At 70.6% G+C, this 55,230-nt stretch carries 50 protein-coding genes and 1 tRNA gene (2 of these 51 running past the window's edge); 21 read left to right on the top strand and 30 right to left on the bottom strand.

The window, feature by feature from the left end:
• On the bottom strand, positions 1-121 hold the 5' portion of the coding sequence (locus tag EV148_RS18530; protein WP_158287451.1) for a hypothetical protein. The gene continues 56 nt to the left of window position 1, outside the view; 121 of the gene's 177 nt are visible here — the first part of the coding sequence; the start codon lies at positions 119-121; its stop codon lies beyond the left edge, outside the window.
• 102 nt (positions 122-223) lie between these two features.
• Here EV148_RS18530 and EV148_RS12115 point away from each other — a divergent pair, with 102 nt between their 5' ends.
• The gene (locus tag EV148_RS12115) at positions 224-799 is read left to right on the top strand and encodes an alpha-ketoglutarate-dependent dioxygenase AlkB family protein (protein ID WP_131998570.1); all 576 of its coding nucleotides are present in this window, start codon (positions 224-226) and stop codon (positions 797-799) included.
• A gap of 4 nt (positions 800-803) precedes the next feature.
• On the opposite strand, the gene EV148_RS12110 is transcribed toward EV148_RS12115, so the two are convergent.
• Entirely contained in the window at positions 804-1,145 is a 342-nt protein-coding gene (locus EV148_RS12110; RefSeq protein WP_131998568.1) for a cupin domain-containing protein, read from the bottom strand.
• A 13-nt stretch (positions 1,146-1,158) separates the two neighbouring features.
• On the bottom strand, positions 1,159-1,818 hold the full coding sequence (locus EV148_RS12105) for a UdgX family uracil-DNA binding protein (protein WP_241988071.1): 660 nt from the start codon (positions 1,816-1,818) through the stop codon (positions 1,159-1,161).
• Positions 1,819-1,910: 92 nt separating this feature from the next.
• Between EV148_RS12105 and ku the strand changes: the two genes are divergently transcribed.
• Positions 1,911-2,786, top strand: a complete 876-nt coding sequence (gene ku, locus EV148_RS12100; RefSeq protein WP_131998564.1) for a non-homologous end joining protein Ku — start codon at positions 1,911-1,913, stop codon at positions 2,784-2,786.
• Between the two features lie 63 nt (positions 2,787-2,849).
• Positions 2,850-5,450 (top strand): DNA ligase D, encoded by a 2,601-nt coding sequence (gene ligD, locus EV148_RS12095; RefSeq protein ID WP_131998562.1) that lies wholly within the window; start codon positions 2,850-2,852, stop codon positions 5,448-5,450.
• Between the two features lie 83 nt (positions 5,451-5,533).
• On the opposite strand, the gene paoC is transcribed toward ligD, so the two are convergent.
• The 3 genes from paoC to paoA are packed head-to-tail and all read right to left on the bottom strand — an operon-like array spanning position 5,534 to position 9,326.
• Positions 5,534-7,744, bottom strand: coding sequence for an aldehyde oxidoreductase molybdenum-binding subunit PaoC (gene paoC / locus EV148_RS12090; RefSeq protein WP_131998560.1), 2,211 nt, complete (start codon positions 7,742-7,744; stop codon positions 5,534-5,536).
• A complete protein-coding gene (locus EV148_RS12085) occupies positions 7,741-8,697 on the bottom strand; it encodes an FAD binding domain-containing protein (RefSeq protein ID WP_131998558.1) in 957 nt (318 codons plus the stop codon). The genes paoC and EV148_RS12085 overlap by 4 nt, the downstream gene beginning before the upstream one ends.
• On the bottom strand, positions 8,694-9,326 hold the full coding sequence (gene paoA, locus EV148_RS12080) for an aldehyde dehydrogenase iron-sulfur subunit PaoA (protein WP_131998765.1): 633 nt from the start codon (positions 9,324-9,326) through the stop codon (positions 8,694-8,696). Before paoA ends, EV148_RS12085 begins: the two co-directional genes overlap by 4 nt.
• Before the next feature lie 313 nt (positions 9,327-9,639).
• Between paoA and EV148_RS12075 the strand changes: the two genes are divergently transcribed.
• A complete protein-coding gene (locus EV148_RS12075; protein ID WP_131998556.1) occupies positions 9,640-10,917 on the top strand; it encodes a Vgb family protein in 1,278 nt (425 codons plus the stop codon).
• Between the two features lie 170 nt (positions 10,918-11,087).
• Here EV148_RS12075 and EV148_RS12070 read toward each other — a convergent pair whose 3' ends face one another.
• Positions 11,088-11,600, bottom strand: coding sequence for a hypothetical protein (locus EV148_RS12070; protein WP_131998554.1), 513 nt, complete (start codon positions 11,598-11,600; stop codon positions 11,088-11,090).
• A gap of 125 nt (positions 11,601-11,725) precedes the next feature.
• On the opposite strand from EV148_RS12070, the gene EV148_RS12065 reads away from it, so the two are divergent.
• The 4 genes from EV148_RS12065 (at position 11,726) to EV148_RS12050 (ending at position 14,527) form a co-directional block, all read left to right on the top strand.
• Positions 11,726-12,652, top strand: a complete 927-nt coding sequence (locus tag EV148_RS12065; RefSeq protein ID WP_131998552.1) for a M14 family metallopeptidase — start codon at positions 11,726-11,728, stop codon at positions 12,650-12,652.
• Between the two features lie 20 nt (positions 12,653-12,672).
• On the top strand, positions 12,673-13,281 hold the full coding sequence (locus tag EV148_RS12060) for a DUF429 domain-containing protein (RefSeq protein ID WP_131998550.1): 609 nt from the start codon (positions 12,673-12,675) through the stop codon (positions 13,279-13,281).
• 511 nt (positions 13,282-13,792) lie between these two features.
• Positions 13,793-14,002, top strand: a complete 210-nt coding sequence (locus EV148_RS12055) for a hypothetical protein (RefSeq protein WP_131998548.1) — start codon at positions 13,793-13,795, stop codon at positions 14,000-14,002.
• Positions 14,003-14,104: 102 nt separating this feature from the next.
• The gene (locus EV148_RS12050; RefSeq protein ID WP_158287450.1) at positions 14,105-14,527 is read left to right on the top strand and encodes a glutaredoxin family protein; all 423 of its coding nucleotides are present in this window, start codon (positions 14,105-14,107) and stop codon (positions 14,525-14,527) included.
• 46 nt (positions 14,528-14,573) lie between these two features.
• Here EV148_RS12050 and EV148_RS12045 read toward each other — a convergent pair whose 3' ends face one another.
• From EV148_RS12045 to EV148_RS18525, 5 genes are all read right to left on the bottom strand, one after another.
• Positions 14,574-15,788 (bottom strand): porin family protein, encoded by a 1,215-nt coding sequence (locus EV148_RS12045; protein WP_131998544.1) that lies wholly within the window; start codon positions 15,786-15,788, stop codon positions 14,574-14,576.
• Positions 15,785-18,118 carry a putative bifunctional diguanylate cyclase/phosphodiesterase gene (locus EV148_RS12040; protein ID WP_131998542.1) on the bottom strand — a complete coding sequence of 778 codons (2,334 nt, stop codon included), beginning with the start codon at positions 18,116-18,118 and terminating at the stop codon, positions 15,785-15,787. Before EV148_RS12040 ends, EV148_RS12045 begins: the two co-directional genes overlap by 4 nt.
• A gap of 2 nt (positions 18,119-18,120) precedes the next feature.
• Positions 18,121-18,711: a cupredoxin domain-containing protein gene (locus EV148_RS12035; protein WP_131998540.1), complete on the bottom strand. Its 591-nt coding sequence runs from the start codon at positions 18,709-18,711 to the stop codon at positions 18,121-18,123.
• A 217-nt stretch (positions 18,712-18,928) separates the two neighbouring features.
• A complete protein-coding gene (locus EV148_RS12030; protein WP_131998538.1) occupies positions 18,929-19,354 on the bottom strand; it encodes an organic hydroperoxide resistance protein in 426 nt (141 codons plus the stop codon).
• A gap of 116 nt (positions 19,355-19,470) precedes the next feature.
• Positions 19,471-21,546, bottom strand: a complete 2,076-nt coding sequence (locus EV148_RS18525) for a winged helix-turn-helix domain-containing protein (RefSeq protein WP_158287449.1) — start codon at positions 21,544-21,546, stop codon at positions 19,471-19,473.
• A 147-nt stretch (positions 21,547-21,693) separates the two neighbouring features.
• Here EV148_RS18525 and EV148_RS18520 point away from each other — a divergent pair, with 147 nt between their 5' ends.
• Both EV148_RS18520 and EV148_RS12020 read left to right on the top strand, forming a co-directional pair.
• Entirely contained in the window at positions 21,694-22,596 is a 903-nt protein-coding gene (locus tag EV148_RS18520; protein WP_158287448.1) for a Vgb family protein, read from the top strand.
• A gap of 97 nt (positions 22,597-22,693) precedes the next feature.
• Complete coding sequence (locus EV148_RS12020) at positions 22,694-23,236, top strand: hypothetical protein (protein WP_158287447.1); 543 nt, start codon at positions 22,694-22,696, stop codon at positions 23,234-23,236.
• Positions 23,237-23,239: 3 nt separating this feature from the next.
• Here the strand turns inward: EV148_RS12020 and EV148_RS12015 are convergent, their stop codons facing one another.
• Together EV148_RS12015 and EV148_RS12010 are read right to left on the bottom strand one after the other, a co-directional pair.
• Complete coding sequence (locus EV148_RS12015; RefSeq protein WP_131998532.1) at positions 23,240-24,112, bottom strand: class I SAM-dependent methyltransferase; 873 nt, start codon at positions 24,110-24,112, stop codon at positions 23,240-23,242.
• A 62-nt stretch (positions 24,113-24,174) separates the two neighbouring features.
• Positions 24,175-24,951 (bottom strand): hypothetical protein, encoded by a 777-nt coding sequence (locus EV148_RS12010; protein WP_131998530.1) that lies wholly within the window; start codon positions 24,949-24,951, stop codon positions 24,175-24,177.
• A 149-nt stretch (positions 24,952-25,100) separates the two neighbouring features.
• Between EV148_RS12010 and EV148_RS12005 the strand changes: the two genes are divergently transcribed.
• Together EV148_RS12005 and EV148_RS12000 are read left to right on the top strand one after the other, a co-directional pair.
• Positions 25,101-25,739 (top strand): DUF998 domain-containing protein, encoded by a 639-nt coding sequence (locus EV148_RS12005; RefSeq protein WP_131998528.1) that lies wholly within the window; start codon positions 25,101-25,103, stop codon positions 25,737-25,739.
• 239 nt (positions 25,740-25,978) lie between these two features.
• Positions 25,979-27,538, top strand: a complete 1,560-nt coding sequence (locus tag EV148_RS12000; protein ID WP_131998526.1) for an ankyrin repeat domain-containing protein — start codon at positions 25,979-25,981, stop codon at positions 27,536-27,538.
• Positions 27,539-27,617: 79 nt separating this feature from the next.
• On the opposite strand, the gene EV148_RS11995 is transcribed toward EV148_RS12000, so the two are convergent.
• Together EV148_RS11995 and EV148_RS11990 are read right to left on the bottom strand one after the other, a co-directional pair.
• Complete coding sequence (locus EV148_RS11995; RefSeq protein WP_131998523.1) at positions 27,618-28,277, bottom strand: glutathione S-transferase family protein; 660 nt, start codon at positions 28,275-28,277, stop codon at positions 27,618-27,620.
• Positions 28,278-28,469: 192 nt separating this feature from the next.
• A complete protein-coding gene (locus EV148_RS11990) occupies positions 28,470-30,719 on the bottom strand; it encodes a hypothetical protein (RefSeq protein ID WP_131998520.1) in 2,250 nt (749 codons plus the stop codon).
• Between the two features lie 395 nt (positions 30,720-31,114).
• Between EV148_RS11990 and EV148_RS11985 the strand changes: the two genes are divergently transcribed.
• On the top strand, positions 31,115-32,683 hold the full coding sequence (locus tag EV148_RS11985; RefSeq protein ID WP_158287446.1) for an AMP-binding protein: 1,569 nt from the start codon (positions 31,115-31,117) through the stop codon (positions 32,681-32,683).
• Between the two features lie 55 nt (positions 32,684-32,738).
• Here the strand turns inward: EV148_RS11985 and EV148_RS11980 are convergent, their stop codons facing one another.
• The 3 genes from EV148_RS11980 to EV148_RS11970 form a co-directional block, all read right to left on the bottom strand.
• Positions 32,739-32,954: a hypothetical protein gene (locus tag EV148_RS11980; RefSeq protein ID WP_131998514.1), complete on the bottom strand. Its 216-nt coding sequence runs from the start codon at positions 32,952-32,954 to the stop codon at positions 32,739-32,741.
• 71 nt (positions 32,955-33,025) lie between these two features.
• Positions 33,026-34,228: a hypothetical protein gene (locus EV148_RS11975; protein ID WP_131998511.1), complete on the bottom strand. Its 1,203-nt coding sequence runs from the start codon at positions 34,226-34,228 to the stop codon at positions 33,026-33,028.
• 109 nt (positions 34,229-34,337) lie between these two features.
• Positions 34,338-34,694 (bottom strand): hypothetical protein, encoded by a 357-nt coding sequence (locus EV148_RS11970; protein WP_131998508.1) that lies wholly within the window; start codon positions 34,692-34,694, stop codon positions 34,338-34,340.
• 200 nt (positions 34,695-34,894) lie between these two features.
• Here EV148_RS11970 and EV148_RS11965 point away from each other — a divergent pair, with 200 nt between their 5' ends.
• Together EV148_RS11965 and EV148_RS11960 are read left to right on the top strand one after the other, a co-directional pair.
• Entirely contained in the window at positions 34,895-35,995 is a 1,101-nt protein-coding gene (locus EV148_RS11965) for a sensor histidine kinase (RefSeq protein WP_131998505.1), read from the top strand.
• On the top strand, positions 35,992-36,786 hold the full coding sequence (locus EV148_RS11960; protein WP_131998502.1) for a LytR/AlgR family response regulator transcription factor: 795 nt from the start codon (positions 35,992-35,994) through the stop codon (positions 36,784-36,786). Before EV148_RS11965 ends, EV148_RS11960 begins: the two co-directional genes overlap by 4 nt.
• Here the strand turns inward: EV148_RS11960 and EV148_RS11955 are convergent.
• From EV148_RS11955 to EV148_RS11940, 4 genes are all read right to left on the bottom strand, one after another.
• A complete protein-coding gene (locus EV148_RS11955; protein WP_131998499.1) occupies positions 36,783-38,027 on the bottom strand; it encodes an RNA polymerase sigma factor in 1,245 nt (414 codons plus the stop codon). The two genes, EV148_RS11960 and EV148_RS11955, sit on opposite strands and share 4 nt — an antisense overlap.
• Positions 38,015-38,362 (bottom strand): YciI family protein, encoded by a 348-nt coding sequence (locus tag EV148_RS11950; protein WP_131998496.1) that lies wholly within the window; start codon positions 38,360-38,362, stop codon positions 38,015-38,017. Before EV148_RS11950 ends, EV148_RS11955 begins: the two co-directional genes overlap by 13 nt.
• Positions 38,363-38,649: 287 nt before the next feature.
• Positions 38,650-38,970, bottom strand: coding sequence for a DUF3761 domain-containing protein (locus EV148_RS11945; protein WP_131998493.1), 321 nt, complete (start codon positions 38,968-38,970; stop codon positions 38,650-38,652).
• Between the two features lie 221 nt (positions 38,971-39,191).
• The gene (locus tag EV148_RS11940) at positions 39,192-41,555 is read right to left on the bottom strand and encodes an FG-GAP repeat protein (RefSeq protein ID WP_131998490.1); all 2,364 of its coding nucleotides are present in this window, start codon (positions 41,553-41,555) and stop codon (positions 39,192-39,194) included.
• 326 nt (positions 41,556-41,881) lie between these two features.
• Here EV148_RS11940 and EV148_RS11935 point away from each other — a divergent pair, with 326 nt between their 5' ends.
• Entirely contained in the window at positions 41,882-42,949 is a 1,068-nt protein-coding gene (locus EV148_RS11935; protein WP_158287445.1) for a restriction endonuclease, read from the top strand.
• A gap of 167 nt (positions 42,950-43,116) precedes the next feature.
• Here EV148_RS11935 and EV148_RS11930 read toward each other — a convergent pair whose 3' ends face one another.
• Positions 43,117-44,748, bottom strand: a complete 1,632-nt coding sequence (locus EV148_RS11930) for a choice-of-anchor Q domain-containing protein (RefSeq protein ID WP_131998484.1) — start codon at positions 44,746-44,748, stop codon at positions 43,117-43,119.
• Between the two features lie 555 nt (positions 44,749-45,303).
• Here EV148_RS11930 and EV148_RS11925 point away from each other — a divergent pair.
• Positions 45,304-45,570, top strand: a complete 267-nt coding sequence (locus tag EV148_RS11925; RefSeq protein WP_131998481.1) for a DksA/TraR family C4-type zinc finger protein — start codon at positions 45,304-45,306, stop codon at positions 45,568-45,570.
• A 54-nt stretch (positions 45,571-45,624) separates the two neighbouring features.
• Here the strand turns inward: EV148_RS11925 and EV148_RS11920 are convergent, their stop codons facing one another.
• Complete coding sequence (locus tag EV148_RS11920; RefSeq protein ID WP_131998478.1) at positions 45,625-46,170, bottom strand: carboxymuconolactone decarboxylase family protein; 546 nt, start codon at positions 46,168-46,170, stop codon at positions 45,625-45,627.
• Positions 46,171-46,286: 116 nt separating this feature from the next.
• On the opposite strand from EV148_RS11920, the gene EV148_RS11915 reads away from it, so the two are divergent.
• On the top strand, positions 46,287-47,126 hold the full coding sequence (locus EV148_RS11915) for an AraC family transcriptional regulator (RefSeq protein WP_131998475.1): 840 nt from the start codon (positions 46,287-46,289) through the stop codon (positions 47,124-47,126).
• 162 nt (positions 47,127-47,288) lie between these two features.
• On the opposite strand, the gene EV148_RS11910 is transcribed toward EV148_RS11915, so the two are convergent.
• Positions 47,289-48,446, bottom strand: coding sequence for a M23 family metallopeptidase (locus EV148_RS11910; protein WP_131998472.1), 1,158 nt, complete (start codon positions 48,444-48,446; stop codon positions 47,289-47,291).
• 76 nt (positions 48,447-48,522) lie between these two features.
• The gene (locus EV148_RS11905; protein ID WP_131998469.1) at positions 48,523-49,440 is read right to left on the bottom strand and encodes an oxygenase MpaB family protein; all 918 of its coding nucleotides are present in this window, start codon (positions 49,438-49,440) and stop codon (positions 48,523-48,525) included.
• A 316-nt stretch (positions 49,441-49,756) separates the two neighbouring features.
• Between EV148_RS11905 and EV148_RS11900 the strand changes: the two genes are divergently transcribed.
• On the top strand, positions 49,757-50,665 hold the full coding sequence (locus tag EV148_RS11900; protein WP_131998465.1) for a dienelactone hydrolase family protein: 909 nt from the start codon (positions 49,757-49,759) through the stop codon (positions 50,663-50,665).
• Positions 50,666-50,777: 112 nt separating this feature from the next.
• On the opposite strand, the gene EV148_RS11895 is transcribed toward EV148_RS11900, so the two are convergent.
• Both EV148_RS11895 and EV148_RS18930 read right to left on the bottom strand, forming a co-directional pair.
• Positions 50,778-50,862: transfer RNA gene (locus EV148_RS11895), tRNA-Leu, on the bottom strand.
• 59 nt (positions 50,863-50,921) lie between these two features.
• On the bottom strand, positions 50,922-51,263 hold the full coding sequence (locus EV148_RS18930; protein ID WP_241988070.1) for a hypothetical protein: 342 nt from the start codon (positions 51,261-51,263) through the stop codon (positions 50,922-50,924).
• Between EV148_RS18930 and rnr the strand changes: the two genes are divergently transcribed.
• Positions 51,262-53,475 (top strand): ribonuclease R, encoded by a 2,214-nt coding sequence (gene rnr, locus EV148_RS11890; RefSeq protein ID WP_241988069.1) that lies wholly within the window; start codon positions 51,262-51,264, stop codon positions 53,473-53,475. The two genes, EV148_RS18930 and rnr, sit on opposite strands and share 2 nt — an antisense overlap.
• A 327-nt stretch (positions 53,476-53,802) precedes the next feature.
• Positions 53,803-54,549 (top strand): 23S rRNA (guanosine(2251)-2'-O)-methyltransferase RlmB, encoded by a 747-nt coding sequence (gene rlmB / locus EV148_RS11885; protein ID WP_131998459.1) that lies wholly within the window; start codon positions 53,803-53,805, stop codon positions 54,547-54,549.
• Between the two features lie 21 nt (positions 54,550-54,570).
• On the opposite strand, the gene phoU is transcribed toward rlmB, so the two are convergent.
• Positions 54,571-55,230, bottom strand: partial view of a phosphate signaling complex protein PhoU gene (gene phoU / locus EV148_RS11880; RefSeq protein ID WP_425479859.1) — the 3' portion only. It continues 69 nt past the right edge of the window; only the last 660 of its 729 coding nucleotides appear in the window; its start codon lies beyond the right edge, outside the window; its stop codon occupies positions 54,571-54,573.

Below are 55,230 nucleotides of genomic sequence, written 5' to 3'. Positions count from 1 at the left end.
TGCACGGCGGGCGGACGCCCTCGGCGGCCTGCTCCGCACAGGCGGGCGAGCAAAACTCGTCGTGATCGTGGACGGTGCAACTGCACCAGTGGTTCGCGCAGGACTTCTCTTCGGGGTTCATGGCGGCACCGCGCTCCTGACAGGAACGCGACTACACCACCGCGCGAATGAATCGCACCCTTCCGGCGTTGCGGCGAAGCGGGATCGCCCCCATCTGGGGGCGATGCAGCAGCTGTCCCTCATCGACGCCGGCGCCTCGCTCGTCGACCATCCGGTCGCGCGCATCGAGTACTGGCCTCGCATCTGCGACGACGCCACCGCCGACGCCTGGTTCGATGCGCTGCGCACGCAGGTGCCGTGGCGTGCCGACCGCCGCATGATGTACGAGCGCGAGGTCGCCGTGCCGCGCCTGCTCGCGCACTACGCGCTCGACGGCGAAGGCGTGCCGGCGGCGATCCACGCCGCGCGCCAGGCGATCGCCGGCATCGTCGCGGCGCGGTTCACCAGCGTCGGCCTCAATTTCTACCGCGATGGCGACGACAGCGTCGCGATGCATCACGACCGCTTCGGCGAGCTGGTGCCCGGCGAGCCTGTCGCGCTCGTCTCGCTCGGTGCCGCGCGATGGATGACGATCGCGCCGCAGGCGCCGCCGCGCACGACGCGCAGGATCGAGTTGCAGCCGGGCAGCCTGCTCGTGATGAACTACGCCTCGCAGCTGCACTACCTGCACGGCATCCCGAAGACGAAGGCGCGCGTCGGCCCGCGCATCAGCCTCGCGTTCCGCGTGTGTCCCGCCTGAGTCGTCATGGCTTGCCGCGCGGCAGGCGTGCGTCCGGCGTGCGATACGCGGGCGGGGTGTAGAAGACGAGCGTGCGCAGGTGCGTCGTGCCCGTGTTGCGGATCTCGTGCCGCTCGCCCTTCTCGATCAGGATCAGCGTGCCGGCTTTGAGCCGCGTGCGCCGCCCTTCGACGATCGCGACGCCGCGTCCGTCGAGGACGAAGAGCCACTGGTCCGCGCCGCGGTGCGCATTGTCGGGGCCGCCTTCGGCATCGCCGCGCGGGATGACCATTTCGGCGGCCTGCCCGCGCCGGTTGTGGATCGCGAGGCGGAAGCCTCGGGTGAATCGCAGGGTCCTGCTCTGCATGCTGCCTCCTTCGTCAGGCGGGCGGGTGGCGCAGCTTCATGAGGTCGGCGCGGAAGCGCGCGAACTCCTCTTCGCCGCGTGCGCCGATGCGCGCGCGCAGCACGTAGGCGGGATGCACGGTCGCGATTGCCCATTGGCCTTCGCCGCGCTCGATCCACTCGCCGCGCCGTTGCATGAGCCTGAAGCCGGAACCGAGCACGACCTTCGCGGCGAGGCTGCCGAGGCAGACAACGATGCGCGGCCGGATACGCGCGAGCTCGCGATCGAGCCACTGCAGGCAGGCGGCGACCTCGGCCGCGTTCGCGCGCTTGTGCAGGCGGCGCTTGCCGCGCAGCTCGAACTTGAAGTGCTTGACGACGTTCGTCACGTAGGCGCTGCTGCGGTCGATGCCGACGTCCTCGAGCACGACGTCGAGGAGATGGCCGGCCGGGCCGACGAACGGCCGGCCTTCGAGGTCCTCCTTGTCGCCGGCCTGCTCGCCGATGACGACGATGCGCGCGTCTCCGGGGCCCTCGCCGAACACGGTCTGCGTCGCCGGTCGCCAGAGGTCGCAGGCGCGGCATGCGCGCGCCGATCGGCGGAGCGTGGCCAGTGGCGGCGGTTTGCGGGTCGGCATGCAGGGATCGGGGTGGCGGCGCGTAAGCGCGAGTGTGCGCGGCGCACGCCTGAACATGGCCCAACATCGCGGACGATCGCCGGCGTTGTTCATGCACCGTCGAAGTAGGGCGCCTAGGCTTGCGCCAACGCCACGCAGCGAGGAAAGCCATGGCACGCCCGATATGGAACGGCACACTCTCGTTCGGCCTGCTCAACATCCCCGTCGCGGTGATGAGCGGACAGCGCACGAACGACCTGCATTTCCGCATGCTCGATTCGCGCAACAACAAGCCGGTGCGCTACGAGCGCGTCAATGCGCAGACCGGCCGCGAGGTGCCGTGGAAGGACGTGGTCAAGGCGTTCGAGTACCGCAAGGGCAATTACGTCGTGCTCGAGCCCGAGGACATCGAAGGCGCGGCGCCGGAAAGCCATGAATCGGTCGACCTCGAAACCTTCGTCGAGGCCGATGCGATCGGACCGGAGTATTACGAAAAACCGTACTACCTCGTGCCGGGCAAGCGCGCCGAGAAGGGCTATGTGCTGTTGCGCCAGACGCTCGAGAAAACCGGCCGCATCGGCGTCGGTCGCGTCGTGATCCGCACGCGCGAATACCTCTGTGCGGTGCTGCCGCGCGGCAAGGCGCTCATGCTCAACCTGCTGCGCTATCCCTCCGAGGTGATCCCGCAGAGCGAATACTCGTTCCCCGCGAGTGCGAAGCGCGTCAACCGCAGCGAACTCGCGATGGCCGAGAAGCTCGTCGAGGCGCTGTCGGGCGAGTGGAAGCCGGAGCAGTTCAAGGATGAATTCCGCGCACGCCTCAAGAAGGTGATCGAGAAGCGGCTCAAGGGTGGCAAGACGGTCGAGGCCGAGCCGGAGGAAGGCGCGGAGCCGGCCGGACAGTCGACCAACGTCGTCGATTTCGTCTCGCTGCTGAAACAAAGCCTCGCCGAAGGCGGGCGCGCGCCGGCGAAGAAGAAGGCGGCCAGGCGCGCGGCGCCACGCAAGAAGGCCGCGCGCAAGTCGGCGGCGCGCAAGCGCGCCTGAGCGCCCGCCGCCCGACATTCAGCTCGTGCCGCACATACTCCTCGAACCGCCGCGGAACCCGCCATGCCCCTCGCCGAATACAAGCGCAAGCGCAATTTCAAGGCGACGCCCGAACCCGCGGCGGGCGGCGATCGCGGCCACGGCATCTTCGTCGTGCAACTGCATCACGCGAGCCGGCGCCACTACGACTTCCGCCTCGAGCATGCCGGTGCGCTGAAGAGCTGGGCCGTGCCGAAAGGCCCGAGCTTCGATCCGAAGGTCAAGCGCATGGCGGTCCAGGTCGAGGATCACCCGTTGTCGTACGCGGGCTTCGAAGGGGACATTCCGGAAGGCAATTACGGCGCGGGCCATGTCGATGTGTTCGACAGCGGCACCTGGGTACCGCAAGGCAGCGTGCGCGAGGGCCTGGCCAAGGGCGAACTCAAGTTCACCCTGAACGGCGACGTGCTGCGCGGCTCGTGGGTGCTCGTGCGTACACGCGGCGAGGGCAGGAAGCCGCAATGGCTGTTGATCAAGCATCGCGACGAATACGCCGGCGAGCGCGAGGCCGACGACTTCGTCGATCCGGATTCGGACCGGCCCCTGCCACTGCGCGAGCGGCGCAAGGTCTGGCAGGACGTCGAGGCGGAGCAGGTGCAGGCGCTCGATCCCGCCGCGCGCGGCCGCGCCGAAACGATCGACGACGGACCGTTCGACCCCGAACTGTGCAAGCCGGACACGAAGGTGCCGGCCGGCGACGGCTGGCTGCACGAAGCGAAGTGGGATGGCTACCGCATCCTCGCGTCGATCAAGGGGCTTCACGTGCGATTGTGGTCGCGCAACCGGCTCGAATGGACGGACAAGGTGCCCGAGCTCGTCGAGGCGTTGCGGGGCCTCGGCGTGAAGAGCGCACAGCTCGACGGCGAGATGATCGCGCTGCGTGATGGCCGCGACGACTTCAACGCGCTGCAGGGACGCCTGTCGGCGCAGGAGAAGGCGCCGCTCGCCTACATGCTGTTCGACCTGCCGCATCTGGACGGCCGCTCGCTGCGGGAGCTGCCGCTGCTCGAACGCAAGGCGCGCCTCGAGGCGTTGCTGCGCGAGCGAGGCAACCCACTGCTGCGCTATTCCGCCCACCAGGTCGGGCATGGCGCGCAGGTGTACGCGCAGGCCGTGCGTGCCGGCCTCGAAGGCATCGTCAGCAAGCGTGCCGACAGCCCGTACCGCGCGTCGCGCAACGGTGACTGGGTCAAGATCAAGGCGCGCCGGTCCGACGAGTTCGTGGTGATCGGCTTCACCGAGCCGAAGGGCAGCCGCAGCGGGTTCGGTGCGTTGCTGCTCGCGCGCCCGGGCAAGGACGGCCTCGACTACGTCGGTCGCGTCGGCACCGGCTTCAGCGCCGAGCAACTGCGCAGCCTGCGCAGGGATCTCGCCGGCACGCGCATCGACGCGGCGCCCGCCGATGTGTCAAAGATGACGCGCGCCGACCGCGCCGCGGCCATGTGGGTCGAGCCTGCGCTCGTCGTCGAGGTCTATCATCAGGGCCTCGGTGGCCTCGGGCTGCTGCGACAACCGGCCTTGAAGACGGTGCGCGAGGACAAGTCGCTCGAGGATCTCGTCAAGGATGCGCGCGGGGCGAAGCCGCGCGCCGCCACTGCGCGCGTGCAGAAGGCGACGACGGCGCGGACGCGAAGCGCCGCCACCCGTCGCGCCACCGGCCAGCGGACGAAGACCGCGGGGACGGCCCCGGGCGACGTGCGCCTCACCCATCCCGAACGCGAAGTGTTCCCGGGCGAAGGCATCACCAAGGCCGACGTCGCGGCGTACTACCGCGCGGTCGCGCCGCTGCTGCTCGCCGACGTCGGTGGCCGGCCGCTGTCGGTGCTGCGTTGCCCCGACGGCACCGGGAAGGCCTGCTTCTTCCAGAAGCATACCGGCCGCGGCTGGGGCGACCATGTGCGCTCCGTGACGGTGAAGGAGAAGAGCGGCAGCGACCGCTACCTCGCCGTCGACGATGCAATCGGCGTGCTGCAGCTGGTGCAGATGAACGTGCTCGAGTTCCATCCATGGGGCGCGCTCGCGACCGACCAGAACCACGCCGACCGCATCATCTTCGACCTCGATCCGCACCCGTCGGTGACATGGTCCGAGGTGAAGAAGGCCGCACGCATCGTGCACGACGCCCTCGCGGCGATCGGCCTCGAATCCTTCCTGCGCACTTCGGGCGGCAAGGGCCTGCACATCGTCGTTCCGCTCGCGCCCGCGGTGCCTTGGGACGAAGCGAAGCAGTTCGCCGCGCAGGTCGCCGATACGCTCGCGGGTGCGCGCCCGCGCACGTTCGTCAGCATCGCCGGCGAACAGAAGCGCGACAAGCGCATCTTCATCGACTGGCTGCGCAACGCGCGCGGCGCGACCTCCGTCGGCTCCTACTCGCTGCGCGCGCGCGCCGGCGCACCCGTGGCGATGCCGATCGAATGGAGCGAACTGGCACGCCTGCGCAGCGCCGCCGCCTACGACATCCGTTCCGCCCTCGCGAAGATCAAGCGCCGCAAGCGCGACCCATGGGAAGGTTTCGACCGCATCCGCCAGACCCTGCCGTCACCGGGTGCGGTGGAAGCCCGCAACTCCAGCCGCAAGGCGAAACCGAAAAAGGCTGGAACACGCAGCACACGGAGGAAGGCCTGAAGTGCCCGCGAGCCGGATCGCGCAGGATGGGAACTCCCGTTTTGCTTTTCCCCTGTGCTCGCCGTGTTTCGTGTTTCAGGCTTTCAGCTTTCCTCTTCGCGCGCCAATAGCGGCAAGCGGTCGATGAGCTTGTCGAGGGTGACGGGGTAATCCCGAACGCGCACGCCGGTGGCGTGATGGATCGCGTTGGCGATCGCGGCGGCGACGCCGCAGATGCCGAGTTCGGCCACGCCTTTCGCTTTCATCGGTGAGGACATGGGATCGGTTTCATCGAGGAAGACCACGTCGAGGTGCGGGATGTCGGCGTGCACGGGGACTTCGTAGCCGGCGAGGTCGTGGTTGACGAAGAAGCCGGCGTAGCGGTCGACGACGAGGTGTTCCGACAGCGCCGCGCCGACGCCCATCGTCATCGCGCCAATGACCTGGCTGCGCGCGGTCTTCGGGTTGAGGATACGGCCGGCCGCGCACACGGCGAGCATGCGCTTCACGCGCGTTTCGCCGGTCGCCGCATCGACGCGCACCTCGACGAAATGCGCGCCGAAGGTCGACTGCTGGTAGCGCTTGTCGAGGTCGCCGTATTCCATGTGGTCCTCGGCGACGAGCTCGCCGTTCCGTGCGGCGTCGGCGACTGCGACGTCGCGGCTGCCCGCGCGCACGCGTCCGTCCGCGAAGTCGGCGTCCGGTGGCAGGCCGAGCTTCGTCGCGACCGCCTCGCGCAGTTTCGTGCAGGCGGCGTAGACGCCCGCGGTCGAGCTGTTGCCGCCCCATTGGCCGCCGGAGCCCGATGACACCGGGTAGTCCGAATCGCCGAGCCGCACGACCACGCGGTGCAGCGGCACGCCCATCATCTCGGCCGCGGTCTGCGCGATGATCGTGTAGCTGCCGGTGCCGATGTCGGTCATGTCGGTTTCGACCGTGACGACACCGTCCTTGCCGAGGCGCACGCGTGCGCCCGATCTGGTCACGAGGTTGTTGCGGAAGGCCGCAGCGACGCCGAAGCCGACCAGCCAGCGACCGTCGCGCGTGCCCGCCGGGTGCGGATTGCGCGCCTTCCAGCCGAATTTTTCCGCGCCGATCGCGAGGCAATCGACGAGGCGGCGCTTGGAGAACGGCCGTTCGGGATGCTCCGGATCGACCTGCGTGTCATTGGCGATGCGGAACTGCACCGGATCGATGCCGAGCTTTTCGGCCATCTCGTCGATCGCGATCTCGAGCGCCATCATGCCCGGTGCCTCGCCCGGCGCGCGCATCGCATTCGCCTCGGCGAGATCGAGTACGGCCAGACGCATCGCCGTCATGCGGTTCGCACCTGCGTACAGCAGTCGCGTCTGGTCGACCGCGGTCTCCGGCTTGCCGCCGGGCAGGTCGCCCGACCAGCTCTCGTGCGCGATCGCGGTGATGCGGCCTTCGCGCGTCGCGCCGATGCGGATGCGCTGGATCGTCGCGGGCCGGTGTGTCGTGTTGTTGAACATGAGCGGCCGCGGCAATGCGACCTTGACCGGCCGCTTTGCCGCGCGCGCACCGAGCGCGGCAAGCACGGCATCGGCGCGCACGAACAGCTTGCCGCCGAATCCGCCGCCGATGAAGGGCGACATGAGATGCACCTTTTCCTTCGGGATGCCGAGCGTCTTGGCAACGTCCGCGACGCCCCACGCGACCATCTGGTTGGAGGTCCAGATGACGAGCGTGTCGCCGTCCCAGAGTGCGGTCGACGCGTGCGGCTCCATCATCGCGTGCGACTGGTCGGGCGTGGTATAGGTCGCATCAAGTTGCACCGGCGCGGCGGCGAACGCGTTGCCGAAGTCGCCGACGGCGGTGTCGGGCTTGCCCGATGCGGGTTTCGAGGCCGATTCCTTCGCGCGGGCGAGGTCGAATGTACCGTCGACGGGCCCGTAGTCGACGCGGATCCGGCGTGCGGCCCAGCGCGCCTGCTCGAATGTTTCGGCGACGACGAGCGCGATCGCCTGGTGGTAGTGCTCGATGGTGGGGCCACCAAGCAGGGTCGCGGTGTTCTTGTCGCCCTTGCCGAGCGGGCCCGCGTTGTCCGCGGTCACGATCGCGAGCACGCCGGGCGCCGCTTTCGCCGCAGCGAGATCCATCGAGTGGATCGAGCCCTTCGCGATACCCGCGCCGAGGACGTAGCCGTAGGCGGGGCGTGCGACTGCATCATGGTGCTCGTAGGCGTAGCGGGCGGTCCCTGTGGTCTTCAGCGGTCCGTCGATGCGGTCGACCGGATGGCCGACGACCGCGAGCCGATCGATCGGGTTCTTCGTCGCAGGCGTGTCGAATTTCATCGCGCGCTCCTCGCATCGGCGATCGCGGCGTCCAGCGTGCGCCGCGCGAGCGTGATCTTGAACGCGTTGTCGGGCGAGGTGCGCGCATCCTTCAGCAGGCCGTCGACGACGGCGTGCGGGTCGGACGCGAGTGCGCGCTCGGCATCCTCGTCACGCCACGGCTTAGGCGCGATGCCACCGAGCGCGACGCGGCCGCTGCCGTCCGGCTGGCGCACGAGCGCGACCGAAACGAGCGCGAATGCATACGACGCGCGGTCGCGCACCTTGCGGTAGACGTGCGTGCCGCCGGGCGGCGACGGCAGCACGACCGCGGTGATCAGCTCGCCCGCGTCGAGCGTCGTTTCGAGGTGCGGCGTCGCACCCGGCAAGCGGTGCAGGTCCGCGAGCGCGATGCGCCGGGTCGAGCCATCGGCACGCATCGTTTCGACCTCGGCATCGAGCACGCGCATCGCGACCGCCATGTCGCTCGGGTGTGCGGCGATGCAGGCGTCGCTGGTGCCGACGATCGCATGCATGCGCCGCCAGCCCGCGAGCGCGGCACAACCGCTGCCGGGCTCGCGCTTGTTGCACGCCTGGTCGGGATCGTAGAAGTACGGGCAACGCGTGCGCTGCAGCAGGTTGCCCGCGGTCGTCGCGCGGTTGCGCAACTGCGGCGACGCACCCGCGAGCAGGGCGCGCGCGAGCACCGGATAGTCGCGGCGCACGCCCGCATCGGCGGCGAGATCGGTATTGCGCACGAGCGCGCCGATACGCAGGCCGCCGTCGGGCGTCGGCTCGATCTTCGCGAGGTCGAGGCCATTGACGTCGATGAGGTGGGCCGGTGCTTCGATCTCGATCTTCATGAGGTCGAGCAGGTTCGTGCCACCGGCGATGAACTTCGCGCCGGGTACGCTCGCGGCGCGCACGGCGGCCTGCGCGGTCGACGTCGCGCGCTCGTAGGTGAACGCCTTCATGGCTGCGCCCCCGCGACTTCGGTGATCGCCTCGATGATGTTGGAGTACGCGCCGCAGCGGCAGATGTTGCCACTCATGCGCTCGCGCAGTTCGTCCGGCGTCCATGCCGGCGCGGCGGCGACGTCGGCGGCCGCATGGCTCGGGATGCCGTGCCGCAGCTCCTCGAGCATCGCGACCGAGGAGCAGATCTGCCCTGGCGTGCAGTAGCCGCACTGATAGGCGTCGTGGCGCACGAACGCGGCCTGCATCGGGTGCAGGTGTCCCGGCTTGCCGAGTCCTTCGATCGTCGTGACCTCATCGCCATCGTGCATTACGGCGAGGCTGAGGCAGGCATTGATGCGGCGGCCTCCGGCGATGACCGTGCACGCACCACACTGGCCGTGGTCGCAGCCCTTCTTCGTGCCGGTCAGGTGCAGGTGCTCGCGCAGGGCGTCGAGCAGGGTCGTGCGCGTGTCGAGTTCGAGGGCCTGGGCCGCCCCGTTGACGCGCAGGGTCAGCTTGCGCATGACGGGTGCGTCCCGGCGTGGGCTGGCGGCACGCGCGGACGGCGAACCGGCCCAGCAGGCGGCCGCGCCGCCGACGAGCATGTCGCGCCCGAGGGCAAGTGCTTCGCGGCGCGCGGGATTCATCGCGTCGGATTCGTTCATGCGGGGCTCCTCGGACGAACGGACGTTGCGACGATGCGCGCGCCGCGATGAATGTGGGCTTGCCGGGTGGGGCGAGGGCCGAGGGCGCGGGCTGGAGCTGAGCGGAAAGGCGAGCTGGGCGGCGGATGAGGCCGGGGGAAGAGCACCGCGCCTTCCGCCTCCCGCGCCCTCACTTCCAGCCCCGAGCCCGCTCCCGCCATGCGGAGAAAAAAAGGAACCCACCCGAAGCGTTCGCGAAGGACCGGACGGAACGCACCGGGGCAAGCTCCGGGCGTCGCCACGCCGGAGCTCCGCCATGTTCGCCCGCATCGTCCTCGTCATCCTCGCCTTCGCCGCCGCCGCGAGCGCGGGCGCGCAGTCGTGCCCGCGGCACCTGTTCGTGAGTGGCTATTTCTCCAACAACGTCGCGATCTTCGATGCCTGCGACGGCCATTTCCTGCGCCAGCTCGATGCCGCCGGGCGCATCAAGGGTGCGCAGGCGGTGCGGCTCAATCCCGCCGACGACCTCATCTACGTGGTCAGCGAGGTCAATGGCCAGGTCCAGCGATACCGGCATGACGCGGGCTATTCCTTCGTCGACGTGTTCGCCCAGTTCACGCCCGAGATCGACCCGACCGGCATCGCGTTCGGCGCGGACGGGCGCGTCTACGTCGCGAGTTACGGCACGAGCCGCGTGTTCGAACTCGATCGCGCGACCGGCCAGGTGGTCCGCACCGTGCTGCCCGGCGACAGTGGCCTGCTCGGCGCCGACAACGGGCTCATGATGAGCGCGGCCGGGCTGATCTACGTGCCGGGCTACTCGACCTCGAGCGTCGCGCGCGTGAACCCGGCGACAGGCGAAGTGCGCGCGGCATTCGTGCCATCACGCGCGCAGGGCCTGCGGCGCACGCGCGGCATCGTCGACGAAGGCGCGACGATCCTCGTCGGCGGCGAAGGCAGTGGCGAGGTCTACCGTTTCGACGCGAACACGGGTGCGTTCGTCGGCAAGGCGGTCACCGGTCTCGGCGCGCCGACCGGCCTCGCCCTCGACGCGGACGGTTCGATCCTCGTCCTCAGCGGTAACCGCGTGCGCCGCTTCGATCGCAACAGCGGCGCGGACCTTGGCACGCTCGCGACCGTCGACGAGGGCGCGATCGAAGGCGGCACGTTCATCGCGCTGATTCCGGCCGTCGGTTCGACCGGCCTGATCACGAACGGTTTCACCGGCAGCTGGGTCGACGCCGGGATGGCAGGCCAGTTCGGTCTCGCGCTCGAAGTGCTGCGGGGCAACCTGCTCGTCGTGGAGATCTACATGTTCGCGCCCGGGGGCGGGCAGGCATGGATCGGCGGCGTCGGCGCGATCGAGGGGGACCACGCCACGGTCGTGATGTCGACGATCAATGGCCCAGGCGGTCGCTTCGGCGCGAACTTCGACCCTGCGCGCGTGCAGAACACGCCGTGGGGCACGGTCACCTTGCGCTTCGCCGACTGCAACCGGGGCAGCCTCGAGTGGACTTCGGACGTGCCGGGCTACGGCAGCGGCTCGATCCGGATCGTGCGCCTGACCCTGCCGGCGGGGTTGGCCTGTCCCTGAGGCAGGCGTTCACCGTTCCGTATTCGGGTGCCGTTGCGCCCTCCGTTCCCCGTTCCGTCATCGACGTCATTCCCGCGACAGTGGGAATGACGCCACATGCGCCTGGGCGCCTGAAAGCCTCCACCCCCGGACGCGAGGGGTACGCGGTCGACACGCGGATTGGGCAGCCGTCACAACTGGCGGTCCTCCACTTCGAAGTGACCCTGCACGATGCGCAGGGTCGCCCCCTTGTCGTCGACGAGGTCGAACGCGAACGTGCCGGCGTACACCTTGCCGTTCGCCGCCGTGATCTCGAAGCGGTTCTCCGCGCTGCGCTTGTCGAGCCGGTAGCTCGCGTCGGGATCTCCGCCCATCGGCTTGCTGCCCCGCTCGAAGGTGACGCTGCAGGTGCTGCGTGCGAACGCGGCTGGGTCGAGCCGCAGCGGTTGGCCGTCGACGAAGCCGTCGCAGACGATCGCCAGGCGGTCGATGCGCGTCTTCGGCGGCGGCCACGCGCTCGCCCCGCGTGTCGCCGCATTCAGCGTGAACGCGCCACCGCCGGGGGCGATGAAGCTGATCTCGGCGTCGCCCGATTCGAACGCGGCATCGCCGACCCGCGCGGCGAGCGACTGCGGATGCCCGGCGTGCGCGAGGGACACGAAGACGAGGAGGGGCAGGGCGAGACGGCGTGCTGTCGAGGTCATGCGAAGGCTCCGGTTCGTGGTGCGAGGTGCGCCGTGAAGACAGGACGCAATCCGGGCAGCGGAAGGGACATCGCCACCGCGGCGCGGTGCTAAAGTTCCGGATTCAGCCACGGCAGGAACGAAACATGCTGTCATCCTCGACCTATCCGATCGGCACGCCCGGCCAGCCCTGGGGCGACACGGAACGCGCCGAGTGGCGCGCGCGCCAGGTGCGTCGCCGCAGCTATGTCGACGAGGTTGCCCGTGCGATCGATCGCCTGCGCGACCGCTTCGACATCGCGCCCTACGGCCAGCTCGACTATCCGCCCGAGCAATTCGAGCTCTTCGCGGTGCGCAGCCGCGACTGGAACCATGCGTTGCCGATCGTGCTCGTCACCGGCGGCGTGCACGGTTACGAGACCAGTGGCGTGCATGGCGCTCTGCGCTTCCTCGACCGTCATGCGCAGGACTACGCCGGACGCGTGAACCTGCTCGTCGCGCCATGCGTGAGTCCGTGGGCGTATGAGCGCATCCATCGCTGGAATCCGCTCGCGCTCGATCCGAACCGCTCGTTCCGCGACGACAGTCCCGCCGCGGAATCGGCCGCGCTGTTGCGCCTGGTCGCGCCGCTGCGCGACGCCGTGCTCGTGCACATCGACCTGCACGAGACTACCGACAGCGACGAGACGGAATTCCGGCCTGCGCTCGCCGCGCGCGACGGCGCGCCGTTCGAGCCGGGCACGATACCCGACGGCTTCTACGTCGTCGGCGACAGCGACAATCCGCAGCCGGCGTTCCAGCAGGCGTTGATCGCCGCGGTCGCCAAGGTCACGCACATCGCGCCCGCCGATGCGAAAGGCGAGATCATCGGCTCGCCCGTGGTCGCGCCGGGCGTCATCAATTACCCGCTCAAGCAGCTCGGCCTCTGTGCGGGCATCACCAACGCGCCCTACACGAGCACGACCGAGGTGTATCCCGACAGCCCGCGCGCGACGCCCGAACAGTGCAACGCCGCGCAGGCGGCCGCGGTCTGCGCCGCGATCGACTTCGCGCTCGCGCACCCGCCGCGCTGAGCGACGGCGATCCGCACCGCATGCGCTGCATCGGCGTCGATGGGTGCAAGGCCGGCTGGTTGGCGGTCGAGCGCACGTGCGATGGTTTCGCGTTCGCCGTGCACCCGGGTCCGGGTGAACTCATCGCCGCGCACGCGGATGCGCGCGTGATCGCTGTCGACGTGCCGATTGGCCTGTCCGAACGCGGACCGCGCGCCCCCGATCGTGACGCGCGTGCATTCGTTGGCTGGCCGCGTGCGTCGAGCGTCTTTTCGGTGCCCGTGCGCGGCGTGCTCGGCGCGACGACGTATGCGGAGGCGTTGCGATTGCATCGGCAGCTCGACGGTGGTCGCGGCCTCAGCGCGCAGGCATTCGGTATCCTGCCGAAGATCCGCGCCTGGGACGAGACGTTGCGCGCGGACGCCGACGCGCGTGCGCGCGTGTTCGAGGTTCATCCGGAAGTCTCGTTCGCGGCGCTGAATGGGGGCGCCGGCCTCGTCGAGGGAAAGAAGACCCCTCGAGGGCGCGAGCGTCGCATCGCGCTGCTCGCTCGCGTGTTCGACGAGGCGGCCGTGCGGGCGTTGCTTGCGTCGGTCCCGCGCCGCCTCGCCGCTGCCGACGACGTGCTCGACGCGCTCGCCGCGCTGTAGTCCGCACGGCGGATCGCCGACGGCGTCGCGGCGTCGCTGCCGTCGTCGCCCGTGGTCGACGCCAACGGCTGGAACGTCGCGATCCACTACTGACCATGCGCACTGCGTCCGTGGGAGCGACGATCCATCGAAGAGCACCGCTGGAGCCCCTCACTCGTACGGCGCACATCACCTGCAGGAGCGCACCCCGTGCGCGACGCGCCTCGGTGCACTACGACGCCGCGTCGCCACGGGTCGGGCTCCTGCAGGGAACGCCGAGCGTTTCGTGCGAGCGGGAGAACACCGCGGCTGAAGCCGCTCCTGCATCGTGGCGCCCAGGGACAGTTGCTCTGCCTCGCGAACCGGCTTTGCGCGGGACCGGCTTCAGCGCGATGTCCTGCGACGCGAGCGCAACGGCACACGCATCGCGAACGAGGCTCCGCGCCCGCGCATGTCTCATTTCGCCGCGGCTGGGCGTTCTCCGTCGACGGGCCGCAATGACGCGGTCCCATTGTCAACAAAGGAGCTTTCCATGAAGAAGCGACTTGGCGCGATGCGCGTGCGCACGGTGTTGTTCGGTCTCGTCCTCGGGCTGTCCGCGGCTTCCGCGTGGGCGTTGCCGCCGGGCGGTGGCGGTGGTGGCGGTCACGTCTGCGTGATCGATCCGGCCAATACGAACCATTACCTCGCGTGCCTGAACTGGCTGCCGGCCAGCGTCTGCTGCGCGATCTACGGCATCTAGCCGTTTCCTGCCGGGCGACAGGGACGTCACCCGTGTTCACCCCGTGCCATGTGCGTCGGCGGCTGCGAGGAATGCAGCCGGCGATGCGGTCCATGGAGAACCATGATGAATCCAGTCCTGCGCAGGCTGCGGGGCGTCTTCTCCACGCTCGCGCTCGTCGCGGTCGCTGCCGCCTGCGGCTGGCTCGGCGTGTCGGTCGTGCGCAGCCTGGTCGCGCAGCCCATGCAGCAGACGGGCGATTATTCGGCGATCGTGCGCGAAGCCGGCCACCCGGTCGTGCTGTTCGCGACGACGACGTGTCCGTACTGCCGCCAGGCGCGCGCGCTGCTCGATGCGATGAAGGTGGAGCACGTCGTCTACGACGTCGACGTGTCCGACGCCGCACGAGCCCTCTATGGGCGCCTGCATGCGAACAGCGTGCCCGTGCTCGTCACCGCCCGTCTTCGCATCACCGGCTTCGACGAGGCGGCGTATCGGTCGCTGCTCACCCGTGGAGGTGCGGACGCGGCGTCGGGCCGTCCCTGAGTGCGCGTGTCGCGGGGCTGCACGACGAGCGCGGCGAAGGGCGCGACTAGAAAATCACGCGGAGGCCCAGTTGCAGCTGGGTGTCGTCGCGCTGCGCGGGGAGGCCTTCGAGTTCGCGCTGGTTGCGCCAGCTGCGCACGTGCAGCGCCTCGCCGGTCACCCGCAGCCATGCGCGCGGGCGCCAGTTGAGCGCGACGGTGAGTGCGCTGCCGTGCTCGCGCACGCGCCCGTCGATCGAACGCGGCAACTGGTCGGTCGAGAACGCGTCGATGCGCACCGCAGGTCGCCATGCACCCCGATCCCGCGCGGCGAGGAGATAGGCCGCCCGGAAATCGGTGTGCGTGGCGAAGAACGGCGACGGCGCGATCGCGGTCGAACCGCTCATCGCCTGGCCGAGCAGCACGACGTCGCCGACGCGCGACTGCGCGCCAAGGCTCCAGAAGTCGGTGTGCCAGCTCAGTACCGGCGACGTGCCGCGGCTGCGGCTCGCCGGATCGGCTTCGTTGTCGTAGCGCAGCAGGCTGATCGTGCCGACGCCGCGCGTTTCCCAGCTCGCACCCGCGTACCAGCCGAGGCGGCCGTCGTTCTCGAGGAACGGATTGAAGCGCAGCGGCACCGCTTCGTCCTCGTCTCGCGCATACGCATCCGGTTCGCGCACGCGGCTGCCGAGCCCGGAGACGAGATCGCTGATCGACCAGCCGCGCGCCGCGAGCAGTTCGCCCGCGGGGTCGTTGCTGCGCACGAGGGCGAACACGCCGGCGAAGGTGGAGCGCTCGCCACGCCACTCGAACGTGCCCTCCGCGCCGATGCCGCGCAGTTCCTCGCCGACCCAGGCGTTGATCGCGGAGGAGCTGAGCGTCCACGGGCTGCTCCAGCCGAGCGCGTCGTTCTCGAGCGATACGGGCGGGAAGAACGCGCCGAGCCTGACCGACCAGCGCAGCGGCGTGGTCGACACGGGACGGTAGCGCAGCCAAGCGTCCAGCAGGGACGCTTCGTCGCGCCCGGTGGCCTGGTACTGCAGTTGCGCGTGCGCCGCGAGCGCGGGTGCGAGCACCGCGTCGAACGCGACGCCTGCCTGCGCGCAGGTCGCATCCACGCCGCCGCCGCCGAAGCGCGTCTTGCCGAGCCCGCCGTCGGCATAGCTGCGTTCGTCCGCTCGCCCGACGAGCCGGCAGTCGAGCCAGCCGCGCACGTCGACGTCGGCCGCGCGCGCGAGCGGCGCGAGCGCGGCGCACGCGGCGAGCGCCACGGCGCGTCTCACGCGCGAACGCCCCGGGCCGCCGCGCTTTCGTCGCGCCCGAGCATCGCTTCGAGCGCGTCCGGCTCGAGCGCGGTCGCGATGTAGTAGCCCTGCACGTGGTCGCAGCCGACCTCGCGCAGGTATTCGAACGCGGCACGCGTCTCGATGCCTTCGGCCGTCACGCGGTAGCCGAGTCGATGGCCGAGCTCGACGATCGAGCGCACGAGCGTGCGGTCGCCGACGTCCTCCCCGAGCTTCTGGGTGAAGAAGCGGTCGATCTTGATCTCGCGCACGGGCAGGCGGCGCAGGTAGGCGAGCGAGGACTGGCCGATGCCGAAGTCGTCGATCGCGAGGTCGATGCCGAGGTCGGCGAGGCGCTTGAGCACCTGCACCGCGGTGTCGGGCTCGCCCATCACCGCGCTCTCGGTCAGTTCGAGCACGATGGTGCGCGGGGCGACCGCGTGCAGCGACAGCAGGTCGGCGACGCGCGTCGGCAGGTCGGCATCGTCGAGGTCGCGCGCGGACAGGTTGATCGCGATGCGCAGCTCGTGCCCGCGCGCGGCCCATTCGTGCGCCTGCGCGATGGCGCTGGCGAGCACCCAGCGCGTGACGCGGCGGATGTTGCCGGTGCGTTCGGCCAGCGGGATGAAGGCGTCGGGCGGTATCGCGCCACGCAGCGGATGCTGCCAGCGCAGCAGCGCTTCGGCGCCGTCGATGCGTTCGTCGGCGAGGCGCAGCTTCGGCTGGTAATGCAGGCGCAGCTGGTTGCGGTCGAGCGCCTCGCGCAGTTCGCTCATCAGCGTGAGCCGCTCCGGCCGGTGCGGGTCGGTACCCGCGTCGTAGACGGCGACCGGATCCTCCGCGCCGAGCGCGGCGAACAGCGCGACCTCCGCGCGACGCAGCAACGCGCCCGCTTCGTCGCCGTGCACGGGATGGAGCGCGATGCCGATCGCCGGCGCGGTGTCGATCGACAGGTCCGCTTCCTGGTACGGCACGCCGAGCACGTCGAGGATGCGGAATGCGATCGCGATCGCCTCGGCCTTGTCGGCGCCGTCGAGCCACACCGCGAACTGCGTGTCGGTCGCGCGCGCGACGATTCCGCGCTGGGCGAACGGTCGCAGGCGCATGCCGGCGTCGTGCATGAAGCGGTCGCTGATCGTGTGCCCCATCGTCTGGATCACCTCGGGCAGCCGCGCGAGGCCGACCATCAGCAAGGCCCCCGCCTCGGGCCGCGCGAGCAGCGCCTGGCGGATCGCCGCCTCGGCGGCATGGCGGTTCGGTAGTGCGGTGACCGCGTCGTGCTCGGCCTGGTAACGGATGCGTTCCTCGCGCTCGGCGATCGCGAGCGTCATGTTCGACAGCGCGGCAGCGAGCTGGCCGACTTCGTCGCGCTTGCCGGATGCGGCGGCCGGCGCATAGTCGCCGGCGCCGATGCGGTGCGCGGCGGCGGCCAGCTTCTCGATCGGCCGTGCGACGCCGCGCGCGATGAGCAGCGCGCCTGCGAGGCCGATCGCGAGGCCGAGCGCGACCAGGCTCGCCCATGCGACCGCCACCGGACGGTACTGGCGCAGGGCGTCGTCGAGCGAATAGCCGAGCATCGCGGCAACCGGCGCGCTGCGCTCGGACTCGCGCAGGCGCGTCGCGAGCACGACGTACTCGCGCGCGTCCAGCTGCATCAGGGTCGGGTGCAGCGGCAGCTCGCGGCCGGCGAGCGCGGGCGCGATCTCGACGCGGTTGTCGCCGCGCGCGATGTCGGCCCAGCGGCCGTCGCCGCCGAGGGTGACGAGCTCGAGCGAGTTCGGCAGCGCGGACGACTTTTGCAGGTGCGCCAGCAATGCGTCGTCGACCGGAATGCCGGCGGCGATCAGCGCGATCGGCTTGGGCGCGTACACCGGCACGACGATCATCCAGTATGCCTTGCCGCCGATCGCGACGACCGCGGCCGCGGGATGGTCGAGCGCCGCCTCGGCGAGGTCGGGGAACGGGAACGTCTCGCCCGCGGGCGCGGCCGTGTCCGAGCGCACCATGCCGTCGAGGCCGACCAGCAGCATGCGTTCGGCGCCGATGCGCCGGCCATGGTTGCGCAGCGCCGACAGCACCGTGCTCTGGTCGTTCTGCGCGATCGCCGCGCGCAGCGCGAAGTCGAGCGAGAGCACCTGCACGTTGTCGGCCACGCGCGCCGAGATGTCGTCGAGCTGGCGCGCGACCGCGGTGGCGCCGACCGCGAGCTGGCGCTCGCCATCGGCGATCAGCGCGCGGCGCGCGACGCCATAGGCGAGCAGCGCCGTGAACGCCTGCACCGCGACCAGCGTGGTGACGAACAGCAGTGCGAGGCGCAGGCGGAAATTCATGGTCAGTAGCGCGTGCGCTCCCGGTCGTCGGGATCGGGGCGCGGATCGGCCAGTAGCGGCAGCGAGAACCGCAAGCTCGCCGCCTCGCCGCCGACGTCGATCGCCTGTTCCGGCTCCGCCTTGCCCGGGCGCAACTGCGGGTGCCAGACGCTGACGGTGTAACGGCCGGCGGGAAGGGCGTCGAACACGGCGCGGCCGCGGGCGTCGGACTTGGCGATCCACGGCGCATCCGACACGTAGAGGTGGGTGATCATGCGGTCGTGGATATTGCAGCCGACCGCGATCTCGCCGGTGCGGTCGAGCACGACCGGTGGCGTCTCGCCGCCCGGGGCGATGACGAATTCGAACGACTTCGCCGGTGCGAACGAATAGACGTGGTGGCGCGTACGGTCACTGTTGTGGAACACGACGCGGTCGCCGGGGCGGAACACCTCGACGTAGGGAATGAAGGTTTCGTCGTGCTGGTCGATCGCGCGCGTGACCGCTTCGCGCGCCGGAGGCGCACCGCGTCCGTGCACGCTGACGACCGCGTCCGTGGCGGGCGCACCGTGGAGGTCGACGACGACGACATCGAGTTCGCCCGCCGTCGTCACGGACGAAACGCATACCCACGCAGCCATCGCTGGCAAGCCGACGCGCATCCGTTCCCCTTCACGGACGAACCGGGGGCAGTCTAGCGCATGGGGCGTGGGGCAGGATCACGGCAGCGACATCGGGTGGCCGCAGTACGCCTGCGTTCGGACGGGCGGGGCGACGGTGGCCGCAATGCCGAGCGTGGCGGCGGCCACGGGCCGCCGCCACGAACATGCCTCACGCCACCGCGAGCGTCACGTCGATGTTGCCGCGCGTCGCGTTGGAATACGGGCAGACGACGTGCGCCTGATCGACCAGTGCCTGCACCTGCTCGCGCGGCAGCCCGGGTACGTGCACCGTCAGCTGCGCCTCGATGCCGAAGCCGGTCGGGATCTGGCCGATGCCGACGCGGCCGGTGACGGTCGTGTCCGCCGGCAGCGTGATCTTCTGCTTGCCCGCGACGAACTTGAGCGCGCCGAGGAAGCAGGCCGACCAGCCCGCGGCGAACAACTGTTCGGGGTTGGTGCCGCTGCCGCCGCTGCCGCCGAGCTCGCGCGGCGTCGACAGCTTGACGTCGAGCGCCCCGTCGGACGAGGCCGCATGGCCTTCGCGGCCGCCCGTGGCGGAGGCTTCGGCGACGTAGAGGACTTTTTCGATGGACATGGAGGTACTCCTTGGGATCGGGGGAATGCGGCATCGCGCCGTGGCGATACTGTGCCCCGGTGCGCCCGTCCGAAGGCGAACGCCGAGTACGGGAAACTTGATCCGGCGTACGAAGCTCAGCGCGGGCCCGGCGGCAGTGCGGCTTCCGCGATCATGAGGTCGATGCCGAGCGAGGTCAGCGTGACGAGCGCGAGCGCACCGTCCTTGCCCGCGGCGAGGCTCGGGCCGTTGCCGTCCGGCACGCGATCGCTCGCGATCTTCACGGGCGTGCCGTCCGGCAAGTTCGCGCGCCAGAGCGCGCCGTGGTCAAGCCAGGTGACGACATCGCCGGTGATCGTGAACGCCTCGCCATCGTCGTCGCTCGCGAGCGTGCGCACGATCGTCGGCGTCAGCCAGCGCGCGACGTGCAGGTCGGTCGAGCCCTGCGCTCGCCAGACGACCCAGTCGTTCGAGGCGCGGTAGGTCGTCACGGCCTCGATGCCGGCCGGTTCGGCGACAGTGCTGCCTGCACGCAATTGCATGAGTGGCCGGCTGTTGCCGTGGCCGCCGAGGTAGACGAGGCGATCGGCGAGTTCGACGCCGAGGAACGCGTCGGTTTCGACATGCGCAATGGGCGTGGCGACGTCGCCGTCGAGCGGATAGCGGTACAGGCGCGTATGCCGGTCCTCGTAGGCGGTGATCACGAGCGCATCGCCGCGCGGCGTCCAGGTCGGGCGCAACCAGCGGAACGCGGGATCGAGGGCGAGTGGCCGCACCTTGCCGTCGCGCAGGTCGACGACGAGCACGCTCTCGGCGCCGCTGCGGTTGCTGATCAGCGCGATGCGCGTGCCGTCGGGGGAGAATTCCGGCTGCGATTCGTAGCGGTTCGAGCGCGCGATGACGCGCCACGGCGCCTGCGCGTTCGCACGCAGCCAGACGTCGGCATCGTAGTTCGCTTCCGCCCATACCGCGGCGCCGTTCGGCGCGAGATCGATCGACAGTGCGCCACGTCCGCCGATGAGTTCGGGCCGATGGCCGGCGCGCAGGCGGTGCAGGGCGCGGTAGAGCGTGAGGTCGCCGGCGACCCACAGCGCGTTGCCGGCAGGCTCGAACGCGTGCGCATAGGCGGGTTCGGATCGGTCGAGCAGCGCAGTGCGCGTGCGCATCGCGGGCCAGTCGGCCTGCCAGAGCTGCTCCTCGCCCGCGTGGCGGCTTGCGTACACGAGGCGCGTCCGATCGGGCGACAGGCGTGCATCGACGTGCGCGCCTTCGGCGATGTCCGGCGTGGTGAGTACGCGACGCATGCCGCGGCGACGATCGAGCACGACCAGGCCGGGGGCGTGCGCGGCATCGGCGGCGGAGCCGGTGAAGACGAGAGCCTCGCCGCCCTCGACCCATTCGGGCCCGGTTTGCGGCGCGGGCGCGCATTCCGCGAGGTGCGTGCGCTGCAGGTCGACCAGGGCGACGCTCCACAGTTCGCAGCCGCCATCGAGGTAGCGCGTGAGCGCGATCTCGCGTCCGTCCGGCGACGGCGCCGGGCGACGCAGGGCGTGATCGTCCTGCCAGAGCACGCGTTCGGCGAGCGTCTTCGGGTCGACGAGCACCAGTTCGCTCGCATCGCCGTCGCCGGTCCCGCGCACGTAGGCGACGCGGCCGGCCGGATCGAAGCGCGCGTCGTACTCGAGGCGAGGATCGCTCGCGAGCGGATGCGCGCCGAGCAGGCCCATCGCGAGCGCGGCCGGGCCGGCGACGCGCTCGCGCGCGTGCCACCAACCGGCGAATGCGGCGAGCCCCGCGACGACGGCAAGCACCGCCGTGGCAGCGATGCGCCACGGCGCCCGCGTGCCCTGCGGCGACGCGTCCGCCGGCGACGGCGCCGCGATGCGGTCGACCGGCGCGATCCAGCGGTAACCGCCCTTGGACAGGGTCTCGACGTAGCGGGGTGCGCGCGCGTCGTCGCCGAGCACGCCGCGCAGCTCGGCGATCGCGCGCGAAAGCACTTCGTCGTTGACCTCGCGCCGCGTCCATACCTCGTCGATGAGGCGTTCGCGCGCGAGCACCGCGCCCGGCTCGTCGAGCAGCCGTCGCAGCAGGCGGTCGAGCAGGGGCTTGAGCCGGGCCTCGCCGGCGGGACCGACGAGGCGGCGCAGCGCAGGCTCGTAGCGCCAGTCGAGGAAGCGGTAAGCGATCGCGGGCGTGCCTCGGTCGTCCATGCGCGCGATGCTAGCAAGCCGGGAGTGTCGCTTCGCAGCGTGCGCGCATCGAATGGAGGAAAAAAGGAGGAAGGACGGAGCGGTCGCGAAGGACCGGCGGCGCATCGGCAGCGATCGTCGCGGCTCCGGGGCCCGGGGAGAACCTCCATGTCGATCCGCATCGCCGCCTGGCTGCTGTCGCTCGTGACCGCCGGCGCGCAGGCGACCTGCGCGCAACACCTGCTCGTGAGCGGCTACTTCTCCGACAATGTCGCGATCTACGACGCCTGCAGTGGCGCGTTCCTGCGCCAGCTCGACGAGGCCGGGCACGTCCATGGCGCGCAGGCCGTGCGCCTCAACCCTGCCGACGGCCTGCTCTACGTCGTCAGCGAACGCGATGATCAGGTGCAGCGCTACCGTGCCGACCTCGACTACGCGTTCGTCGACGTGTTCGCGCAGTTCGGGGCCGACGTCGATCCGACCGGCATCGCGTTCGGCGCGGATGGCCGCGTCTATGTCGCGAGCTACGGCACGAGCCGCGTGCTGGAACTCGATCCCGCCGACGGCACCGTGATCGGCACCGTGTTGCCGTCCGACAGCGGCCTGCTCGGCGCGGACAACGGCCTGGCGATGAGCGGCGCCGGCCTCCTCTACGTGCCCGGCTATGATTCCAGCAGCGTCGCGCGCATCGACCCCGCGACGATGCAGGTGGAGGCCGCGTTCGTGCCGGGCGGCAGCGCCGGCCTGTTCGAGACGCGCGGCATCGTCGACGAAGGCGCGATGATCCTCGTCGGCGGCGAGGGCAGCGGCGCGATCTACCGCTTCGACGCGACGACCGGCGAGTACCTCGGCACCGTGGTGAGCGGCCTGAACCGTCCGACCGGCCTCGCGATCGCCCCGGACGGCAGCCTGCTCGTGCTCGCGGGCAACCGCGTGCGCCGCCATGACCGCGCGAGCGGCGCGCTGCTCGGCATCCTCGCCGAGGGCGCCGCCGGCGGCATCTCGGGTGGCACCTTCCTCGCGCTCGGGCCGAATCCCGAGGCGATCTTCGAGGACGGTTTCGATGCGTGACGACGGCCGGCGTCGTCGAAGCGCCCGTGGCCCCCGCTGCCGCTCCATTGCGTGTATCGAAGCAAGGGTCCCGCCGGGACCACACCGGAGCCCGTCCATGCGCGTCGTACTTTTCTCGATCCTGGCCGCATTCGCATCGCCTTTGCTCGCCGACGGCGTGAGCGGCAGTTGCGAGCGCGACGGCAAGCGCCTCGTGTTCACCGACGGCATCGCGTTCCAGGATGCACGCGATGCGCAGGGTGTCGTCACCACGACGATCTACCTCACGGCCAAGCCGCTCGATCGCGCGGCACTGGCGAAATGCGCCGCATGCGCGGCGGCGCCGGGCGAAAGCACGTTCACGAGCCCGCGTGGCGACGTGATCGAGGCGCAGCGCGCCGCCACCGCGGCCGGCTGGATGGAGATCGCGCACACCGGCGGCGACCTCGACATCGCGACCATCGTCAATCTCATGTATCTCGCCGATGACGGCACGCTGACCGGCCTCGACGGCGGCAACGGTCGTGTCGAGTTCACGACCAAGAGCGGCACGCGCATGAGCGGCAAGGTCGTCACCGAAGCCCGCGAGGCGTCGATGAACGAGACCGACATGCACTGCGACGTCACGTTCGATCTCGCAGTCGGCTGGCCGCGGGGCTGATGCTCAGCGGGCGTGCCGGCCCGCGCCGCGGACCGCGAGCACGCCGTCGAGCGCGAGCTCGGTCGTGAAGCCGGCCCGGGCGAGCCGGCGCGCGACTTCGAGCGGCACGTCGCGGCCGCTGGTCTTGCGGTTCGGCGTGCCGGTGTAGTGGAACATGCGGCCGCGCGGTCGCAGCACGCGCGCGAGCTCGTCGTAGAACGCCTGCGAATACAGCTCGCCGGCGATGCCGAAGCGCGGCGGGTCGTGCAGGACCACGTCGTAGGCGGCGTCCGGCAAGGTGCCGATGCGCGTCGCGACGTCGGCCTGTTCGAGCAGCAGGCGTCCGCGCGCGGCGTCGTCGTCGGCGTCGGGCGACCACGGGTTGAGGCTGCGCAGCCACAGCACGTCCGCGTTCTTCTCGAACGAGTGCACGCTGCCGGCACCGTCCTCGAGGCAGGCGCGTGCGAAATAGCCGAGCCCGCCGCAGGTGTCGAGCACGTGCCTGCCGCGTGGCGCGACCAGCGCGATCTTGCGCTGGGCGTCCGCGTACGGCGAAAGCTGCGAGGTCGGCAGCATCTTGATGCCGTCGATCTCGAACGTCGGTGCGCCCCATGCGGTCGGCACGAGCTTGATCAGTGCACCGTCGTAGCGTTGCGCGGCGACGAACGCGGTGCCGTCCCAGACGTAGATCGTGCGGTCCTTCAGCGGCCCGGGCCAGGGATAGTCGCGTCCGCGCCAGCGCCACCCGGTCCCGGCGAGCACCGCTTCGCCCACGCTGCAGCCGAGGTCGAGCGAGCCCGACCAGGTCGTGTGTCGCGCGACGAACGCGGCGCGCATCGCATCGACGGTTTCGCGCGTCAGCAGGGGACCGGCGTAGCGGGCGTGGGGCAGGGTCATGCGGCGGGCCGGTATGGTCGAAGCGGCGATGGTAGCCGCAACCACGGCGACCGCCGCGCCGCTCACAATCCGCTGTCGAGCGACGAGCCGTCGGCGAACTCGACCCGTCTGGGGTTCCAGACCAGGGTGAAGCGGTCCGAGTCGTCGTCGATGAACGCGCGTTCCTGCGCACTGGCGTGCCGATTGGGATTGGCGCAACGGAATTCGACGCGGCTCGCCGGTTCGATCGGTCCGCGTCCGCCGAGATCGACCCAGCAGAGGTTGAGCGGCAGCCAGGCTTCGCGGTCGCGGGCCTCGAGCGAACCCTGCACGCCGGTGATCGTCCTGCCGCCGAGGTTGTGCAGCGAGACGGTTACGACGAAGACGGTCGCCTGTTCGCCCGGCGATGCGGGCTTGGCCGGCGCCGACGGATCCCGCGCCGCGTACAGGTCGCCTCGTGCGAGCACCTCGGCGCGCGCGACGCCCGCCTCGACTGCATCGCGCAGTGGCGCCATCGCCGCGTCGCGGTCGGCCTGGCGTCGGGCAGCCTCGGCGTCCTTCGCGTCGCGCCTGACGTCCCATGCCTTCTCCAGCGCGATCGCTTCGCCGAACGTGCGCGCGGTGAAGGGCTGGTCCGGGTCGGCGAACTTCGCCGGCAGCACGTCGCCGTGGCTGCGCCTGACGTAGGCTTCGACCAAGGCGCGGTCGGCAGGGCTCAACCGCTTCAGCTGCACCTGCACCGACGACAGGTCGGTGGTGCCGAACGGGAGAGCGGTGCGGAGAGGGTCGCGTAGCCCGTGTGCGAACCAGGCCAGCAATGCGATCGCGACGAGTCCGCCGACGACGTGCTTCACTTCCATCGATTCCCCCCGGAATCACCGTCCGCCGCGGCGGCCGTCCCGATGAAGCATATACGCCTCGTGGACAATCGTCGGCACGCGGCGCCGCCAGCCCGCGCTGCGTGGTGCATCGACCGTTATGATGCCGCGCCGAACGAGGACGCCCAGCCATGCCGTACGCGCCCACCAATCCCGCCCGCGCCGCGCGCTTCGGCACGATCGCCTTCGCCGGCGTGCTCGTGTTCGCACTGGCCTGCGTCGCGGCGCAGATCTTCCGCACCGACCTCGACTGGACGACCGCGCCACTGAGTTTCTACCTGCTCGGCGCCCATGGCCAGATCGTCAAGGCCGCCTATGTCGCGCTCGCCGCGTCGCTGGTGGCGCTCGGCCTCGGCTTCCGCGCCGCGTGCGTGCCGGCGCGCGCGCGCATCGCGCCGGCGCTGTTCGCACTCGGCGGCGCCGCGCTCGTGGTGACCGCATTCGCCGAGCCGGCGACGCGGCCGGGGCCGCACTCGCTCGAAGCGCGCATTCACGGCCTCGCGGCGATGACCGCGTTCCTCTCCGTCACGCTCGCGATGCTGTGGCAGTCGCTCTGCCTGCGTCGCGACGCAGGTAGGCACGTGCGCTTCACGACCGCGCTGCCGCTGGCCACGCTCGCATTCCTCGCGCTGCTCGCCCACGCCCTGTTGCGCATCGGCCCGCGCGGCATCAGCCAGAAGGCCGTGATCGTGCTGATCCTCGCCTGGCTCGCGACCGGCGCCTGGCGCCTGCGCACGGCGCGTGCGGCGGTGGCCATCGACGCGACGTGAGTACGCGGGCCGCATGCTCGAGCGGCATGCACATGCGCATGCGTTCCGCACCAGCGTCCGCCACGCCGGCCGGCTGCACGGGCAAGCATGCGCTCCGCTGCCCGTGCTATGGTGACGGCGGCGTTGCAAGGCGCCTCCGGGTCCGCGGGAAGGGTTGAACCCACTTGTAGCAGCTGGCCATCCACGACCTTCGTGCAGCCGGGATTGCGGACCTTCGGCACCCATGCATGGAGGTTGTCATGACAAGCCTGCCGCAGCGGCCGGACCTCGATCAGCTCAGGAAACTGGCGAAGGAACTCCTCGCCGCCTACCGTGCCGGCGAGCGCGCCGCGTTCGAACGATTGCGCGCGTCGCTGCCTGCGGCGCAGGGCAGGGACGATGCGGCGATCGCCGCGCTCGGCCTGCGCCTGCACGACGCGCAATCGTGCCTCGCGCGCGAACACGGTTTCCCATCGTGGGCACGGCTCAAGCAGTACGTCGAAACGCATGCGGCGGATGTCGACGCGCGCGAACGCCTGCAGCGCTGGATGGCGGCGACGTTCGGCGGCGGTTTCAACACCGCGCGTCCCCATCTCGCCGCGCGCATGCTGCGCGAGCGGCCACGCCTGCTCGATGGCGAGCCGCTGCTCGCCTGCGCGGTCGGCGACGTCGCGACCGTGCGCGCGCGGCTTGCCGCCGATCCGCAATGGGTGCACGAGCGCGGCGAGGGCTGGACGCGCACGCCGCTGGTCGCGGCGTGCTTCTCCGCCTTCGTGCGGCTGCCGGAATTCGCGACGGGCGTGCGCGAGGTCGTCGCGCTGCTGCTCGCTGCCGGCGCGGATCCGAACGATGCGACCGAGGACGCCGAGTTCCCTGGTGATCCACTCAGCGTGTTGTACGCTGCCGCGGGTCGCAACCACGATGCGGCGCTGACGCGCATGCTGCTCGATGCCGGTGCGGATCCGGATGACGACGAGTCCCTCTATCACGCGGTCGAGGGCGACGACATCGAGTGCGTGCACCTGCTGCTCGCCGCCGGCGCGCGGGTGGGCGGCACCAACGCCATGCTGCGCGTGCTCGATTTCGAGCGCCCCGACTGCCTGCGCCTGCTGCTCGCGCACGGCGGCGACCCGAATGAGCGCACCGGCGACGGTCCGTTGCCGCACGCGTTGCGCCGGCGGCGTTCCGCAGCGGTGGTGAAGCTCCTGCTCGAGGCCGGCGCCGATCCGAATGCGCGCAATGCGCATGGCGTGCCTGCACTGAAGATCGCCCGGCACATGGGCCTCGCCGAGGCAGCGGTGTTGCTGCGCGAAGCCGGTGCCGTCGACGTCGGAGCCGCCGACGAGCGCGAGCGCTTCGTCGTTGCCTGCGCGAGTGGCGACCGCGCGACGGCGGAGTCGATCCTCGCGCGCCGCCCGCGCATCGTCGCGGAACTCGACCGGATGCAGTTGCGCCTGCTGCCCGAACTCGCCGCGAGTGGCGCGGGCGAAGGCGTGCGCCTCATGGTCGAACTCGGCTGGCCGGTGGCGGTCCGCGGCGGCGACATCGACGGCAGCGCGCTCAACTGGGCGGTGTTCCGCGGCGACAGTGCGCTCGCCACGTTCCTGCTCGCCCACGGCGCGCGCTACGACGAACGCCACGCGTACAACGACGACGTTTACGGCACGCTCAGCTTCGCCTCGCGCAACCGCCCGCAGGGCCCGGGCGACTGGCTCGGCTGCGCGCGGGCGCTGATCGCGGCCGGTTCGCCGATACCCGATCCGCGCTATCCGTTCGCCGAAGACGTCGCCGCCTGGTTCGATACGCTGCGCTCGTCGTGAGATGCCACTTCGCACCCGCCTCGGGGCGGGTGCGAGCCGGCGCCTCGCGCTCGCGTGTCGGCCCCTGCGCGGCGACGGATCAATCGCGATCCGGCGCGCCGAGCGGGAAGTACGGGCGGAACGGACGCGCTTCTTCGACCGCGCGCGCGAACGACGGCCGCGCGAGCAGGCGGCGGCGGTACGCGCCTACGTTCGGGAAGCGGTCGCCGAGCGGGTGCGTCCAGTCGGCGTAGAACAGGAACGGCGCCGCGGCGCAGTCGGCGAGGGTGAAGGTGTCGTCCACGGCCCAGGTCCGCCCGACCATGTGGCGCTCCAGCCATGCGTAGGCGGTATCGAGCATCGCGCGTGCCTCGGCGACGCCGTAGGGATCGCGGTCGGCTTCCGGCCGCAGGCGATCGAACACGACCTTCTGCTGCGGCGTCGAGACGTAGTTGTCGAAGAAGCGGTCGAGCGCGCGCACCTCGAGGGCGGCCTCTCGATCGTGCGGCAGGAGCGCGACGGGTCCAGGGTGGCGCAGCGCCAGGTGTTCGATGATCGTCGTCGCCTCGACGATCGTGCGGCCGTCGTCGACGAGCACGGGAAAGCGCCGCAACGGCCACAGGCGCGCCAGTGCGTCGCGATGCTCCTCGCTTTCGAGGTTGCGGTATTCGAACGGGATGTCGTTTTCGTACAGGGCAATGAGCACCTTCTGCGAGTAGGAGGAGAACGGGTGGGCGTAGAGCGCGGGACGCGAAGCCATGGGTGGTTTCCGGTGTGGGTTCGCCGGTTCGACGAATGGGAGTGCCGCGGATCGACACCGCGATCATCGCCGCTTCGCCGCCTGCGGGGCACGGGACGCGCGCGGCGCGAGCTGCGCGCCTTCGGCGAACAGCGGACGACGCGCCGCGGATGCGGCGCGGTCCGGATCACGTGGCCGCGAGCGTCGCGGCGCTCAGTTCTGGATACGGACCTGGATCGGGTAGTACGCGCCCGACAGCTGCGCCGCGTCCCAGAGGTAGGTCTCGTCGCCGTAGCTCGGATGGCTCTTCTGGCCTGACGGCGAGGTCGCCTGCACGAACAGTTCGTAGTCGCCGTCGGCAAACGCGCGGCTATCGAAACTGCGCAGGTAGCGGCCCTGCGGCGTGGGTACGTCGCGGCCTGTGTCGAGCGCGAGCACGCGCGTGCTCGTTTCGGCGCCGCCGCCGCTGGGGCGCAGGAACACCTCGACGGTCGCGATGCCGGTGGTGCCGCCCGTGCTCCACACTTCGGTGCTCTGCACGGGGAAGACCATGAGTTCCGGCGCCCAGTTCGCATAGCTGTGGTTGCCGACGACGAGGTTGAGCGGTACGACGCCGGAGATCGCGATGCGCGCCGGCGACTCGGCGCTCAGGTGGTGCTCGTCGCCGACCTGGGTGTCGCCGATCTGCTCGAAGCGCGCGGGCAGGCCGAGCCGCGGCAGCTCGCCGTGCAGCGGGAAATGGTGGATCGCCGATGGCGGCGTGTAGGCGGGCGCGCTGCCCGGCGGGTAGGCGACCTCCACGTGCACGTCGAGGATGCCGGTGTTCTCGGCGAAGAACTGGAAAAATTTGTCGCCGACGACGAACGGCGACGTGCCGCCGTGGACGAGGGTGCCGAGCGGGATCTGCACGGTGTACGGAATGCCCCAGGCGAGCAGGTCGGGGTTGTACGGCACGCTGTTGTTGATGCGCGGCGGCAGCGGATGGCTCGCGTTGCCGTTGAGCGTCACGTGGTCGCCCGGCAAGAGGGTGAAGGCCGAGTAGTCGCCCATCTGGTAGGTGAGCACGAGCGTCGCCTGCGCGGTCGCACCGGCGACGGTGGGTCGCAGGTCGTCGGGAATCCTGACCGTGAAGCTCGGGAACTCGCCGTTGCCGCGGTTCGCCTTGCGATAGTCGGTGCCCTCGATGCGCGTGACGTAGTTGTGTACCTCGCGCGCATCGACGTCGGGGCCGTCGAAGCCGAAGTTGTCCCAGTGCACGAGGTAGTACGGCACGGCGTCCTTGGGCGTGTTGTAGCCGAATGCGATCCACAGTGGCTCGTAGTCGCCGGGCGCGAGCATGTAGGGCGCGTAGCTCGCGTCGATGACGCTGCGGCCATCGATGAGAACTTCGATGCCGTCGGTGCCGACGCGCGCCTCGAACGAGCGGCGCACGTTCGAGACCGCCTGGCGGCCAGCCTCCTCCATGTCGACCGAGGCGATCGGGTGCGAGGCGCCGTCCATGCCCACGATGTTGACGCTGAACGTCTGGAACTGCGCGCGCAGGCGCAGGGTGCCCGCGGGCAGGCCGCTGCCGCCGTCCATGTCGAAGAAGTCGACGTGCGCGGTGAGGTCGGTGCGCACCGGGTTGAGGTCGAGGTACCAGACCGAACGCGGGCTGAGCGGCGCGTCCATGTCGAACACGATGCGCCGGCGCACGCCGCTCTCGATGCGCACCGGCTTGCGGAAGCGCTGCGAGGTCTGCGAGCGGTCGCCGGTATTGTCGACGCGCGTGCCGTGCAGCGTGTGCGCGTGGTACTGGTCGTTAATGAAGAACAGGTTGAAGCGCGGATCGGTCGAGGTGACCGTCGCGTTGTTCCACAGCGTCTCGTCGGCGGGGCCGAGCGGCAGGTTGAAGTCGTCGAAGTGGGTCATCGACGCGCGCAGCGCGGCGACCCGGCTGCCGTCGCCGCCCGGGAAATCGAGGTCGCGCGGCTGGCTGATGATCTCGCCGAGCGCATCGATGCGCTGCACGCGGACGTGGTACGGCGCGTCGTTGAGCAGCGGCTGCAGCTGCACGCGGCGATTGGCGGTCACGAGCCAGCGCAGGCTCGCGGCGTCGGATTTCGCGCGCGCGCCGCCGAGGCAGCCGAGGCTGCCGTCGTGCTTCGCGTCAGGTCGCGGCATCGATGCCGCCGCGTCGGCCGGCCACCAGCTGACGAGGAAGCCGGCCGCGTCGCGGCCGCTGCCGTCCATCGTCCACCATTGGCCCCAGGCATTCTCGCCGTCGTAGTCCATCTCGAGCGTGGCGACGCGGTCGTCGCGCAGGATCGTGACCGCCGGAGGCGGCTCGAGTGGCTCGAAGCCGTCGCGGAACACCGACTCCGCGCTCGCCGGCACGTTCCAGGCGGCGGCTGCGGCAAACAGGGCATGGAGTCCGTGACGTGCCGTCCGCGGGGCGGACGGAAGAACGCGATGCAGGGTCATCGGCGTACTCCGGCGAGCGGTGCGCGCATTGTGCGCGCCGCCGCGGGGATTTCCGGGCGCCGCGTCACAAGTGGCGGAGCGTTCGTCGCGCCGATGCGGTGGGCAAGCAGGGATCGCGCCGCCGCAGGGCGCTGGCGCATCGGCCGTCGGGTGCCCCGGGCCGGCGGCGGCCACGGGCATCGGGCGCGGATCGCACCCCGGACGCGCAACCTGTTCAGCGCAACGGCCCCGGCAAAGTGTAGGATCGGCACAATGGACGATTAAGGGGATCGTTCATTGCTACAGGGGTGATACAAATGAATGGTGGACTCGAAGCCGTGGCGGATCCCGCGGCGTGGTATGCGAGCCGCCCATGGACGGCGCGGTATCCGGACAACCTGCCTCGCGAGATCCGCGTGGCACCCGACGAAACGATGCTCGCACTGCTGCAGGAAGCGTGCGCGCGCCATGCCGACCTCGTCGCGTTCGAACTGGATGGAGAACGACTCACCTACGCCGAATGGGCGCGGCAGGCCGATGCGCTTGCGCGCTTCTTCGTGCACGAGTGGAAACTCGAGCCGGGCGACCGCGTGGTGTTCCTGCTACCGAACGTGCCCGCCTTCCCGATCGCGCTGCTCGCGGCGTGGACGGCCGGCCTCGCGGTCATGCCGGTCTACATCGCGGCGACCTCGCAGGAGATGGAAGGGCCGATCCGCGCGATCGCGCCGAAGGCGGTGGTCGGCCTCGACGTGCTGATGCCGACCTTCCGCGCGGCGCGCGGCAGCGAGGCGATGAAGCAGCTCGTCGTGACCGTCGCGCCCGACCTGTTCGGCGTCGCGCCGCCGGGGCCGGCGGAGGCGGTCGCGTTCGGCGATGCGCTCGCGCGTGGCATGCGCCTGCCGGCAGTGCAACGCGAGGTGCGTGCGGGCGATCTCGCGCTGATGTCCTACACCGGCGGTACGACCGGCGTGTCGAAGGCGGTGCGCACGACCCACGCGAACATGCGCGCGGGGATCGAGATCCTGCGCCTGGCGATGGAGGAGCACACCTGCCGCGCCGGTGGCCTCGTCGCGAGCGTGCATCCGTTCTCGCACGCGGCCGGCATGTCGGTGAACCTGCTGCAGTATTCGAGCCGCGGCGTCACGCAGTTGCTGTTCCCGCGCATGATCGACGCCGAACGCGTCGTCGCCGGCTGGCGCGGGCGGCCGATCAACTCGATCCTCGCCGGACCCGCGTTCCACAACCGCCTGATGGCGACGCCCGGTTTCGCCGAACTCGATTTCTCCGCGCTGCGCTCGGGCCTCGTCGGCGGCATGCCGCTGCGCGCGGACATCCGCGACCGCTTCGAGCAGATCACCGGCAAGCCATTGCTGCAAGGCTACGGCCTTACCGAGACGTCCGTGCCGATCGCCGGCGAACTCGGCTTCGAACGGCACCTCGGCAGCGTCGGCTTTCCGTTCCCGTCGGTCGAAGTCACGATGCGCGATCCCGATACGCCGGACCTGCGCGCGGTCGCGCCGGGCAGGATTGGCGAGGTCTGGTTGCGCGGCCCGTTCATGATGGCCGGCTACGACCAGCGGCCCGACGAGAATGCACGCGCGATCACTGCGGACGGCTGGTTCCGCACCGGCGATCTCGGCCGCATGGAGCCTAACGGCGCGCTCTACCTGCTCGGGCGCATCAAGGACATGATCAACGTCGACGGCGCCAACGTGTATCCGGCCGCGATCGAGGACGTCGTCGGCGCGCATCCGGGCATTGCGGACGTCTGCGCGGTCGGCATGCCCGACGAGGAGGACGGCGAGCGCGTGCGCCTGTTCGTCGTCAAGCGCGACCCGGCCCTCGACGAGGCGGCGGTGCGCGCGTGGTGCCTCGAGAAGCTGTCGCACTTCAAGCAGCCCAAGCGCGTCGAGTTCCTCGACGCGCTGCCGCGCTCGGCGGTCGACAAGCTGCTGCGACGCGAACTCGCCGAGCGGCCGCTGTAGTCGCGCCGCGGCGAACCGGCTCCGCGCCGGTTCGCCGCGGCGGCGTGCATCCGCCTCAGTGGAACGAGCCGAGCGCGTTCCACTCGGCGAGCCGGTCGCGCGTGTCGCGCACGCGCGGCTCGGCCGCCTGCCATTCCGAAATCCGCGCCGGATCGAGCGGCAGGCCGAACGCGTCGACGAACTGGCCGCGGCGATAGGTCGCCGACTGCCAGCTGCCACCGCCGATCCTGACCTGGACGTCCTGGCCTTCTTCGGGGATGTTGCCGTTCATTGCGATTCTCCAGGTTCCGTTCGACGACGAGGCACGCCCCGCGTGCGCCGCCGTACGATCATGTTCGTACATCAGTGGCCGGTCGGTGTTGCGATAAATGCGATCCTGCTGCCGTCGGCCGCGGTCGCACGCCCGGTGACGACGCCCGCGTCATTGATGTCGTCGGCGAGCGTGAGCGTGCCGTCGAAGCCATTGCTGCGGTCGACGAGGTCGTCGAGGTTGGCGAGCTGGCCATTGCGCCAGATCCATGGATGGAAGTTCGTGCCGTCGTTGGAATAGCCGACGACCTCGCCGCGCAGGTTGATGCCGGTGCCGATCGCGGCGACGTCGCCGGGCAAGAAGTCGATCCACGTCCATCCGCGCGAGCGTGACCAGGTGAACGCGCGGGTGAAGTTGCCGTCGAAATCGTCGGGCACGCCGGCGAAGCCGGCGACCTCGCCGCGCTCGGTCAAGGCCATCGGCGTGTTCCAGTACGGCGCTCCGCTCGGGTTGTCGATGCGCACGAGGTGGCCGCCGTCCCACAGCACGGCATGGCGCGCGCTGGAGCGGCCGACCGCCTGGTCGCAGATGCCCGAGATGCCGGCGATCTGGCCGCGGTCGTTGATCGCGGTGGCCGAGCCCGACGTGTCGCCCTCGACGAGCGGCAGGGCCCGCGGCCGGTGGTCGAGCCCCCAGACCACGGGCCGGAACTGCCGTACCTGCGGCGCGAGGCAGGCAGCATCGATCACGCCGTTTTCGGCCCAGCCTACGGTCTGGCCCCAGCTGTTGGTGCCGGTCGCGAAACTGTTGTGCCCGCCGGGCAAGGGCGCGAGGTCGTGCATGCGGCCGAAGGCCCAGAGGAAGCCGTGGCAGGCATGGCCGCCGGGATTGGCGAGGAAACCGCCCGCGGCGCAGCTCCAGCCTTGGCCGCCGCCGGGATCGGGCGCGTCGACGAGCGAGATGCCCGACACCATGCCTAGCAGGTTCTTGCTCGGCCAGGCGACCGCGCTGGCGAGATCGGGCGCGTGGCCGAGCGTGCCGAGGTCGATGATGCGCCCGAGTACCCACGCGGTTGCATGGCGTTGCCCGTTCGCCGCGTTCGAATAGCCTGCGACGAGGCCGAGGTCGTTGATGCTCTTGCCGCGCGTGTTGGCAGCGACGCCGCCGTCGAGCGCGGGCAGCACCGTGACGCGGTAGTGCGGGAACGACGCCGGATGGGGCGCCGGTCTGGCGAAGGCGGCCGGCGCAGCGACGCCGAGCGCGGCGGCGATCGCGAAAGTGATGATCTGGCGCATGGGTCTCTCCGATGAAGGACGTCACCGTTCGTGACGGCAGCAGCGTCGTCGCTGCGACGACGCGCCGGGAGGCCCACTTTCGCGATGCGTGCTGGTCCGGTCCGGCGCCTCAGTCGTGCGAGGGGCGCGCAACGGCGCGCGCGCGGCGCAGGTATTGCCCCGTGTGGTAGCTGCGATAACGGCAGACGTCGAAATCGCGCTGCACGAGCACGCGGCCGTCGCGGAACGTGCTGCGCAGGTCGCGCAGGCAGCCTTCGCCGCGGATCGCGACCGTGGCCGAATCGCCGCCGCCCTGCAGTGGCGCATCGCCGAGTTGCACCTCGCGCCACTCGCCGCTGCCTGCCGGCGCGACCGCGAATGCGGTGAGGCTCGACGGCGCCGTGTTGACGAGGTCGAGGTAATGCAGGTCCTCCGCCTGCGCCATTCCACCAGCGAACAGCAGGGTGATCAGGATCGTCGCGTGCATGGGTCCTCCGCCGTCCGGCGCGCGATCACGGCGATCGCTTCGAGCCGGCCTGCGGCATTGGACGCGGCGCGGCGCGTGCGCGCGGCCGTGGCGGGACGAATCGTCGTGGCAGCGGGACGAATCGCAGCCGTGACCCGTGGTGCCTTCCGCGACACGCCTGCGCCGCCTACGATGGTCGCGACGCCCTTGCGGACGACGCGATGAAGATCCGCCTGCTCGACGACGACATCGGCCTGTGGCGCTACCTCGGCCTGTGGACCGGTGTCGTGCTGGTGTTCGCGGTGCAGGGTTACCTGCACGATTCGCTGCAGGGCCACACCTGGCCGGCATTGGTCTACCTGCGCTGGTCGATGATCCAGTGGTACACGTGGGCCGCGCTGGCGCCCCTGGTCTTCCGCCTCGCCGAGCAATATCCGGTCTCGCCGCCGACCTTCGCGAACCTGCGCCGGCAAGCGCTGCTCGCCTGCGCGATCACCGCGATCGCGCTCATCGCCGGCGCGCTCGTGTCGCACCTGTTCGAGCCGGGCACGTTCGGCCAGCAGGTCGACCAGTTCGTCGGCCAGCATGCCGCGATCGGCCTGCTCACCTACGCCGCGCTGCTCGCGCTGCACGCGGCGATGCGCCACTACCGCGAGAAGACGCGGCGCGAGGTCGAGGCGAGCCGGCTCGCGACCGAGCTTGCGCAGTCGCGCCTGCAGGTGCTGCGGACGCAGCTGCAGCCGCATTTCCTCTTCAACACGCTGCATGCGATCGTCACCCTGCTGCAGGAGGACACCGCGTCCGCCGAGGACATGCTGCTGCGCCTGAGCGAGCTGTTGCGCGCGTTCCTCGAGGAACAGGAAGGGCAGGAGATCGCCCTGCAGCGCGAACTCGAATTGCTCGACCTCTACCTCGGCATCCAGCGCATGCGCTTCAAGGATCGGCTGACCACGCGCGTCTACGTCGATCCGGACACGCTCGAGTGCGCGGTGCCGGCATTGATCCTGCAACCGATCGTCGAAAACGCGATCCGCCACGGCATCGGCAAGCACGTCGGCGAGGACTGCATCGAGATCGACAGTCGCCGCGACGGCGAATCGCTCTGCCTGGAAGTGCGCAACGCCAACAGCGTGCTCGACGGCATGGCGCGCGAGATAGGCCGGCGCGGCATCGGCCTCGCCAACACGCGCCTGCGCCTGCGCGAACTCTATGGCGACGCCGCCGGGATCCGCCTCGACAGCCTGTGGCCGAAAGGCGTCGCCTGCCGCATCCGCCTGCCGCTGCGCCGCATCGAGCTGCCGGACGTCGAGGACGCCGCATGAGCATCGCGGCCCTCGTCGTCGACGACGAGCCGATCGCGCGGCATGCGATCGTGCGATTGCTGCGCGACGATGTCGACATCGAGGTACTCGGCGAATGTGGCGACGGCGCCTCCGCGGTCGCGGCGATCCGCGCGCATTCGCCCGACCTCGTCTTCATCGACATCCAGATGCCGGCGATGAACGGGATCGACGTCGTCGCCGCGATCGGCGCGGACCGCATGCCGGCGACGGTGTTCGTGACCGCCTACGAGCAGTACGCGGTGCGCGCGTTCGAGGCGAACGCGGTCGATTACCTCGTCAAGCCGTTCAGCCGCGAGCGCTTTCTCGCGACGTTGCGCCGCGTGAAGGCGCGCCTCGCCGCGGGGCCGGCGCCGGCGTCCACGCGTGAACTGCTCGAGGCGCTCGCCGCGCTGCGTCCGCGTGACGACTGGATCGAGCGCATCCCGGTGCGCGTCGACGAGCACGTCGTGCTCGTGCCGGTCGAGGACGTCGTCTGGATCAGGGCGAGCCGCAACACGGTCGTGCTGCACCTGGCCGATCGCAGCCACGAACTGCGCGAGACGATGGCGAACCTCGTCGCGCGCCTCGATCCGCGTCGCTTCGCCCGCGTGCACCGTTCGGCGATCGTCAACGTGCGGCGCGTGCAGGCGATCCATCCCTGGTTCAACGGCCATCACGTCGTCGTCATGGACACCGGCCAACGGCTGCGCATGAGCCGTTACCAGCACGAGAGCTTCCTCCGGCTCGCGACCCTGCACGCGCCCGGCGATGCGCGGCCGGACGGCAGCTAGGTGCCGGGCGCCGCCCGCCGCCCGCGCAGGAAACGCCGCACGGCCTCGTCGGTTTCCAGCGCGATCGCCGTCTCGTACGCGGCGCGCGCCTCGGCGGCCGCGCCGCTGCGCGCGAGCAGGTCCGCGCGTGTCGCCCAGTACGGCTGGTAACCGGCGATGCGTGCGTCGATGCGCGGATCGGGCAGTGCGCCGAGCCCGGCGGCGGCGCCGTGCACGTCGGCAAGCGCGAGCGCGCGGTTGATCGCGGCGACTGGCGATGGCGCGAGCATGGCGAGCGCATCGTGCAATTGCAGGATCGCCGTCGCGTTGTCGCGACCGTGGCGCCGGCGCTCGACGTGCGCGGACTGCAGCGCTGCCTCGAGCTGGAAGCGGCCGATCCGCCGCAGCGTGCTCGCGTGGCGCAGCAGCGCTTCGGCTTCGCCGATCATCGCGCTGTCCCAGCGCGCGACATCCTGCGCGTGCAGCGGCACGTAGTCGCCGCCGGCGGAACGGCGCGCGGCCCGCCGCGCGTGCGCGTACAGCATGCAGGCGAGCAGGCCGGGCGCCTCGGCATCGTCCGGGAGCAACTCGACGACGATGCGCGCGAGGAAGATGGCCTCCTCGGCGAGCTCGTGGCGCGAGGCGTCGCCGCCGCACCAGCCGTCGGTGAACGCGGCATAGATCGCCGCGAGCACCGCATCGAGGCGCGCCGGCAATTCGGCCCGCTCGGGAACGCGCAGCGGGACGCCGGCCTCGCGGATCTTCTGTTTCGCCCGGCCGAGACGCTTGCCCATCGCGGCGGGCGAGGTGAGGAACGCGGCCGCGATGCGTTTCGCGTCGAGGCCGAGCACGGTCTGCAGCATCAGCGGCGCGCGCACGGCGGCGTCGATCGCCGGGTGCGCGCAGGCGAACAGCAGGGCGAGCCGCTGGTCGGGGATCGGCGCTTCGTCGGGTGCATCGACGACGTGCTCGGCGAGCTGCTGCAGCTCGCCCAGTACCGCTTCGCCGACCTGCCGCCGGCGCACGCCGTCGACGAGGCGTCGGCGCGCGACGGTGAGCAGCCACGCTTCCGGGTTCGCCGGACAGCCGCTGCGCGGCCATTCGGCGAGCGCGGTCGCGAACGCGTCCGACAGCGCGTCCTCGGCGGCGGCGACGTCGTGCGTGCGCACCGCGAGGAACGCGACGAGCCGGCCGTAGCTGCGCGCGGCGACGGTTTCCGCCGTCGCGCGCGCCGCGTTGCCGGCGTCGGCTACTTGTGCCACACGGGTCGCACTTCGATCGTGCCATGGCTCGCGCCGGGGCAGCGCGCGGCCCAGGCGAGTGCGGCGTCGAGGTCGGGTGCCTCGATGAGGTAGTAGCCGCCGATCTGTTCGCGCGCCTCGGCGTACGGGCCGTCCTGCACGACCGGTTTGCCGTCGACGAGGCGCACGGTGGTGGCGGTGTCCGAATCCTGCAGCCGGTTCGCGCCGACCAGTGCGCCGGCTTTCGCCAGCGCCTCGGTGTAGGCCGTATAGGCGGCGATGCCGGCCTGCTGTTCGGCCGGGCTCAGCTGGTTCCAGCCGCCTTCGCTTGCGTAGAGCATGAGCAGGTACTGCATGGTGGGTTTCCTGTGATCGACGGCGAGGTGCCGCCGTTACGATGTCGATCGGGCGGGCCGCATTCGGACATCGGCCGAACGGATCGGTCGCCGCACGCAGCCGCGGGGGAACGCGGGGAGGAGGGTCACGACCATGTCGGGATCCGCGCGACGAGCGTCCGAGCATGGCGCGGGCGGCGGCGCGGCCGGATGCGAAGGCCGGAAAACGCAACGACCCCGCTCCTGTGGAGCGGGGTCGCGCGATGGTACCGGGGCAGGGACGGGCGGCGTACCGCGCGTCCTCGTGATCAGCCTTGTGCGAGCCACTCCAGCACGCCGCCGTGCTTGGCGCACGCGCCTTCGCGCTTCTTGGAGTAGCTGAAGGAAAGATCCTTGCACTGGGCGCTTGCTTCGAGACCGCTGGCGCTGCCCGAGCTCTTGGTTTCGGACTTGACCACGCACTTGCCGTCGGCATCGAGCTTGCCGATCGTCGCGCCGGACTGGCCTTGCGGGCCCGCGACGCGAGCGGTGCAGCTGTCGCCTCGGGCGGCGAACGCGGAAGAGGAAGCCACCGCGAGGGCCAGGATTGCCGAGCAGGCCGCTGGACGAAGAATGTTCATGATGTACATGCCTCCACGCCATCGTCAGGGTGACACGGGTTGACAAGCATTTAACGTGCCAGAAACGGCGCCGTATGGCCGATCCCGTGCCGGGGCCCCGTTCAGCCAAGCGTGGCGCGGCTTTGCCGCCCCGCAGGGCACTGTCGAATGCCGCGCGAGCGCGGGCAGAACCCCGCCCAGAGACGCCAAGCTTTGTCAATCCCGGACGAAACCGGCCATCCGGCCGTCCATCAGTGCGCGGCCTCGAAGCCATCCGCGAACAGGCGTTCCTCGGACCAGACGTAGACCGCGCCCTGGTCGGTGAACGCGAGATCGCGCCCCGGCGAGCCCGCGAACAGCGTGCCGTCGGAACGGAAATCGAGGCTGAAGCCGAACGCGTCGCCGCCGCGCGGATCGGGCAGTTCGAGCTTCTGCTGCTGGGTCCAGAGTCCGGCCTGCTTCTGGAACAGGTAGACCGCTCCGGCGTTGCCGGGCGCGCTGCAACCGATCGCGAGTGTCTGCGCGGCCATCGCCACGTGCCAGCACCAGGTGTCGGGCGTCGCGTCATCCGGCAACAGGCTGGCCTCGGGCAGCCAGCCGTTCTGCGTGCGGCGATACAGTTGCACCGGCGTCGCCACATCGTTGCTCGCGGCGGCGAACCAGTCACCGTGCAGGCTCGCGTCGATGCCGAGGCCCTGGCCCGGCAGCGACCCCTGCAACGTGTCCTGCAGTTGCCAGGTGCCGGCGCTGCGCGCGTAGACGCCGATCTCGCCGGCGCTGTCGTTCGCGCCGAAGTAGGCGAGCATCGCGGTGTCGCCGTGCAGGCGCACCGGCCAGCCGACGTGGTCGATCGTCTGCACCGCCGTCCAGGTGCCCGTTTCGGAGCGCACATGCACGAACGTGCTGTCGTGGCGGTTGCTGATCATCGCGGTGCCGGCGTCGAAAGCGATGCCTTCCCCGAACTCTTCCTCGTACTGCGGCGCGACCGGCAGGAATTGCCGTTCGAGCGACCACGTCGTGCCCTCGCGGTGGAAGGCGTACACCGCGCCCGCGGCGTCGACGGCGCCCTGCGTGCGCCCGATCGCGCTGACCAGCGCGACGTCGCCCTGCAACGCGATGCGCGAACCGAAGTAGTCGCCGGCCATGCCGTCAGGCGCGAGGATGCGCGACTCGAACACGTACTGGCCGCCGACGCGGCGGTAGGCGTACACCGCCCCGCGTTCCTGCTGCAGGCCGATGTCCTCCTGCGGCGCGCCGATGAGCAGGGTGTCACCGTCGCTGGCGATCGTGCTCGCGCGCGCACCGCCGAGGCCCTGGCCGAGGTCGAGTGCGCGCGTCAACGTGAACGTGTCATTGGCCACGGTCCCGGACAGCACGACGCCCTGCGAGGGATTGCCGTACATCGCCGCGGCCGGATTGCCGACGATGAAGGTCGGACCCGTGCGATCGACGTCGATGCGGTAGCCCAGGTATTCGTTCGCCGCGCCGAGCGGATCGGTAGCGAGGTACGTGGCGACGACGCTGGTGAAGCCGCTCGAGAAGCGCACCGCCTCGATAGCGCCGCCGCCGGTGGCTTGTGCATTGCTGCTGCACTGGCCGATCGCGGCCCAGTTGCCGTCGAGCGCGAGCGCGCAGCCCCAGCCGTCCGTCGCCGACGGCGAAGGCGCCTGCAGCACCGTGCGCGCGGTCCAGGTGCCGTTCGTGCGCGTGTAGCTGTGCACGCGCCCGCTGCGGCCCGTGCCTGCGTTCGACGGCGAACTCACGAGCAGGCGATCCGGCGTGGTCACGTCGGCGCCACTGATCGCGACCGCACTGCCGAAATGGTTGGCAGTGAGGTCGCCTGAGCTCTGCACGAGGCGCGCGGCTTCGTTCCAGGTGTCGATCGTGAGTTCGTAGACGTAGGCCGCGCCGGCCTCCACGTACGGCCCGACGGTCTCCCGCGGTGCGCCGACGACGACCGCGCCGGCGACGATCGCCACCGACTCGCCGAAACGCGCGCCGGCCTGTGGCGTCGTCGGCAGCAGGAAAGCCGACGACCAGCCGTTGCCCGTGTCGCGCAACACGCGCACACGCCCCTGGTTCTGCCCGGCGCCGCCGTCGTAGTCCGGCTCGCCGACGACGACGATGTATCCGGACGTGGCGATCCGGTCGTAGTAGGCGGCCGTCGTGGAATAGCCCGAGAGGGTCTCCCACGCGGCGGGCGTATGCTCATAGACGTACACGTAGCTCCGGTTCGTGGTCGAGTCGAACGAGCTCACCGCGAGGGTGCCGTCGCGCAGCGCGAGCATCGCGCTCGAGTCGCCGTAGAGGTCGAGGTCGTGCCCGGCCTCGCGCATCCAGGTGCCGTTCGAGCGCACGTAGGTGCGAACCTTGCCGGGGCGGGTCGCGATGCCGAAGTCGGCGACGACCGCGATGTCGCCGTCGATCGCCACCGAGTAGCCGAAGGCATCGCCCGGCGAACCTTCGCCCGACGCGATCGCGCTGAGCTCCTGGCGCAGCGCGTAGCTGGTGGCGTGGGCGCCGGGCGCGCCGGGGCCTGCGCAGAGTGCGATCACGAGCCACGCCCACGGCAGGCTCGCCGATCGAGGCGGCAGTGGAGTTCCGGGCGAGCGCATGGCGGTGGATCCCGTTCGAACGTGTTGCGCCTGTCCACGCAGGATGGCGTCCGCACGGGCCACGGGCGTCGCGCCGCCCAGGCCACCCCCGCACGATTCCGTGCGTTGCGTCGGCACGTTGCAATCCGTCACAAAATGACGATGGTCGACGGTTGCAAGTTGAGCCTCCGTCGAGCGATGCCGGCGAACTTCATGAATTCACTTGGATCGCGATCGCGGCCCTGATTGGCCCCGTTGTTGCTTCCAGCCTCCGACGACGCCGTCCGCGGCGGCGCACGCGGCTGCGCCGCGGGCGAGCGCAGGAACGGGGGAGCAGGAGGCGCTCGGTGACCTTGAAGGCCAGCCATACACCGTGGGACGAGGCGCTCGCGCGCATCGATCCTGCGCGCTTCGAGGCGCTCCTCGCCGACCACTATCGCAGTTGCGGCTGGCAGGTCGAGGAAGTCGGCGCGGACTTCACCGGCCAGCGTTACGACCGCGGGTTCGACCTCGAGCTGCGCCGCGACGATGCCTACGTGATCGTGCAGTGCAAGCGCTGGCGGGCGTTCCAGGTGCCGCAGCACGAAGTACGCGAGCTGCACGCGGTCATGGTCAACGAGGCGGCCACCGGCGCGGTCTACGTCACGACCGGGGAATTCACCGCCGCCGCGATCGACGCGGCCGCGCGCATCGGGCAGGTCGAACTCGTCGACGGCGAACGGCTGCGCACGATGATCGATGCGACCGCCCTCGAATCCGCGGCACGCGACAGTCCGCCGCCAATGTATGCACACCCGCAGCTCACGCTCAGCGCCGGTTCGCGCTCGCGACCGATGCCGCGTCGCGGGCTCCTGGTGCCTGCACTCACGCTCGCCGCCTGCGTCGTCGTCTGCGCGGGCGTGGTGCATTCGCTCAACGCGATGGTGCGCCCCGGGCCGCGCCTGACCGCGACGCGCGGCGCGCGGATCCCGCCCTTGCCCGACGACCGTCGCTCGCGCGCGGCGCTGCCGTTGGTCGATCCGTATTCGCTCGCGGGCGCCGCGCCGCCGGCTAGGCGCGTCGAAGCGGGCGCGCGCGCTCCGGTCAAGGCCGACCCGATCGCGCCCACGGCGACGCGCCGCCTCGACCGCGAAGCGGCGCGGGCGGCGGTGCGGCCGCTGGGCGGCGTGCAGGAGGCGTTCTGGCTCGACGACAACGACCTCGTCGTCGTCGTCGCGCGCGGTCGCGCCGGGTCGGGGGAGATGATCGCGACGGTCTGCGCCGCGATCGAACCGCTCGGTGACACCTCGTCGATCATCGTCGACCTGCAGGAGGCGACCTCGCGCAAGGCCGGCGACGCGATCATCTCGGGCGCGTGTGCGTCACCGGGCGAGGTTGCGAACATCGCTTCCGACGCGAGCCGGCGCGCACGCTGACGTCGGGCATGCAGGCCCGGTTGCGCGACACCACGGCGAGCGATTCGGGAAAATCTCCTCCCGCGGGGTGAGGGAGGCAACCCCGCGGGAGGAGTGCAAACAGGCCCGTACTGGGGATGCCGGCGGGGGAGAGAGGGAGCCGGCGGGGCCTGCCTGTTCTTCGGCGCTCAGTCGAACCCGTCGGCGAACAGCTCGTCGGGCATCGGCTGCAGTTCGAACGCGCCTATGTCGGTACCTGTTCCGGATGTGCGCAGGAAGGTTGCCCCGCGCTGGTCGTGTTCGAGCGCCGCGGGATTGCTGCCTGCGTCGATTGCCGGGCTGCCCGCGAGCAGGGCGTGCGTGCGGGTCGGGCCGCCGTTGTAGGCGAGCGGTGCGAGCAGCGGGTCGCCACCGAGGGTGTCGGCGGGCACGGCGACGTTCGCGTTGCCGAGCAGGTTCACGCTGCCGCTGATCGCATGCAGGGTCGTGATCTCGAATGACGTGGCATCGGTCGCGTGGTTGCCGGCGATGATGCTGCTCACGAGCGACAGGTCGTAGACCGATTCGTCGCCCTGGTCGGCGATGCCGCCACCGGTCGGCGCGGTGTTGTCCGTGACGGTCGCATTCGACAGCGCGAATGCGCCGCGGTGCCGCGCATAGAGGCCGCCGCCCATCGTCGCCGCCGAATTTCCCGAGATCGTCGAATTGGTGATAACGACGGGGCGCGGCGACCAGCTGCCGAGGCCACCACCGCCGCCGACCGTGTAATCGCCGAGCGGGCCGTCGCAGGTCGCCGTGTTGCCGCTGATGGTCGAGCCGGTGATCGTCGACTCCGGCGGAAAGCCGCGCGGGATCGAGGCGATGTACACGCCGCCGCCGCCGATCGCACTGATGTAGGTGTAGGCGCCGCTCGCGCCGACACCGGGCGTGCCGCGCACGTGGTTGTCCTCGACGCTGCTGCCCGACATGATCACCGTCTGCGGCGAACCGATGCCGCCGCCCTTGGCGTAGGCGATCTTGCCGGCGGCGACATCGACCGACACGCCACTCACGCGGCTGTCCGTGAGCACGATGCCGTAGATCGAGAAAACGCCGCCGCCGAAGGTGCCGCTGAACGCCGTCGAGGCGGTCGCGGAGACCGTCGCGTTGCTGATCGTCGAGCGCGTGATGTACGACGCAGCCGCGTAGACCGCGCCGCCGTAGATCGTCGCCGAGATCTCGTCGGAATGCGCGCTCGCGTCGACGCCGCTGACCATACTGTCGGTGAGGATGAGGCGACCGAGCGCGTCGATCGCCGCGCCGGACACGCTGGTGCCGCTCGCGCTGCAGTGTTCGACGGTGGAATTGGTCAAGGTGATGCTGCCCGAGGACAGCACGCAGGCGCCCGCGGCGAGGCCGGCGTACAGGACCGGGCCGGTGTAGTCATAGCGGCCGTTGCGCAAGGCCACGCCGTCGATGTCGAGCAGGCCGTAGCCCGTGTGCGCGATCAGCCGCGTCGTGTCGTTGCCGTCGATCGTGAGCTGCTTCGCGCCCGGGCCGCGTATGGCGAGATCGTCGGCGCTCGTCGTGAGCGAACCGCTGGTCAGCGAAATCGTGCTGCAGCCGAGCGCGGTCAGGTCGATCGTGTCGCCCGACACCGCGTTCGTGAATGCTTCGCGCAGAGAGCCCGCGCCCGCGTCGTCGCAGTTCGTGACGGTCACCGTGGCGGCAGGTCGCGCCGGTGCGGCGGCGGGCAGCAGGCCCCGATGCGCGAGCTGCCGGTGCAGCACGGCCTTCTGACCGCCCATCGCGAAGCCGGTGTTGAACGGAGCCGGCGACATCGCGACCGGCCGCTGGTCGAGTTTCGGCGTGGCCGTCGCGGCCAGGTTCGGGCCGAAGGCGAGCGCGAGCGCGAGTGCAAGCGGAGAGCCTGCGCGGGACGCGGGCGCGGACGGGGCGTTTCGGGACGTCGCATCGGTGGTCTCGTCGGGGTACGGGGCCGCGATTGCAACAGGAGACGCCGCGGCGAAGCATGACGGATTCCTGACGCGATCCGGATTTCTCGTGATCCGGTGCGGACTTGCGCAACGTGCGGCCAGCCGGCCGCGCATGCAAGCCGATATCGGCGGCATGAGGCGCGGGTACGCCGGGGCGAGCGGCCCGGTTGGGGGCGCCACCGCTCTCATGAAATGAGACGGGACCGGCCGATGCTCCGCGTGCCCGTCGCATCCCTTCCGCACGGGCACCACTACCCGCAGCATCCGCTCGTCGTGAGACGCCGGGACTGCGGGGTTTTTTTGCCGCCGGGTGCCACCATGTCGTAGGGTGTGAACATCGATCCATCGTTCGCCGCAGTCGCGGCCGGAGCTGGAATCGAATGGTGAGGAGGAACAGCGATGGCCACCGGTTGGGCCGGCGATGGTGCAGTGCAGGACCAGATCGACGCGACCGTCGAGGATGCGGTCAAGCGCGCGCGCAGCCGTCTCCAGCGTGGTCCGTCGCTGACGTACTGCGAAGAATGCGAGGCGGCAATCCCGGAGGCGCGGCGCAAGGCCGTTCCCGGCGTCCGCCTGTGCGTCTCCTGCCAGGAGGCCCACGACCGCGAACAGTCCGTGCAGAGTGGGTACAACCGGCGCGGCAGCAAGGACAGCCAGCTGCGCTGAACCCGCATTCCGGATCGATCGACCGGCCCCCGCCCGAGCGGGGGCCGATCGTTTTCAGGCGGCGCGCTGCGCCGGCGCGGCGGGGAAATCGATATCCGTGCGCGCGAGGTGGTTCGTATAGTTCGTGTAGATGTTCAGCACGACGTTGACGAGCAGCTCGAGGATCGCGGCGTCGTCGAAGCCGGCAGCCTTGAAGGCATCCAGCTCCGCAGTCGGCACGTGGCCACGCGTATCGAGGATGCGCCGGGCCAGCGCGAGCAGTGCGGCATCGCCCGCGGCGTCGGCATCGCCGTTGCGCGCGGCGGCGATCTGGGTCGCATCGAGACCGACCATGCGGCCGATAGCGCCGTGTGCCGCGAGGCAGTAGTCACAGCCGTTGCGCTCGCCGACCGCGAGCGCGATGAGTTCGCGCTGCTTCGCCGTGAAGCGCCCGCCCGCGGTGGCCTCGGCAAGCTGCAGGTACGCGTTCAAGGCGACCGGCGTATGCGCGAACGTGCGGAACATGTTCGGCAGCACGCCGAGCTTCTTCTGCACGGCATCGAGGCTCGCGCCGACGGCGCCGGAGACGGCTTCGCGCGGCAGTGCAGGAATGTAGGACATGGCGTTCTCCTTCGAGTGGATGCGTGCCGATCGGCACACGGCGACTCTAGGGGTATGGCTCGGACTCATGGTGCTGTAGAGTCTGTAATTCTTGATCCATCGTCCCCGAGATCGCCATGGACCGCCTCGACGCACTGCTGCAACGCTTCTCGGTCAGCGCCCGCATGTTCCATTCCGGCGCGCTCTGCGGCATCACCGAGATACCGGCCGAGCCGGGGCTGGGCCAGCTCCATCTCATCAGGCGCGGACCGATCGGCGTGTCGCACGCTGGCGCGCCGGCCGTGCACCTCGAGGCGCCGAGCCTGCTGCTTTATCCGCGGCCGCTCGCGCATCGCTTCGACACCGATCCGGGTGTCGGCGCGGACATGGCGTGCGCGCACCTGCGTTTCGCGGCCGGCGGCGCGAACCCGCTGGCCGATGCGCTGCCGGGATTCGTCTGCCTGCCCCTGGCCGAGCTCGATGGCTGCGCCGGCGTGCTCGAGGTGTTGTTCGACGAGGCGTTCCGTCCGCGCTGCGGACGCCAGGCGCTCGTCGATCGCCTGTTCGAGGCCGTGCTCGTGTTCGTGTTGCGCCGCCTCATGGACGAAGGCCGCATCGAACACGGGCTCTTCGCCGGGCTGGCCCAGCCGCAACTCGCGCGCGCGCTCACCGCGATGCACGAGCGCCCGGCCCAGGCATGGACGCTCGAATCGCTCGCGGCCGAGGCAGGCATGTCGCGCAGCGTGTTCGCGGCATCGTTCCGCGATACCGTCGGGGCGACCCCGGGCGACTATCTCGCACGCTGGCGCGTCGGCCTCGCCCAGGAGGCGTTGCGCCGCGGCCGCCCGCTCAAGCTCATCGCCGACGAAGTCGGCTACGGCAGCGAAGCCGCGCTGTCGCGCGCCTTCAAGGCCTGGGTGGGCCATTCCCCGCGCGATTGGCGACGCACGGTCGATGCTTCGGAAGCAAAAGCCTGAAACGCGAAGGACACGAAGCGAAGCTGAAGCGGAAAGGGCATCCAAACACGGGGCACACGGAGGAAAAGCGCTCGCGTGAAAAGCTCTTTTCGTACGGCTTGCTCCGTGTACTCCATGTTGCAAAGCTTCAGAGCTTCTTCCGATCTTTTCGTTCCTTCGTGTTCAATCCTTCAGCCCCGCTGCGCTGCGCTCATCGCGGAGTACGAAGCGCACGACGGCGGCCGGCGAGGGTAGTTCGTTCGTGCACGTACGCGTGCCCGGCTCGGATGCGTACGGCCGGCCGAGCGCGCCCATGGACGGGAATGCGCCGACTGCGTCGTAGGCATCGAGTACGAAGGGCAGGCCCTCGCCGGCGAGCGGCGTCGCGCCGTCGCTCACGTGCAGGTGCAGGTGCGGCCCGGTCGCGTCGCCGGTGAAACCGAGCCTGGCGATCGGTGCGCCGCGCTTCACGCGCTCGCCGACACGCACGCTGACGCTGCCCGGTTGCAGGTGTTCATAGTGCACGTAGCGGCCGTCGCCGAGATCGAGCGAGACGTGGTTGCCGCTCGCGTCCTCGAGCGGATGGCGTGTCGTGGCGTCGAGACGTGCCGGTTCGGCGATCGAGTCGCGCACTGCGACGACGGTCGCATCGGCGACCGCGAACACGTCGGCGCCGTAGCCGTACCAGTTCGCGAGCACCTGCTCGTCGCCATGGGAGAGCCGGCCGCCGGCGTCGACGCGCATCCAGTCGACCGCATGGCGCGCGGGAATGCGCAAGCTCCCGTCGATCGCGAACGCGACGCGGCGATGGCCGCGCGCCATCGCCGGGTCGTAGAGCGCGACCCAGTCGCCGTCGCCGAGCGGCGCACCGAGCACGACCGGGGCGCGCGCCGAAACCCGCGTGTCCGCGCCTTCCACGGTCGTCATGGCACCGTCGCGCGACCATGCGAGGCGGTGGCGCAGCGCACCTGGCGCGGCCCGCGACGCATCGAACCGCAGGTCGAGGTAGGCGATCGCGCTGCGTCCGGGCGGGAGCGTGCGCGTCGGTGGTTCGCCGCGCGCGGCACCGGCAAGGCGCAGCGCGGCCTGCAGTTCGTCGGCAGCGAGCGCGGCGAGGGGCACGGTCGACGCAGCATCCAGTACCTCGATGCGCTCGAGGACGAGCGGTGCGTCCGCATGATTGGTCAGGTGCAGCTCGTAGGCGAGGCGTTGCGTCGCGCCGCTGCGCACGGGCGTCGGTGCAGGCCCGGCCGAGAACACGATGCCCTCGCGCAGCGGCGCGGCGTGCACGGCGAACGGCAAGCAGCAGGCGAACAGGAGAGTACGCAAGGCGAGGTTCATGACGACATCCTGGAACACGGCGAACGTGCATCTTGCGGTGTCCGCGCGCAGCGCGGAAGTGCGGGAGCGGATGCGCTCACCAGCGCGTGAGTACCGCAGGCGCGACGCCGACGCGCCGGCACGCACGCGGCGCGATGCCGTCCGGCAACGCGGCGCGGAACAGCGGCGCCAGCGCCCGCAGGACCCGCGCGGACGCACGCGCCTGCAGGCGTTGCACCGGCGTGCGGGCGAGCATGGCCTGCGCCCATGCGGGCAGCAGCGCAGCACCCGCGCCGAGAAACAGGTCGCGCGACACGCCGGCCAGCGGCACGGGCAGGTGGATGCGCGCGAGTACGGCGAGCACTTCGCGCGAACGCGCGTCGAAGCGGAGTTCGGCCTGCATGCGTGTGAAGTACGCCTGTACCTCGACCTGCGAGGCCGGCACGTCGCGTGCGCCGAGGCGTTCGGCGATGCGGCGTACCTCGCCGTAGTAGCGGTCCGCTGCGTCCCCGGGCAGGCGGATGGGCGCGAAGCGCCGGTAGCCCTCGAGGAAGCCGTATGCTTCGGTCACGTGCACCCAGGTGAGCAGCGCGGGGTCGTCGGCGGAATACGCGCGACCGTCGGCCGCGTGGCCGCGCACGCTGGCATGGATGCGCGCGACGCGCGCGATCAGCGCTTCGGCGTCGGCGCGCGCGGCGTACGTGGTGCCCGCGACGAACGACGTCGTGCGGCGCAGGCGCCCGACGAGATCGGTGCGGAAGTTCGAATGGTCCCAGACGCCGGCGAGCGCGAGCGGGTGCAGCAGCTGCAGCATCAGCGCGCACAGTCCGCCCGAAAGCATGCCCGGGAAATCGGCATGCACGCGCCAGGTCGCGCTGTCGGGGCCGAACAGGCCCGGATCGCCGGCGGGATGCTCGTAGTCGATGCCGTCCTGGCCGCGCGGGAACACGCCGAGCACCCAGCGGCGGATGCGTGCGGTCGCTGGCGCGGCGAGGCTGGCAAGGTCGGGCGGCATCGTGCTCGTACGGATCGGCGACAGGCGCGATGATACGAAGTGCGGGCCGCATGGCGCGACGTGCGCGTTGCCGCGGGGGAGGAGGAAAAGACATGAGGGTGATCGACGACCTGCGCAGGATCCCGCGGGTATCGTGCTGCAGATCCTGCTCGCGCACGGCGTGATCCTGGTGCTTCGTCGCGCTCGTGGTGGCGAGGATCCCGACGGGCGAACTTGAGTCGATGGCGCGCAATCCCTATGTGGATTTCGCCTGAGGCGACGTTGCGTATCGTCGCACGCGCGCACGATCCGATCCTTCTCGCATCCGGAGCATGCCATGCCGAACCCACCGCGCCTCGCCGCCACCGATCTCGATCCCGAAGTGCTGCGGCTGTTCGACCAGTACGTGCACGGCATGATCGATCGCCGCGGCTTCCTCGCTGCCGCCGCACGATTCGCCGCGGGTGGCGCGGGCGCGGCCGGCCTGCTCGCCGCGCTGAGTCCGCGTTTCGCCGAGGCACGGCAGGTCGAGCCCGACGACGCGCGGCTCGCCGCGAGCCATGTGGAATTCGCGTCGCCGCACGGCTACGGCAAGGCGCGCGGTTATCTCGTGCGCCCCAAGGCCGCGCACGGCGCATTGCCGGTCGTGCTCGTCGTGCACGAGAACCGCGGTCTCAACCCGCACATCGAGGACGTCACGCGTCGCCTCGCGCTCGAGGGTTACCTCGCCTTCGCGCCGGATGCGCTGTTCCCGCTCGGCGGCTATCCCGGCGACGAAGACGCCGCGCGCGCCCTGTTCGCCAAGCTCGACCAGGACAAGACGCATGCCGACTTCCTCGCAGCGGCGGACTGGTTGCTGCACGCCGAGGGCGGCGATGGCCGGCTCGGCGCGGTCGGCTTCTGCTATGGCGGTGGCATGGTGAACTTCCTCGCCACGCGCGTGCCGAGGTTGCTCGCGGGCGCATCCTTTTACGGCCCCGCGCCGGCGAGCGAGGATGTCGCGAAGATCAAGGCCGAGATGCTCGTCGTGCTCGCCGGCAACGACGAGCGTGTCAATGCGGGGTGGCCGGCCTACGAAGCCGCGTTGAAGGCCGCGGGCGTCCGCTACGCGCTGTACCAGCCGGCCGGCACCCAGCACGGCTTCAACAACGACACGACGCCGCGTTACGACGAAGCGGCTGCGAAGGAAGCCTGGAAACGCACGCTCGCGCTGTTCGATCGCGTCCTGCGCAAGCCGGCGACCTGAAGGGGCGCGGCACGGCGCCGGGCGATGGGTCGTCGTTCAGCGCCGGTGCGTCAACATCGAGGCGTACAGGCACAAAAAAGCCCGCTGTGCGCGGGCTTCTTCATGCATTCGTTGGTGCCCAGGAGAGGACTCGAACCTCCACGGTTTTACCCGCTAGTACCTGAAACTAGTGCGTCTACCAATTCCGCCACCTGGGCCAGCCCGAGCAGGCATGCCTGACCGGGGGCGCGAACGATACTGGCCGCGTCGCAGCGTGTCAACGGAAGCGGCGGACCTGTGGACCGATCGCGTGCCTCCCGACGTCGCGCAACCGGCCTGTCGGCCCGCCGTGACGTGCCGGCCACGCCAATGGCGCCCGCGGCTTGCAATCACCGACCCGCTCGGCGACGCTGCCGTCGAACGACAAGGACATCATCACTTTGAAGAGAAGAAAAACCGATTCACGCATGCCCGGCGCACGCAACGCGCGCGGCCCGGGCAAGCGCGCCGGGCAGGCGAAGGCGAAGCCGGCACGCGAAGCCGCGAAGTCGCCGGGTGCCGCCGGCGGGCGCGACGACGCGCGCACTCGCGGCCGGCGCTCGCCGCCGCCGAAATTCATGCCGGAACGTCTGCCCGCGTTGCCGCCGCGCAAGGGCGTGCGGCCGCCGGCGGTGCACGACCCGCACGCCGAGCGCGAGGCTAGCCGCTACGAGCGGCCGATCCCGAGCCGCGAAGCGATCCTCGCCCTGCTCGAGCAGAGCGGCGAACTCATGACGATCGAGGCGGTCGCGCGCGCGCTGCAGCTGTCGGCGCCGCAGGACCTCGATGCGCTCACGCGCCGGCTAGCCGCGATGTTGCGCGACGGCCAGCTGATCCAGAACCGTCGCGGCGGCTACGGCGTGGCGACCAAGCTCGACCTCATTCGCGGCAACGTGATCGCCAATGCGGAGGGTTTCGGTTTCCTGCGGCCCGACGAGGGCGGCGAGGACCTGTACCTGTCACCGGCCGAGATGCGCAAGGTACTGCACGGCGATCGCGTGCTCGCCAGCGTGGTCGGGGTCGATCGGCGTGGCCGCAGCCAGGGCGCGATCGTCGAGGTGCTCGAGCGTCGCTCGCCGCGCCTGGTCGGGCGCGTGATCGAGGAAAACGGCCTCGTGCTCGTCACGCCGGACGACCGGCGCCTGCATCAGGACGTGCTCATCACGCCGGGCAAGGATCGCGGCGCGCGGTCGGGCCAGATCGTCGTCGTCGAGATCACCGACCAGCCCACCGTGCAGCGCGGCCCGATGGGGCGCATCCTGACCATCCTCGGCGAGCGCCTGACGCCGTCGCTCGTGGTCGAGATGGCGATCGCGAGCCACGACCTGCCGCACGAGTGGCCGGCCGCGGTGCTGCGCGACGCGGCAGAGGTCGAACCCGAAGTGTCGGCGGCCGAGCGCAAGGGGCGCGTCGACCTGCGCGACACGCCGCTGGTGACGATCGACGGCGAGGACGCGAAGGATTTCGACGATGCGGTCTACGCCGAGCCGAACGAACGCGGCTTCCGCCTGATCGTCGCCATCGCCGACGTGTCGCACTACGTGCGGCCCGGCTCGCCGCTCGACGAGGAAGCGTACAACCGTGCGACGTCGGTGTACTTCCCCGGCTTCGTCGTGCCGATGCTGCCGGAAACGCTGTCGAACGGCATCTGCTCGCTCAATCCGAAAGTCGAGCGCCTGTGCATGGCCTGCGAAATGCAGGTCGACCACGACGGCGAAGTCGAGCGCTCGAAGTTCTACCCGGCCGTGATGCGCTCGCACGCTCGGCTCACCTACGACAAGGTGTGGCGCGCGATCGGCCTCAAGGACGCGGACGCGCGCGCCGAGCTCGCCGACGTGCTGCCGCAGCTCAGGCACCTGCACCAGCTCTACAAGCTGTTCGCGAAGGCGCGCCAGCGGCGCGGCGCGATCGACTTCGAGAGCAACGAGGTGGCATTCCGCCTCGGCGCGGGCGGCGAGGTCGTGCAGCTCGGCGCCTACGAGCGTAACGACGCGCACAAGCTGATCGAGGAATGCATGATCGCCGCCAACGTCGAGGCGGCGAAATACCTGCAGAAGCGCCGCATCCCGACGCCATACCGCGTGCACGCGCCACCGCCGGCGTCGAAGTACGACGACCTGCTCGAGTTCCTGCGCGAGTTCAAGCTGAGCCTGCCGCCGATCGAGCAGGTGACCCCGGGCGATTTCTCGGCGTTGCTGAAGAAGGTGCGCAAGCGTCCCGACGCGAGCCTGATCGAGTCGGTGCTGCTGCGCTCGCAGAGCCTGGCCGTGTACCAGCCGGACGACCCGGGGCATTTCGGCCTCGGCCTCGAGTCGTACACGCATTTCACCTCGCCGATCCGCCGTTATCCGGACCTGCTCGTGCACCGTGCGATCCGCTACGCGCTTTCCGGTGGCAAGCCGGCGGCCTACGAGTACAGCCCGAGCGCGATGGCGAGCCTGTGCGTGCACTGTTCGCAGAACGAGCGCCGCGCGGATGAGGCGGAACGCGACGTCGACGAACGCTACAAATGCGCATGGATGGAGAAGCACGTCGGCAGCGAGTTCGCGGGCATCGTCTCGGGCGTCGCCTCGTTCGGCCTGTTCGTCGAACTGACCGAGTCGAAGATCACGGGCCTCGTGCACATCACGCAGCTGCCGAATGACTACTACCACTTCGATGCGACGCGACGCCTGCTCACCGGCGAACGGCGCGGCCTGCGCTTCCGCCTCGGCGACGAGGTGCGCGTGCAGGTGCTGCGCGCGAGCCTGGAGGACCGGAAGATCGATTTCCGGCTGGCCAGTGGGCGCTAGCGCGTCCCGCGAGGGCAGGGGGCGCGGCGGAGCGCTTCGCGGCAGACAGTTGCGCCACGAAATCCCGCGCATCGCCATCCCTGGGCGCAACTGTCGTCGAAGGCCGGCACACGGCATGATCCGTTTGCGCTGAGCGGAGCCCGCGGTCGAGGACGATGGCCCTCCGATTCCGGCCTGCGGCCTGCGCTCGGGGCGAACGGCCGAGGGGGCGCCGCTTCGGTGGCGGTGGAAGCCGCGATGCGTCCCAGCTCTCGGCCGTCCCACCGCTTCCCCACAACACCGGCCCCCGGCGTTACCCTTCGCACCCCAGCCTCCGCCTTACCCTCGATGAGCCACGAACTCCTGATCGGCATCCACGCGGTCGAAGCCGCGCTGAACCACGACGTCGCCAACCTCGTCGAGTTGTACATCGAGAGCGGCAGCCACAATGCGCGCGTGAAGGAACTCGGCGAGCGTGCGCGCGAGCTCGGCGTCAAGCCGCACGCGCGCGATCGCGCCGCGCTCGACCGCATGACCGGCGGCGCGCGCCACCAGGGCGTCGTCGCGCGCTACAACGCGCCGGCGCCGCTGGCCGATTCGGCCTTGCCCGGACTCGTCGAGCAGGCCGGGCGCGATGCGCTGTTCCTCGTCCTCGACGGCATCACCGATCCGCACAATTTCGGCGCCTGCCTGCGCAGCGCCGAAGCGGCCGGCGTAACCGCGGTGCTCGTGCCGAAGGATCGCGCCGTCGGCGTGACGCCGACCGTGCGTCGCGCCTCGGCCGGGGCGGCCGATCGCGTGCCGATCGTCGCCGCGACCAACCTCGCGCGCGCGCTCAAGGCGCTCAAGGATGCCGGCGTCTGGCTCGTCGGTCTTGCCGGCGACACCGACCAGTCGGTGTACGCGGTCGACCTCGACGGCCCGATCGCGCTCGTGCTCGGCAGCGAAGGCGAGGGCATGCGCCGGCTCACGCGCGAGAACTGCGACTTCGTCGCCAGGATCCCGATGCGGGGCGACGTCGAGAGCCTCAACGTCTCGGTCGCGACCGGCATCGTGCTGTTCGAGGCACTGCGCCAGCGTTCCGCGAAGCGCTGACCTCCGGCTCGTGCGCGCGATTCAGCGCGGATCGTCGATGGGCAGCACCGAGGTGGTGTCGCCCTTGCGGCGCGCCTGCGCGATCTGCGTGCCATGCACGAGGAAGTAGACGTTCTCGGCGATGTTGGTCGCGTGGTCGCCGATGCGTTCGAGGTTCTTCGCCATGAACAGAAGATGCGTGCACGGCGTGATGTTGCGCGGGTCTTCCATCATGTAGGTGAGCAGCTCGCGGAACAGGCCGGTGTACTGCTCGTCGAGTTCCTCGTCGCGCGCCCAGGCATCGAGCGCCTTGTCCGCGTCGTAGTTGCGGTAGGCGTCGAGCACGTCCTCGGCCAGCGACTGGGCGAGGCGCGCGAGGCGCGGCAGCGCGGCGACGAGTTGCACCGGCTTCGACTGGTTCAGCACGATAGAACGCTTGGCGACGTTCGCGGCGTAGTCGCCGATCCGCTCGATGTCGGTGGCGATTCGCAGCGCGGCGAGGATCTCGCGCAGGTCGCGCGCCATCGGCTGGCGCAGGGCGAGCAGGCGCACGACGTCGTGGCTGACCTCGTGCTCGAGCGCGTCGATCGTCCTGTCGTTGTGCACGATCTTCGACGCCGCGTGGCTGTCGCGCTCGATCACCGCGTCGACGGCGGCCGCGAGCTGGGCGAGTGCGAGCTTGCCCATGCGCTGCAATTCGCC

The sequence above is a fragment of the Dokdonella fugitiva genome (genome assembly GCF_004342425.1).
GTDB lineage: Bacteria > Pseudomonadota > Gammaproteobacteria > Xanthomonadales > Rhodanobacteraceae > Dokdonella_A > Dokdonella_A fugitiva.
The sequence above is the reverse complement of the archived record's forward strand: the minus strand, read 5'-3'. Positions and strand labels throughout refer to the sequence as shown.

Excerpts from the sequence above, each read along its gene's own strand:
- EV148_RS11975 (WP_131998511.1), bottom strand. The coding sequence starts at position 34,228 with ATGCGCCAGATCATCACTTTCGCGATCGCCGCCGCGCTCGGCGTCGCT.
- EV148_RS12070 (WP_131998554.1), bottom strand. The coding sequence starts at position 11,600 with ATGACCTCGACAGCACGCCGTCTCGCCCTGCCCCTCCTCGTCTTCGTG.
- EV148_RS12105 (WP_241988071.1), bottom strand. The coding sequence starts at position 1,818 with ATGTTCAGGCGTGCGCCGCGCACACTCGCGCTTACGCGCCGCCACCCC.
- EV148_RS11990 (WP_131998520.1), bottom strand. The coding sequence starts at position 30,719 with ATGACCCTGCATCGCGTTCTTCCGTCCGCCCCGCGGACGGCACGTCAC.
- EV148_RS11980 (WP_131998514.1), bottom strand. The coding sequence starts at position 32,954 with ATGAACGGCAACATCCCCGAAGAAGGCCAGGACGTCCAGGTCAGGATC.
- EV148_RS12055 (WP_131998548.1), top strand. The coding sequence starts at position 13,793 with ATGAAGAAGCGACTTGGCGCGATGCGCGTGCGCACGGTGTTGTTCGGT.
- EV148_RS12005 (WP_131998528.1), top strand. The coding sequence starts at position 25,101 with ATGCCGTACGCGCCCACCAATCCCGCCCGCGCCGCGCGCTTCGGCACG.
- ku (WP_131998564.1), top strand. The coding sequence starts at position 1,911 with ATGGCACGCCCGATATGGAACGGCACACTCTCGTTCGGCCTGCTCAAC.
- EV148_RS11915 (WP_131998475.1), top strand. The coding sequence starts at position 46,287 with ATGGACCGCCTCGACGCACTGCTGCAACGCTTCTCGGTCAGCGCCCGC.
- EV148_RS11900 (WP_131998465.1), top strand. The coding sequence starts at position 49,757 with ATGCCGAACCCACCGCGCCTCGCCGCCACCGATCTCGATCCCGAAGTG.
- paoA (WP_131998765.1), bottom strand. The coding sequence starts at position 9,326 with ATGAATCCCGCGCGCCGCGAAGCACTTGCCCTCGGGCGCGACATGCTC.
- EV148_RS12000 (WP_131998526.1), top strand. The coding sequence starts at position 25,979 with ATGACAAGCCTGCCGCAGCGGCCGGACCTCGATCAGCTCAGGAAACTG.
- EV148_RS11970 (WP_131998508.1), bottom strand. The coding sequence starts at position 34,694 with ATGCACGCGACGATCCTGATCACCCTGCTGTTCGCTGGTGGAATGGCG.
- EV148_RS11945 (WP_131998493.1), bottom strand. The coding sequence starts at position 38,970 with ATGTACATCATGAACATTCTTCGTCCAGCGGCCTGCTCGGCAATCCTG.
- EV148_RS18930 (WP_241988070.1), bottom strand. The coding sequence starts at position 51,263 with ATGAATTTCGGCGGCGGCGAGCGCCGGCCGCGAGTGCGCGCGTCGTCG.
- EV148_RS11930 (WP_131998484.1), bottom strand. The coding sequence starts at position 44,748 with ATGTCGCCGGCTCCGTTCAACACCGGCTTCGCGATGGGCGGTCAGAAG.
- EV148_RS12065 (WP_131998552.1), top strand. The coding sequence starts at position 11,726 with ATGCTGTCATCCTCGACCTATCCGATCGGCACGCCCGGCCAGCCCTGG.
- EV148_RS11995 (WP_131998523.1), bottom strand. The coding sequence starts at position 28,277 with ATGGCTTCGCGTCCCGCGCTCTACGCCCACCCGTTCTCCTCCTACTCG.
- EV148_RS11940 (WP_131998490.1), bottom strand. The coding sequence starts at position 41,555 with ATGCGCTCGCCCGGAACTCCACTGCCGCCTCGATCGGCGAGCCTGCCG.
- EV148_RS18520 (WP_158287448.1), top strand. The coding sequence starts at position 21,694 with ATGTCGATCCGCATCGCCGCCTGGCTGCTGTCGCTCGTGACCGCCGGC.
- EV148_RS11910 (WP_131998472.1), bottom strand. The coding sequence starts at position 48,446 with ATGAACCTCGCCTTGCGTACTCTCCTGTTCGCCTGCTGCTTGCCGTTC.
- EV148_RS12015 (WP_131998532.1), bottom strand. The coding sequence starts at position 24,112 with ATGACCCTGCCCCACGCCCGCTACGCCGGTCCCCTGCTGACGCGCGAA.
- EV148_RS12050 (WP_158287450.1), top strand. The coding sequence starts at position 14,105 with ATGATGAATCCAGTCCTGCGCAGGCTGCGGGGCGTCTTCTCCACGCTC.
- paoC (WP_131998560.1), bottom strand. The coding sequence starts at position 7,744 with ATGAAATTCGACACGCCTGCGACGAAGAACCCGATCGATCGGCTCGCG.
- EV148_RS11905 (WP_131998469.1), bottom strand. The coding sequence starts at position 49,440 with ATGCCGCCCGACCTTGCCAGCCTCGCCGCGCCAGCGACCGCACGCATC.
- ligD (WP_131998562.1), top strand. The coding sequence starts at position 2,850 with ATGCCCCTCGCCGAATACAAGCGCAAGCGCAATTTCAAGGCGACGCCC.
- EV148_RS12075 (WP_131998556.1), top strand. The coding sequence starts at position 9,640 with ATGTTCGCCCGCATCGTCCTCGTCATCCTCGCCTTCGCCGCCGCCGCG.
- EV148_RS12110 (WP_131998568.1), bottom strand. The coding sequence starts at position 1,145 with ATGCAGAGCAGGACCCTGCGATTCACCCGAGGCTTCCGCCTCGCGATC.
- EV148_RS12060 (WP_131998550.1), top strand. The coding sequence starts at position 12,673 with ATGCGCTGCATCGGCGTCGATGGGTGCAAGGCCGGCTGGTTGGCGGTC.
- EV148_RS12040 (WP_131998542.1), bottom strand. The coding sequence starts at position 18,118 with ATGAATTTCCGCCTGCGCCTCGCACTGCTGTTCGTCACCACGCTGGTC.
- EV148_RS12020 (WP_158287447.1), top strand. The coding sequence starts at position 22,694 with ATGCGCGTCGTACTTTTCTCGATCCTGGCCGCATTCGCATCGCCTTTG.
- rlmB (WP_131998459.1), top strand. The coding sequence starts at position 53,803 with ATGAGCCACGAACTCCTGATCGGCATCCACGCGGTCGAAGCCGCGCTG.
- EV148_RS11925 (WP_131998481.1), top strand. The coding sequence starts at position 45,304 with ATGGCCACCGGTTGGGCCGGCGATGGTGCAGTGCAGGACCAGATCGAC.
- rnr (WP_241988069.1), top strand. The coding sequence starts at position 51,262 with ATGCCGGAACGTCTGCCCGCGTTGCCGCCGCGCAAGGGCGTGCGGCCG.
- EV148_RS12115 (WP_131998570.1), top strand. The coding sequence starts at position 224 with ATGCAGCAGCTGTCCCTCATCGACGCCGGCGCCTCGCTCGTCGACCAT.
- EV148_RS18525 (WP_158287449.1), bottom strand. The coding sequence starts at position 21,546 with ATGGACGACCGAGGCACGCCCGCGATCGCTTACCGCTTCCTCGACTGG.
- EV148_RS12010 (WP_131998530.1), bottom strand. The coding sequence starts at position 24,951 with ATGGAAGTGAAGCACGTCGTCGGCGGACTCGTCGCGATCGCATTGCTG.
- EV148_RS11920 (WP_131998478.1), bottom strand. The coding sequence starts at position 46,170 with ATGTCCTACATTCCTGCACTGCCGCGCGAAGCCGTCTCCGGCGCCGTC.
- EV148_RS11960 (WP_131998502.1), top strand. The coding sequence starts at position 35,992 with ATGAGCATCGCGGCCCTCGTCGTCGACGACGAGCCGATCGCGCGGCAT.
- EV148_RS12085 (WP_131998558.1), bottom strand. The coding sequence starts at position 8,697 with ATGAAGGCGTTCACCTACGAGCGCGCGACGTCGACCGCGCAGGCCGCC.
- EV148_RS11950 (WP_131998496.1), bottom strand. The coding sequence starts at position 38,362 with ATGCAGTACCTGCTCATGCTCTACGCAAGCGAAGGCGGCTGGAACCAG.
- EV148_RS11965 (WP_131998505.1), top strand. The coding sequence starts at position 34,895 with ATGAAGATCCGCCTGCTCGACGACGACATCGGCCTGTGGCGCTACCTC.
- EV148_RS12030 (WP_131998538.1), bottom strand. The coding sequence starts at position 19,354 with ATGTCCATCGAAAAAGTCCTCTACGTCGCCGAAGCCTCCGCCACGGGC.